Origin of the sequence: Actinoplanes couchii, assembly GCF_016862075.1 — a bacterium.
GTDB lineage: Bacteria > Actinomycetota > Actinomycetes > Mycobacteriales > Micromonosporaceae > Actinoplanes > Actinoplanes couchii.
In genome coordinates this window covers 1-56019 of the sequence record NZ_BOMG01000086.1, presented here as the reverse complement: position 1 = coordinate 56019, position 56019 = coordinate 1, and the positions used below count along the sequence as shown (strand labels likewise).

The following is a 56019-nucleotide window of genomic DNA, read 5'->3' as shown; positions in this document are numbered from 1 at the left end:
CCCGGCCGGGGGACAGCCACGCCTGACCGAACTCGGCGTCCACGGTGCTGACCGCCGGGACGGCGTCCCCGGCGGCGTACCGCAGAGTCTCCCCGGCTTTGACCTGGACCGTGCCGTCGAGAACGGCGTCCTGCTCGATGGTCACCGTGGTCGCCGTGTGGAAGACCGCGCCCTGTGGCGGCGTCACCGCGGGCCGGCCGTCGGACTGCCACTGCAGGATCAGGAAGATCATCGGGACGGCCAGCGCGGTCAGTTTCAGCCAGTACTGGAACGCCTGCACAAACGTGATGGCGCGCATCCCGCCGAATGCCACGTTCGCGGTCACCACCACCCCGACGATCAGAGCACCCCAGGCGTACGAGCCCCCGGTGAGCGTGGCGAACGTCAGCCCCGCCCCCTGCAGTTGGGGCAGCAGGTAGAGACAGCCGATGAACAGCACGAACGCGGTCGCCAGCCGGCGCAGCACGGTCGACTTGAGCCGGACCTGACAGAAGTCCGGCAGGGTGAACGCACCCGAGCGGCGCAGCGGCGCGGCCACGAACAGCAGCAGCGCCAGGTAGCCGGCGGCGAACCCGACCGGGTACCAGAGGACGTCGACGCCGTACCGCAGCACCAGCCCGGCCACACCCAGGAACGACGCCGCGGACAGGTATTCACCGCTGATCGCGGCGGCGTTCCAGGACGGGCTGACCGAGCGGGAGGCGACCAGGAAGTCCGAGGTGGTGCGGGCGAAGCGCAGGCCGTACGCGCCGATCGCCACGGTCAGCAGGACCACCACGACCAGGCCCGGCGCCAGGTACGGGTTCACTGCTCCGGCCTGCGGATCAGCGCCGTGAAGTCCTGCTCGTTGCGTTCCGCCCAGCGCACGTAGGCGGCGCCCACCCCGACCAGGAACGGGAACGACAGCAGCCCGAGCAGCAGCCACGGCAGATGGATCCCGAGGACCTTGAAACCGCCGACGGCCGGCGCCGCCACGAACAGCAGCGGCAGCGTCCCGAGCCCGGCCGCCACCACCAGGGCGAGCCGCAGCGCGAGCGCCAACTGGGCCCGCATCAGTCCCTTGACCAGGGCTTCCCCGATCGGGGTCTGCTCGTGCAGGTCGGCGCGGGCCCGATCGGTGCCGCCGCGCCGGCCCGCGGCGTCGGCCAGCACCACCCGGGTGCGCGGGCGCGGGGGCGGATCGACGGCCATGCCCGGCAGTCTGACGTCATTACCCCCGGCAGTCCACCGGTCGCGCCCCGATGAGGTCGCGGGCGGTGATCCGGGCCAGGTTCACACCGCGCCAGTCGTCGGCCGGCATGCTCGCGCCGATCGTCGCCAGCAGACAGTTTCGGCGATCAGAATCGGTCAGTTTGGCCAGGACCAGGCCGAACCAGACCTCACAGGCGGCGACCAGCAGCCGCAGGCGGGTCAGCCCGTACATGTCGGTGTAGACGGTCATCCGGTGCAGGGCGGACGCCACGATCACCAGGGTCAGCACGGCCAGCGCGCCCAGCAGCACCCGCCGAAGATCCAGCGGACGATCGTGGGGTGTCGAGGTCGGGGATCGCGGCTTCGACGAAGCGGGCGAACGCGGCGTCGGCCGAGGCGAACAGGGCGCCGAAGACTCCCAGCAGCACGAACGTGACCGTGAGGGTGGCGAGCACCCGGCCCGGCGTACCGGCGCCGCGGGGTTGGTCCTTGTCTCTTCTGCCGCCTTTTCGCAGCCAGGCCAGGCCGCGCAGGGTGGCGGCCGGGACCGATTCGGTACGACCGGTGACCCGTGCCGTGACCATGACGATATTTCCCTTTACCGTGGGAGTCGTACCTGGATGTGGCAACCGCTGCGGCTGTCCGGCTCGACGGCCGCGATGGTGCCCCGGTGCAGCTGCACCACCCAGCGGGCGATCGCCAGGCCCAGCCCGGTCCCGCCGCCGGTGGCCCGCTCGCCCCGGGTGAAGCGCTCGAAGACCCGCTCCCGTTCCGCGGGCGGGATGCCGTCGCCCTGATCCACGACGGTGATCACCACCTGCTCGTCCCGGCGCTCGGCCCGGACCGTGACGGTGCCGCCGCGCGGGCTGTGCCGGGCCGCGTTGTCCAGCAGGTTCGCGAAGACCTGATGCAGGCGCTCACGATCACCCGGCACCGTCAGCTCACTGTCGCCGGGCACCGTCAGTCCGGGTGCCGACACCTCGAAACGCACGTCGTGCCCGGAACCGTCGGCGTTCACCCGGGCCTCCCGGACCACCTCGCCCAGGAACTCCGGCACGTCGATCTGCTCCAGATCCAGCGGCACCACGCCGGCGTCCAACCGGGACAGATCGAGCAGATCGGTGACCAGCCGGCTGAGCCGTTCGGTCTGCGCCAGCGCCGTCTTCATCGTGTCCGGTTCGGCGGCGGCCACCCCGTCGACGATGTTCTCCAGCACCGCCCGCAGCGCGGTGATCGGCGTCCGCAGCTCGTGCGAGACGTTCGCGATCAGCTCCCGCCGCTGCCGGTCGGCGGCCGCCAGATCCGCTGCCATCTGATTGAAAGCGGACGCCAGCTCACCGACCTCGTCCTGCGAACGGGTCTGCACCCGGCGGGTGTAGTCACCACGGGCCATCGCCCGCGCCGCCACCGTCATCTCCCGCAGCGGAACCGTCGCCCCGTGCGCCATCACCTGCAGGGTGACCAGGCCCAATGCGGCGGCGATCGCCATCCACAACAGATCGACCCGGTAGAAGTCGATGCTCCACAGGAACACCACCAGGCCCACCCCGCCGGCGAAACCCAGCGCCAGCGACAGCTTCGCCTTGATCGACCGCACCGGGTCCAGCGGCCGGGGCAGATAGGCGAAGACCGGCGCGACCAGGTTGTGGATGCGCGTGATCATCGGTCCACTTCCAGGGCATAACCGACGCCGTGCACGGTACGGATGAGGCCGGCACCGAGTTTGCGCCGCAACGCCTTGATGTGGCTGTCCACGGTCCGGGTTCCGGAGGCGTCGGCCCAGCCCCACACGTCGGCCAGCAGCCGCTCCCGGGCGAGTACCGTGCGGGGCCTTCCGGCCAGGTGCACCAGCAGATCAAATTCGGTCGGGGTGAGGTGGACCTCGACCCCGTCCCGGAGCACCCGCCGCTCGGCCTGGTTGATCTCCAGCCCGCCGAGGATCTTCGTCTCGGTGTCCGTGCCGCCTCCGGCGTTCCGGCCGCCCGCCGCTCCCGTGCTCCGGGCCGCCGCCGCGTTCTTGGCCGCCGCCTCCTCGTTCTTGGCCGCCCGCCGCAGCAGCGCATGGACCCGTGCGGCCAGCTCCCGCATCGAGAACGGTTTCGCCATGTAGTCGTCGGCACCCACGGCTAGTCCCACCAGCAGATCGGTCTCGTCCCCGCGGGCGGTGAGCATGAGCACCGGAACCGGCCGCTCGGCCTGGATCCGCCGGCACACCTCGAGCCCGTCGAACCCGGGCAGCATCACGTCGAGCACGATCACATCCGGCGGCTCCTGCCGGGCGGCGGCCACCGCACCGGGCCCGTCCCCGACGACCCGCACCAGAAAGCCCTCAGCCCGAAGCCTCGCCGCCACCGCATCAGCGATCGCCCGCTCATCCTCGACGACCAGAACCCGCCGCTCGACCGCTCCCACGCTCCGCCACCTCACCACCGACTTGTAGCCACCCCTGGCAGGCGCGCCCCCGTGACGCACCGTCCAGTGCCCAGCAGCCTATTGACCACTTGCGCCCCCTTGGCGATGGACTTGTGAACGATCTGTGCAGACTCCGCCCAACCGGCACCACCGGACATCCGGGAGTCGGGCCCAGCGCGTCCATCGATCGATGGCCAGGCGATTCAGCCGAACGGCCATCGGGGACCGGCCGGGATGCGGGACCGCCGGCCGAACAGGGAATCGATTCCGGACACCGCGGTCGACACAATCCGGCAGTGACCAAACCACGTGCCTCGGTGAAAAACATCAGCGTCGGTATCGGTGCCCTCGTTCTGTTCTGTTGCGGCGGCACGGCCATCATCGGCTCGCTCGGTGGCGACCCCGAGCCGGCGACGAACCGGGCCGCCGGGGTGGCGGCGACGATCGCCGCCGAGGTCGCCGGATCCCCGGCACCCGAAGCGACAGGTGAGCCGGGGACGGCCACGACCGGTGCCGGCGGCACATCGACTCCGCGGCCCGGCACCACGCCCGCCAGCAGGCCCGCCGCTGAACCCACCACCACGCGGCCGAGCCCGAAATCGACCACGAAGAAGCCGAAGCCCCGGCCCACCACCGCAGAACCCGAGGACGAGCCGGAGGAGGAGGTGGTGGAGGACGTGTACTACAAGAACTGCACCGCCGTCCGGAGAGCCGGCGCCGACCCGATTCGCCGGGGTGACCCCGGTTACGGGCGCCACCTCGACCGGGACGGCGACGGAGTGGGCTGCGAATAGCCGGGTCGGCCGGGATCTCCACGGTAGGTGCGGCTGTGCACACAGGGCGGGCCTGCCTGTGGATAACTCTGTGGAGAAGCCTGTGTGGTTGTGGATAACTCTGTGGATTCAGCGGGTCCAGTCGTGTTTTGCCGCTCTTATCAGGCGGTCCTTCAGTTCTCTGGTGTGGCGGCGGCTCACCGGGAGTTCCGCGCCGTCCACAGCTACCACGTAGCCCGAACCGGTCAGGCGCAGTTCGGTGACCAGGCGCAGCTGGACCAGGTAGGAGCGGTGGATGCGGACGAAACCGGCATTCGCCCAGCGCTCGGCCAGGGTGGCCAGGGATACCCGTACCAGATGGGAGGTCTCTCCGGTGTGCAGCCTGGCGTAGTCGCCCTGCGCCTCCACCCACCGCACCGACGACCTGGGGAGCATCCGGGTGGTGCCGGCCAGCTCCACCGGGATGGCCGGCTCGTCCTGGGGCGGGGACGGCACGGATCGCAGCCCGGCGACCCGGCGCAACGACTCGGCCAGTCGTTCGGCGCGGACCGGCTTGCGCACGTAGTCGGTGACGCCCAGGTCGAAGGCGTCGACCGCGCCGTCGTCGTAGGCGGTCACGAAGACGATCGCCGGTGGCTGGGCGAACCGGTGCAGGATCCGGGCCAGTTCCATCCCGTCCAGGCCGGGCATCCGGATGTCCAGGAACACCGCGTCCACCTCGGTGTCGCGCAGCACCCGTAGTGCCTCGGTGGCGTCGCCGGCCCGGTGCACGTGGGCGACCCGGCCGTCCGCGTTCAGCAGATAGGCCAGCTCGTCCAGCGCGGGCGGCTCGTCGTCGACGGCCAGCACGACAAGGCTCATACCCGCACCGCCGCTCCGCCGTGAAAACGCGCGCGAAGCCCGTCGTGAAAACGCGCGCGGCAACTGTTCATGCCCGCACCTGGGGATGGAATTTCGGCACCCGCATACTCACTCTCGTACCCGCGCCGGGCGCGGTCTCCACCACCAGGCCGTGGTGATCGCCGAACACCGACCGCAACCGTTCGTCCACATTGACCAGGCCGACGTGGGATCCCTCGTCGCTGTCGGACGACGACGGCGGAGCTCCGAACAGTGCGGGATCCATGCCGACCCCGTCGTCCTCCACCGTGATGTGACACTCGGCACCCGCGTCACGGGCTTCGATGCTCACCATACCGACGCCGGGCTTGCGCGACAGACCGTGCCGGACCGCGTTCTCCACCAGCGGCTGCAGGCACAGGAACGGCAGTCCGACGGGCAGCACCTCGGGCGCGATCTGCAACCGCACCTGCAGGCGGTCACCGAACCGGGCCCGTTCGATGGTGAGGTAGCGGTCGATGGACCGGAGTTCCTCGGCGAGCGTGGTGAACTCGCCGTGCGCCCGGAACGAGTAGCGGGTGAACTCGGCGAACTCCAGGATCAGCTCGCGGGCCCGTTCCGGGTCGGTGCGGACGAACGACGCGATCGCGGTCAGCGCGTTGTAGATGAAGTGCGGGCTGATCTGGGCCCGCAACGCCCGCACCTCGGCCCGGGCCAGCCGCTCCCGGGAGGAGTCCAGGTCGGCCAGCGCGAGCTGCGATCCGGCCCAGCGGGCGGTCTCCAGGGTGGCCTGCACCAGCCCGGGGGCCGGCTGATCGTCGCCGACGGCCACCAGGGCGGCCTGCGCGGCCCCGCCCGGCTTGGTCAAGGGGGCGACCACCGCGCCGCGCACCACGCAGTCCACCCGGTCGCAGGGCAGGTCGGAGCTGTTCAGCACCACCGAACGCCCGGTCTGCACGGCCCGGCGGGCGGCGGCGATCAGCTGGTCCTCGTGGTGGGCGCCCCGGCCGTCGTACGCCAGGCAGCGTTCCCCGTCGACGATCGCCAGCCCGACCGCACCGACCAGCACCCGCAGATGCCGCACCGCCTTGGCCGCGGTGCCCGGGTCGAGCCCGGCCCGCAGCGGTTCGGCGGCGAGGGAGGCGGTGTGCAGCACGTCGTAGGTGGCGCGCTGCATGGCGGTGGCGATCCCGCGCCGGGCCCGCAGCCGCAGCACGGCCACCACGGCGGCGGCGAGGGCCACCAGGACGGCCAGCACCGCCAGCGCACTTCCGATCTGCCCGGCCACGGGTCAGATCATTCAGTAGGCGCCCTTGCGCTTCAACACCACGAAGATGGTCCGCCACAGGATGCTCAGGTCGTACGTCAGCGACCAGTTGTCGACGTAGTAGAGGTCCAGCCGGACCGCCTCGTCCCAGGACAGGTCGGATCGGCCGCTGACCTGCCACAACCCGGTGATGCCGGGCCGGACCAGGAGCCGCCGGCGGACGTCGCCGAGGTAGTCGCCGTCGTCGGCGGGCAGCGGGCGCGGGCCGACCAGCGACATCTCGCCCTTGAGCACGTTGATCAGCTGGGGCAGCTCGTCGAGGGAGGTGGCCCGCAGTTTCTGCCCGAAGGCGAAGATCCGTGGGTCGTGCTTCATCTTGAAGAGCATGCCGTCGGACTCGTTGAGCTCCTCCAGCGTGGCCTTGCGTTCCTCGGCGTCCTGGTACATGGTCCGGAACTTCCAGACCTTGAACGTACGGCCGTCGTGGCCCACCCGGGTCTGCCGGAAGAAGACCGGGCCCGGGTCGGAGAGCCGGATGCCGATCGCGATGACCGCGAGGATCGGGCTGATCAGCAGCAGGCCGAACCCGGCCGCGGCCCGGTCCATCAGGTTCTTGATCAGCCAGCCGGGGCCGGAGAGGGTCGGTTCCTCGACGTGCAGCAGCGGCAGGCCCTCGATCGGGCGGATGTGCACCCGGGGGCCGGCGATGTCGGTGAGCTGCGGCGCGACCACCAGGTCGACGCCGGTGCCCTCCAGCTGCCAGGCGAGACGGCGCAGTTCACCGGGTTCGGCGCTGGCCGAGCCGCAGACCGCGATGGTGTCCGCGCCGACCTCACGGACCAGGGAGAGCACGTCCCGGCCGGCGTAGACCGGAACCGGCGTCTCGATCCCCCGGGCGGCCGCGAAGCCGTCGGTGAGGTGGATGGCGACCGGGATCAGGCCGGCGGCCGGGCTGCGGGTGACCGCGGTGTAGACCTCCAGGGCCTCCGGCAGCGTGCCGACCAGGACCATCCGGTGCGCGCCGTGGCCGGTGTGCCGGCGGGCCAGGTGCAGCACCTGACGGGCCAGGACCCGGCCGAGCAGGATGAGGATCACCGCGCTCAGCGACACCGTGGCGACCGTGCCACGGGACAGGTCGGTCTTGGTGGCGAACGCGAGCAGGGAGACCGCGGCGACGATCGTGACCGAGGCTCTGATGACCCGCTTGAACTCCTCGCTGCCCAGACCGAGATAGCGCCTGTCGTACGAGCCGTTGGTCCAGAGAACGACCAGCCAGCCCAGCGGCAGCGCGATGTAGGCGAAGAAGAAGAACAGGTCGGTGCCGTCGAAGAAGAGCCACGGCTGGTTCAGGCCGGCCCGCGCCTTCTCCAGGGAGCTGGCGATGAAGCTGGCGCCGAGCACGGAGAGCAGGTCGAGCAGCACGAGCGCGAACGTGTAGGGCCGGTGCCAGCGGGAACGCCGCCGGCTCTGCCTGCCCCAGGCGTTACGGGGCACCCCGTTGCTCGGTGGCGGCTGTTCCTGCCACTCGAAGCTTTCGTACCGCACGGGTCCGCTCCGGCTGCTCTCGATAGGTGGGCGATGCAGGCTAGTAGTCACTGCCTACGTCCTCCCGCATCCGGAAAAAGATTACGCACCGCCACGACCTCGGGATCGCCGGTAGGCCCACCGATACCCGTACGCGCCACAACGGTTGCCAGGGACCGGGCCACTATACCGATGGATCGGCCATAAAGAAGGAGACGATCCTGACGTATACGGACCGTCATCATTCGGTAGCAATTCACCGGACCAGCTTGGACAGCCGCCGATCCGCCAACGGCTTCCCTCCGGTTTGGCAGGTCGCACAGTACTGCAAACTCTTGTCCGCGAAGGAGACCTCACGCACCGTGTCGCCACAGACCGGGCACGGTAATCCGGTCCGGGCGTGCACCCGCATCCCGGCGCGTTTCTCTCCTTTGAGTTCGGCGGCCCGCTGTCCGACAGATCGTTGCACCGCATCGGTCTCGATCTCGCGCATCGCCGAATAGAGCACGCCGATCTGTTCGTCGGTCAGTTTCCCGGTCAGTGCGAACGGTGAGAGCCGGGCCGCGTGCAGGATCTCGTCGGAGTAGGCGTTACCGATTCCGGCGAGCACCTCCTGATCGACGAGAACGCCTTTGATCTGCCCTTTCCGGCTGCGGATCCGCTCGGCGAACTCCTCCTGGGTGACGGCCAGGGCATCCGGTCCCAGCCGGGCCACACCGGGCACCTCGGACGGGTCGCGGACCAGGTAGGCGGCGAGCGACTTCTGCGTCCCGGCCTCGGTCAGGTCGAATCCGGATCCGTCGTCGAGCCGCATCCGCACCGCGATCGGGCCGCTGCCCGGTTTGAGCGGGGCCGGCGACTTGAACGAGTCGCGGTAGTGCAGCCACCCGGCGCGGGCCAGATGCACGACCAGATGGAAGTCGCCGATCCCGATGTCGAGGAACTTGCCGTGCCGGCCGGCGGCGGACAGCGGCAGCCCGGTCAGGGCGGACGGCTGCGGATCATAGGTCTTCAGGGCCGCGAAGGACGGCACTTCGAAACGGTCCACGGTGTGGCCGACCGCACGCTCGCGCAGGTAGGCAGCGAGCGCCTCGACCTCAGGGAGTTCGGGCACCACCTCACGGTAACGTCTTCCGTCGCGTGCGAGGAGAGAGCGCAGCGAGCCCCGCAGTCCGCGACCATTAGGCTCCGGGCATGAAGGTGGTGGTAGCGCACAATCGGTACCGGGAGGCGATCCCGTCCGGCGAGAACGTGATCGTCGACACGGAGATCGGTCAGCTCCGCGAGGCCGGCGTGACAGTGATCCCGTTCCAGCGGAGTTCCGACTCGATCGCGGAGATGCCGGCGGCCCGCAAGGCGCTGCTGCCGATCTCCCCGGTCTACGGCGTGGACGCGCAACGGGACCTGGCGAAGCTGTTGGCGGCCGAACGTCCCGATGTGCTGCACCTGCACAACCCGTACCCGCTGCTCTCGCCCTGGGTGATCCGGACCGCGCACGCGCACGGTGTCCCGGTGGTCCAGACGGTGCACAACTACCGGCAGGTCTGCTCGTCCGGGCTCTACTTCCGGGACGGCCACAACTGCCACGACTGCCGCGGCAAGGTCCTGGGCTGGCCGGCGATCAAGAACCGCTGCTACCGGGGTTCCGCCGCGCAGAGCGCGATCATGGCGACCACGCTGGCCGTGCACCGGCCGACCTGGCGCTCGGTGGACAGGTACATCGCGCTCACCGACAAGATCGCCGCGCACCTGACCGATTTCGGCATCCCGGCCGACCGGCTGGTGATCAAGCCGAACGGCCTGCCCGACCCGGGCGCTCCGGAACCGCTCGGCGACGGCTTCCTCTACGGCGCCCGGCTCTCTCCGGAGAAGGGCCTCGGCCTGCTGCTCGACGCCTGGCGCCGGCACCCCGACGGCAGTCTCGGCCCGCTCCGGATCGCCGGTGACGGCGAGCTGCGCCACCTGGCCGAGCAGGCGGCCGCCGAACGCGCCGACGTGACGTATCTCGGCCCGCTGGACCGTCCGGGAATGATCGCCGCCCGCCGTGCCTCGGCGGTGGTCGTCGCGGTCCCCACCTGGGAGGACGTGCTGCCCACGGTGATCCTGGAGGCGATGTCCACCGGTCGCGCGGTCCTGGGCACCGCGGTCGGCGGCATCCCCTACATGGTCGGCACCGGCCCGGAGGCGGCCGGCTGGCTGGCCGACCCGAACCCGGAGTCCCTGGCCGCGGCCCTCCCGCCGGCCCGCGCCGGCGCCCCGGCCGCCGCGGTCGCCGCCCGGGCCCGCTACCAGCAGCACTTCCACCCCGACGTGCTGACACCCCGCTTGATCTCCATCTATGCGGACATGTCCCGGCACGCCCACCGATAAGACCTTTTGCCGGTACGCCTACCCCGCACGCCGAAGTCGTCATGTCCCGTGGCCACCCGCGAGGCAGGCGACCCACCGGACCGCCCGGCGACCGCCGGGCGGATGCGGCCCGCAACGAACCGCGACCCACCACCCGGAGCCCGGAGCGGCTGCCGAGTGGTGGGCCGAAGGCTTACGGCTTGAGCGCGGCCCGGCCGGTGAAGGCGATCGACGCCGCCAGGAACCCGCCGTTGATCAGGGTGAACAGGCCGACGAACCAGACCGCCAACTGCGGGGCGACCAGCAGGACGGCACCGGCCAGGGCGATCACCGCGCCGTAGTCACGGACCAGCTTGACCACCCGGATCGGCAGTGACGTGCTGGTGACCATGCTGGCTGCCTGGTCACCGCCCTGCATCACCGAGGTGACCAGGTTGACCATCCAGGTGGCGGCGAACGCCGCAAGCAACCAGGCGGGGGTGTCCGGTTCCTGGGCGTGCGCGGTGGCGGCCAGCGCGGACACCAGCGACGCCTGGACCGCGACGTCACAGAGCACGTCGAAACGGCCACCGGCCGGGCTGGCCTGCCCGGTGACCCGGGCCAGCTGGCCGTCGGAGCAGTCGAAGGCGTACGCCACCTGCCAGCCGACCAGCGCGATCAGGCCGATCAGCGGCGCCCAGATCCGGCCGTCGGCGACCGGGCCCGCGGCGGCGATGACGATGAACGACGTCAGGACGCCGAGGCCCAGGTTGAGGACCGAGAGCACGGTCGGGGTGAGGCGGTGCTTGTGGGCGAAGACGGCGATCCGGGAGCCGAGACGCTGGCTGACCGCTTCGCTGAACAGGCCACCACCACGGTTGGCGGCGTAGTACTCGGCCGCGGTAGGCGTACCCGCAACCGGGGGTTTGCCGGCGGATGAGCCGCCGGGCGCGGACGGACCGGAACCCGGCGCACCACCTGGCGCCGGGTTGTCGATGCGGGTGGGTGGCGGACCGGCCTGGGTGGGAGGCCGGCCCGGACCGGTGTCAGAGGGTCGCGAGGACATCGTTGTATTCGGCCAGCTTCTGCCGGGTCTGCTCCGGCGTCAGGGCGAGGTGCTCGATGATGGTGTAACGATCCGGACGGGTCCGCGGCGCGAAGTCGATGACCTGTACGAACTGGTCGACGCTGAGGCCGACGTCGGACGGGGTCCGGGGGAGCTGGTGCCGGGCCAGGGTGTCCGACATCTGCTTGAGCCGCCGCTCGTCGCCCCGCAGGAAGGTGCAGAACAGCGCACCCAGTCCGGCGAGCTCACCGTGCGAGGCGGTGTCCGGGAAGAGCGAGTCGGTGGCGTGCATGATCTCGTGGCAGCCGCCGCTGCACGGGATGCTGGTGCCGGCCACCGCCATCGCCAGACCGCTGGAGATCAGCGCTTCGGCGAGCGTGGTGACGAACGCGTCGTCGGCCATGTCGCCGGGCATCGAGAGGATCGCCTCGGCGCCCATCCGGGACAGCGACGCGGCGAGCCCGTCGACGTTCTCCCCGCGGATCTGCCGGGCCAGGTCCCAGTCGGCGAGGGCACTGATGTTGCTGACCACGTCACCGATGCCGGCCCGGTTGACCCGGTCCGGTCCGCTCTCGACGAAGTCCAGGTCGACGATGACGCCGAACGGGATGTGCACCCCGTACGAACCCTTGATGCCGTCGTTGACCAGGCTCGCCACCGGCGACGCGATGCCGTCGTTGGCCAGGCTGGTCGCGACCGACACCATCGGCAGGCCCCAGCGGCTGGCGGCGTACTTCGCGGTGTCGACGGTCTTGCCGCCACCGATGCCGACCACCGCGTCGAAGTGCCCGGACCGCAGCTTGGCGGAGAGCTCCAGGGCCGCGTCGAGGGTGCCGCCGCTGGTCACGAAGACCTCGGCGGAGTTGAGCGAGGGGCGGAGCAGGTCGACGATCTGCTCGCCGAGGCCCGGACCGACGACCACCGCGACGTCCCCGCCGGACGAGATGCGCCCGTCCTGCAGGATCTTGCCGAGGTCGGCGACCGCACCCCGCCGCACCTCGATGTGCAGCGGGGTCTGGACGCTACGGGCTAGTAGCGGCATGCGATGTCCCGGGCCTTCGCCAGGTCCTCGTGGTTGTCGACCTCGACCCAGGAGACCTCGCCGATCTCCGCGGCCCGCACCTCGTTGCCCCGGTCGGCGTAGAGCTGGAAGCCGTCCTCGTAGAACTGGTTCGGGTCCTTCTCGAAGGTCGCCTTGAGCGCGTCGGCCAGTTTGCCGGCCGCGGACGCCTCGATGATGTTGGCGCCGATGTACTCGCCGAAGGCCTCGGAGGGCTCCATCAGCTTCGTGATTTTGGTGAGCTGGCCATCTTCATTGAAGACAGTCTTCATCTCCTCGTCAGCAAGTTTCTTCACGCTGTCGATGGCGAGGAGGATGCTCGGCCCGCGCTTGGCGAGCAGGGTGTGCTCCACGCTGACCGGGTGCACGGTGTCGCCGTTCACCATGAGCGCGCCCTGGGCGAAGTGGTCCCGGGCGAGCCACAGGGAGTAGGCGTTGTTCCACTCCTCGGCCTTGTCGTTGTGAACCAGGGAGATCTTCACGCCGTACTTCTGCTCGAAGCCTTCGACGCGCTCCTCCACGGCGCCGGCGCAGTAGCCGACGACGATGGTGACCTCGGACAGCCCGGCTGCCGCGAGGTTACGGAGCGAGATATCCATGATCGTGGTGTCACCGTCCACCGGCACCAGTGCCTTGGGCAGCGTGTCCGTGTAGGGGCGCAGCCGGCGCCCAGCTCCGGCGGCGAGTACCAATCCGATCATGAGGGGTGGTTCCTTCCAAGCGCGATGAGGGGTGCCCAGCGAGGATAACGGCATGCGTCCCATCCGTAGGACTCGCGAGGGGCGCACCGAAAATGGTATAGACCCGGCTTCTAAGCTGGGGGCCATGACCGCTGAGCAGCTGATCTCGTTCGCCCGTGGCGCTCCGTCGCTGGACATCGTCGACGTCGAGGGGCTGAAGGCCGCCGCCGCGCGCGCTTTCGACGCCGACCCGGCCGGGGTGACCGCCTACGGCACCTCCGTCGGCTACCTCCCGCTGCGGAAGTGGATCGCCGACAAGCACAACGTCTCGCCCGACCAGGTCATCGTCACCAACGGTTCACTGCAGGCGGACGCGTTCCTCTTCGGCCACCTGGTGCAGCCCGGTGACGACGTGGTCGTGGAGAAGCCGACCTACGACCGCACGCTGCTCAACCTGCAGAACCTGGGCGCCAAGGTGCACCAGGTGACGCTGCAGGAGGACGGCATCGACATCGACGAGCTGCGTGGCCTGCTGGAGTCCGGGGTGCGGCCGAAGCTCGCGCACATCATCCCGAACTACCAGAACCCGGCCGGTCTCACGCTCTCCGCGGAGAAGCGGCGGGCGCTGCTGGCCCTGGCCGAGCAGTACGAGTTCCTGATCTTCGAGGACGACCCGTACGTCGACATCCGCTTCCGTGGCGAGGCGCTGCCGTCGATGCTGTCGCTGGACACGAACAACCTGGTCGTGCACGCGTCCAGCTTCACCAAGACGGTCTGCCCCGGTGTCCGGGTCGGTTACCTGGTCGGCCCGGCCGCGCTGATCGACGCGATCGCGAAGAAGGCCACCAACCTGTACATCTCCCCGGGCATGGTCTCCGAGGCGATCGTGCACCAGTTCTGCGTCTCCGGTGACATCGAGAAGTCGGTCCGTACGGTCAGTGCCGCCCTGGGCGAGCGGGCCAAGGTGCTGGCCGAGTCGATCCGCAAGCACATCCCGGGCGCCACCTTCACCGAGCCGGACGGCGGCTACTTCCTCTGGGTCGACCTGCCGTCGGACGTGGACGTGGACAAGCTGTTCCCGGCGGCCATGAAGAAGGGTGTCGCGGTCGTCAAGGGCAGCGACTTCCTGCTCGACGGGGGGAAGAGCTCGCTGCGCCTGGCGTACTCCGCGGTCACCGTCGACCAGATCGACGAGGGTGTCCGCCGGATCGCCGAAGCGATCGAAGAGGTCCGTACCGCATAGCTGGTGGGGCTTGTCACTGACCTGAAGAATAGGCGGCGGCAAGCCCGCGACGGCCTCCCCTGTGTGAAGGCGTAGCCTCGGTTGGTTTGTCTTCCCGGGGGAGGTCTGGCATGACGGAACGTTCGTGGACCCGGGGCCGGCCCCTCGGCGCGGCCTGGGCGGCCCGGATGCGGGGCCTGCTCAACAACGGCGACGTCCGCCCCGGCGGCGAGCACAACGTCCATTCGTCGGTGGTGGACTGCGGTGTCTACCAGGACGGGCAGCGCACCCCCGGTGAGTTCTCCCCGGATCAGGCGCTCACCGAGGCCCGGGACCGGCCCGGCGCCTTCGTCTGGCTCGGCCTGCACGAGCCGTCGGCCGAGGAGATGGCCTCGATCGCCGAGATCTACGGCCTGCACGAGCTGGCCGTGGAGGACGCGGTCAAGGCCGAGCAGCGGCCCAAGCTGGAGCAGTTCGGCTCGGTGCACTTCCTGGTGCTGCGCACCGCCCGGTACGTGCCGCACCAGGAGCTGACCGAGAGCTCCCAGGTGGTCGAGACCGGCCAGATGATGATCTTCGTGGGCGAGCAGTTCGTCATCACGGTCCGGCACGGTGACGCGTCCGAGATGGCGCCGGTCCGGGCCGACCTGGAGACCAAACGGGCGGCGCTGCTGGAGCAGGGCCCGTGGGCGGTGGCCTACGCGGTGACCGACCGGGTGGTCGACCACTACCTGGAGGTCGCCGACGAGGTCGAGGACGACCTGGACATCATCGAGGAGGGCGTCTTCTCGCGCGACCGGATCGCCCCGATACAGCAGGTCTACCAGCTCAAACGAGAGCTCGTGGAGTTCCGCCGGGCGGTCGTGCCGCTGCAGCGCCCGCTCGCCGCGATCACCTCCAGCCAGGGGGTGGTGCCGAAGGAGATCCGGCGCTACTTCCGGGACGTGCAGGACCACCTGACCCGGACCGTCGAGCAGGTCTCCTCCTACGACGACCTGCTCAACTCGATCCTGCAGGCCCGGCTGGCGCAGGTGACCGTCGACCAGAACAACGACATGCGCAAGATCGCGTCCTGGGCGGCCATCGCCACGGTCTGGACCGCGTTCGCCGGCGTCTACGGCATGAACTTCGACTACATGCCGGAGACCTCCTGGAAGTACGGCTATCCGGCGCTCGTCGCGTTCCTGTCGTTCGTGACGGTGCTCCTCTACCGTGCTTTCCGCCGCAATGGCTGGCTCTGACCCCCCAGAACCGGGGCCGGACCTCTAGGGTGTCGGGGTGCCGTCACGTCAGGATGAGCTGCACTCGTACCAGTACTCAGTGCAGCGTGTAGTCGCGGCACTGGTCTCTCACGACCCGGATCCGCAGCGTTCGCCGCTGCGCCGGGCCGGGGTCACCGCCCTGGTCAGCGCGTTGGTCGCGGCCCTGGTGGTCGGCGGGTTCGGGGCGTACGGACTGTTCACCGGCCTGACCCTGACCGACGCGACGAACCAGAACGCAGTGCTGATGGAGAAGAAGACCGGCGCGCGGTACGTCTACCTGCAGTCCGACGGCAAGCTGCACCCGGTGCTCAACTTCACGTCCGGCATGCTGCTGGCGACCGGCAACCCACCGGAGTTGAAGTCGGTGTCGCCGGACAAGCTGGCGAAGGTGCCGCTGGGCGACCCGCTCGGCATCCCCGGCGCCCCGGACTCGCTGCCGGCGTCCAAGAGCCTGCTCAAGGGCGCCTGGTCGGTCTGTGCGGACACCGCGGCCGGCCGGGCCCGCAGCACGCTGCTGATCGGCACGGCGGCGGCCGGTGGCGCGGCGGCGGCCGGCGGTCTCCTGGTCGAGGACTCCACCGGGCGTACCCACCTGATCCTCGGCTCGCAGCGGTTCCTGCTGCCGGCCGGCAAGGTCGACGCGACGGTGCGCGCGCTCGGCTGGTTCGGGTACCGCCCCTGGAAGGTGTCGGCGGCCTGGGTCGACGCGATCCCGGCCGGCCCGGACCTGGCCCCGCCCGCCATCCAGGGCCGCGGGCAGGTCTCGCAGATCCCCGGGCGCCGGATCGGCCGGGTGCTCACCGACGACGGCAAGAATCTGGCGGTGGTGCTGGCCGACGGCATCGCCCCGCTCACCGAGTTGCAGGCCAAGCTGCTGACCACCGAGGTCGGCGGCACGCCGCTGCAGGTCGGCGCCCAGTTCCTCGACCTGCCGGTGTCGAAGTCCGAGCTGAGCGCCGCGGCGGAGGGACTGCCCGCCACGATCCCGGCGCTGACCGAGGCGCCGGCCACCGCGTGTGTGACGTCGGCGGGTGACGCGATCAAGGTGAACGTGAAGATCCCGGCCGGTGTGGCACCGGCCGGGACCTCCCGGGTCGATCTGATCTCGGTGGCCCGTGGGGCGGGCGCCGTGGTGGAGTCGGCCGCGTCGCCGGACGCGGTGGCCGGCAGCGGCACCGTGAGCCTGGTCACCGACAACGGTATCCAGTACCCGCTGGCCGCGCGCGAGCTGCTGGCCAAGCTCGGGTACTCGGGTGTGCAACCCACCCGGATCCCGGCCCAGCTGATCGCGTACCTGCCGATCGGGCCCGCCCTGGATCCGGTCCGGGCGGCCCGACCGTAGGCCCGCTAGCGCGCGTCCGGCTTGTTCTGGTCGGTCGCGGTGCCGTTGGACGTGGTGTAGACGGTCGGCTCGATCGGGTCGAACGACGCGTCGTCGGCACCGGCCCGGGTGGTGGGCTCGTACTCCTCCCACTGCGCCTCCCGGCGACGGCGGGCGACGTAGGCGGCGCCGATGCCGACCGCGGTGCCGAGCAGCGCCCAACCGGCCAGCCGGCTGCCCCGGCTCTTCTGCCGGCCGGTCGCCTTCTCGGCCTTGCGCTGCAGCTTACGGGCGTTCTTCTCCTGCGCCTTGAGCTGCTTGCGGGACACCTTCTTGGTGGTCTTGCCCGCCTGCCGGACGCTCTCCGAAGCGGTGTTCAGTGCGGCGAGCGCACTGTCCCAGCTCTGCGAGGCGGCGTCCCGGGCCGCGTTGGCGGCCGGCTGGACCCGATCCCGGGCCGCGTTGATTCTCGGGGTGACGGTCGAGCTGGTCTCGTGCGCCGCGATGGTGGCCGCGCGCTTGAAGTGATCCACGCTCTGGCCGAGCTCGTTGCGCATGCGCGCCTTACGGTTACGGCGACGAATCGTTGCGAACACCGGTGCCCACCTCCTGTGGTCTTCTCCCACGTCATGTTGCCTTCTCGGGTACCCCCGCGCGGCCGGATCCATGACATGGGGGAGGATCCGAATTGCACGAGAACAGCCCATCACGATGACGGGAGTACCCGTGGCCGAGAATCTTTACGCCACCCTTCACACCAATCACGGCGCCATCCGGGTGCAGCTCTTCCCGGATCACGCTCCGGCGACGGTCCGCAACTTCGTGGAGCTGGCCGAAGGCACCAAGGAATACACCGACCCGCGTACGGGCCAGAAGGGCAGCGGTCCCTACTACGACGGCACCATCTCGCACCGTGTCATCGCGGGCTTCATGGTCCAGGCCGGCGACCCGACCGGCACCGGCCGCGGCGGCCCGGGCTACCAGTTCGCCGACGAGTTCCACCCGGAGCTCGCCTTCGACCGGCCGTACCTGCTCGCCATGGCGAACGCCGGCCCGGGCACCAACGGTTCGCAGTTCTTCATCACGGTCGGCCCGACGCCGCACCTGAACCGTCGTCACACCATCTTCGGCCAGGTCGCGGACGAGCAGTCCGCCAAGGTCGTCGACTCGATCGCCACCACCCCGACCGGCCCGGGCGACCGCCCCCGTGAGGACGTGGTCTTCGAGCGCGTGGTGATCGAGCGCTCCTGACACCTCGGGTACCTTTGGTGCCATGAGTGAGGCGCCCTCGACGACACCGGTGTGCTATCGGCATCCGTCCCGGGAGACCATGCTCAGTTGCAGTCGATGCGATCGTCCGATCTGCACCGATTGCATGAACGAGGCTACGGTCGGGCACCAGTGCCCCGACTGTGTCAAAGAGGGACGCCGTGGTCAGCGGTCGGCGCGCACCGCCTTCGGGGGGAGCCGCGCCGGCCAGCTCGGCTACGTGACGACCGCGATCATCGTGGTCAACTCGCTGGTGATGGTCGGGTCCGCGATCCTGGGCGGCCCGAGCGCGATCTTCGGCGGCGGCAGCTGGGGCCTGCTCGGCAGCGGCACCCCGATCACCGACTTCGGTGAGGTGCTGGGCATCGCGCTCTACCCCAACGGCGAGCTGCACGGTGTCGCCACCGGTGAGTGGTACCGCCTGGTCACCGCGATGTTCCTGCACTACGGCATCCTGCACCTGCTGCTGAACATGATGCTGGTGGCCCAGCTCGGGCGCTATCTGGAGAGCCAGCTCGGCCCGCTGCGGTTCGCCGCGCTCTACATGCTCGCCGGCATCGGCGGCAACGTGACCGCCTACGTCGTCCAGGCGCCGAACCAGCCGTCGGCGGGCGCGTCCACCGCCACCTTCGGCCTGATCATCGCGGTCATCGTGATCAACCGGAAGCTGATGCGGGACTCCAGCTCGATGACGTCGATGCTGATCCTGAACCTGATCTTCACGTTCACCATCCCGAACATCTCGATCGCCGGGCACCTCGGCGGTCTGCTCGTCGGCGGGGCCGGCGCCGCGGTGATGGCCTACGCGAACCAGCCGAAGCGGAGCACCAAACAGGCGATCGGCTGCTCGGTGATCCTGCTGCTGATCGTGGTGGCGGCGATGCTCCGGACCAGCTTCATCCTCAACTGACCGTGCGCGCCTCGGCCAGCGCCGAGGCCACGGTCTCCGGGTCGGCGCTCAGGTCGTTGCTGGTGAAGATGTAGATGGCATCGCCGGCGTCGATCTCCAGGAGCTCACTGCGGATGCCGCGGCGGGTGCTGTTCTCCACCCGTACCCGCTCGATCTGTGCCCATGGGACCAGCCGGCGGCGGGAGAAACCGGTGACCACCGTGATGCCCTCCGGGGCCGCTGCCAGGCGGACCGGAACCAGGACGTCACGGGCCGCCCAGACGACGACACCGATCATCGCGAGCATCGCCAGCAGCCAGCGCGACCACTCGCCGTCGGCGAAGAGCGCGGCCAGCGCCGGGAGCATGAGCGCGACGATCAGTTTGGCCAACGGGAGCACGGGTCGGACACGCCACTGCATCCACCCACTATGACCTTTCCGGCGTGGGGCCGCCTCTTCGGCCCCGCGTCACCCGTTGGACAGGGCATGGACGTGTTCTCCCGTACGTTCCACCGGGCCGCCGAATCCACCGGATCCGCGCCGGCCGTCAACCGGCACCTGCCGATCTTCCGCAGCTGCGTCGACCCGGACGATCCCGCGGTGCTGGTGGCCCGGTGCGTTCGTCCCGGGGCGCCACTGTCCGGAGACTGGTTCCTGCTGCTGACCCGGCGCCGCATGGTCGTCACCCAGGACACCCGGCCGCTGCACCGGCTCCGCCTGCACCTCAACGCGAACCTGCGGAAACTCAGCGATGTGACGTGGGGGCTGGACCTGTCCCGGCCGGGTCTCGAACTGTCGGTCACCGCGATGGACGGGGTCCGCGAACGGTTCCGCATGCGACTCGGCGACTCGGCGACCGTGTGGCGGGTCGAGGCCCTCGTCCGGGAGAGCCTATGCGCTCAGGAAGTCCGCAATCGATCGCTGGAGGCCGGCCGCGTCCAGCCCGTGCACGCGGGCGTGGTCGCGCCAGGTCCCGTACCGTCGCACCTCGGCCCGGCCGGCGCCCAGATGCAGTGACCGGTGCGGCCGGTCCCGGAGCGCCTCGCTGACCAGGTGCGCCGACGTGCCCGCCGCATAGGGCTCCACCAGCACGATCTCCCCGGTCACCAGCTCGCGCAGGGCGGCCGGATCCAGCGGCCGCGGCGTGTTGACGTAGAGCACCGTCACCGCCATCTCCCGAGTCGCCGCCAGCACCGGGTCCAGCATCGGGCCGACCGCCACCACGACCGGCGATCCGTCCCGGCGCAGGACGCTCCCGTTCCGGTGCGAGCGGCTGTTCTCCTGCACGGAGAGCCGGACATAGACCCTCTCGTCGGTACGGGCGGCCGACCGCAGCAGCTCCGGGACCTCGTCGCGGTGCCCCGGCACGTGCACGGTCCAGCCGTCCAGGGTGTCCAGCAGGGCCACGTCACCGGGGGACTGATGGGTGTACCCCTCGGCCGCCGCGTCGTAGGAGGCGCCGATGCTGACCAGCACCGCCCCGGTGTCCTGGTGACCGAAATCGAGCTTGATCTGCTCGTACGCCCGGTCGATCAGGAACGGGGCGTACGAGTGCAGGATCGGCCGCATCCCGGTCAGCGCCAGACCACCGGCCACCCCCGCCATCAGCTGCTCCCGGATCCCGACGTTGAACACCCGGTCCGGATGCCGCCGGTGCGCGTCGTCGAAGGCGCTCGCCGAGATGTCCGCCACCACCAGCGCGGTCCGCGGATCCTCATCCAGCAGTGCGGTCGTCGTGTCGTAGAAGACGTCTCTCATACCTCAGCCACCACCAGTGTCGGGCCCGCTGCCGGGCTCAGTGCCTTCTCGATCTCGTCGTGGTCGCGCCCGTTCACCACCGACGCGTCCCAGCCCGGGAACCGCACCGGGATGCCACCCGGCCAGCCGTGCGTGGACGACCGGTTGTCGATCACGATCGCGGTGATCGGCAGGCGGATCGCGGCGGCGTACGCGATCGCCTCGTGGTTCGAGCCCTCGTCCAGTTCCGCGTCGCCGAGCAGCACGAACGTCCGGCTGCCGGTGAACCCCTGGGCTCGCAGCCCGAGCGCCACCCCGACGGCCAGGCCCAGGCCGTGGCCCAGCGAGCCGGTGCCGATCTCGACACCCGGGATCAGCATCCGGTCCGGGTGGTGGCCGAGCGGACTGTCCCAGCCACCCATGTCGTCCAGCCGGTCCGGCGGGATGAAGCCCTTGGCGGCGAGCACCGCGTAGTAGGCGGCCGGGCCGTGCCCCTTGGAGAGCAGGAAGCGGTCCCGGTCCGGTTCGTCGACGGTCTCCGGGGTCACGCGTAACACCCGGTCGTAGAGGACCCAGAGCACGTCCAGGGTGGAGTGTGCGCTGGGCGCGTGCTTCGCGTCGCCGGTCACCCGGCTGAGCAGCTCCCGCACCGAGTGTCGGGGTGTCGTCACAGCAGTCATGGCCCTAGACTGCTACTTAAAGTTCACTTCAACTCAAGGGGTGCCGTGGAGACGCTGACCATCGGCGAACTGTCCGCCCGCAGCGGCGTCGCGCCGTCCGCGCTGCGCTTCTACGAGCGCGAGGGCCTGATCCACGCCTCCCGGACCAGCGGCAACCAGCGGCGCTACGACCGGGCCGAACTGCGCCGGGTCTCGTTCATCAAGATCTCCCAGCAGGTGGGTGTGTCGCTGGACGAGATCCGCGAGGCCCTGGCGTCACTGCCGGAGAACCGCACCCCCACCAAGGCCGACTGGTCCCGCCTGTCAGCGAGCTGGCGCTACCGCCTCCAGGAGCGAATCGCCGTCCTGGAACGCCTCCGCGACGAGCTGAGCGGCTGCATCGGTTGCGGTTGCCTGTCCCTGCAGAGATGCAAACTGGCCAACCCGGGCGACCGCTTGGCCGCCGGAGGCACCGGCCCTCAGCGAATCCTCAACCCCGCCGCCGACTGAGATCAGGGAGAATGAGTACGTGGCGTCTGCCGCATCACGGCCCGACCCCACGGGCCGAGTAGTGGACGGCGAAAAACGTAGCGGACTACCTCGGGGCGTCGGCAAGGCGAATCCCAACTGGTGACTCACCAGCGGGAGTGCGTTGCGTTCGATACCGTGACCGGTCTGCCGGAACCGATGGCGCGCGAGATCAACACGAAGACGTGGTACCGACACGCCGTCGCTTTCGTCAACATGAAGTGGCCGAAGGCCGCCGCCGAACAGCTTATGAGCATCGCCGAGGCGCTGGCGACTGTCACCCTCGCCCTGCTGAATACCGAACGGGATGCCCCGGCCGACGCAGTCATCCGGCGAGCGCTTTACGGACACTCCTTCACCAAGGCCGGCGCGAGGACGGACCGCGGTCCGATGGCTCACCGCCAACACCGTCAACCTCAACGACCTGAGGGACGCTGCCGTGGGCCGCAAGGCACTCGACACGCTCAGGGATTTCCGGTGCCCCAGGTCGCCGAGTGGGCCGGAGACAGCGTTTACGTCCTGCGAAAAGTCTGTGCGAAGCGCATCGACGATGCCTCGAAGATGGGCGATGACCAGGACTGACGCTGAGATTCCGTTGCCGCGACGGGTGTGATCCAGCGGAGACCGGCCGGTGCTCCACAAAAACCGCCGCTGACCTGTGTGGTGGCAGGTCAGCGGCGGTGTTGCTGCTCATCCGAGCGGAGGATGTGGGATTCGAACCCACGATGAGTTTCCCCATACCGGTTTTCAAGACCGGCGCCATCGGCCACTAGGCGAATCCTCCCGTGGTGCCGCTACAGTCTGCCACCCGGCTGTGGTTCTTGTCGTACCGGTGGGGCAGAGTCGGCCTCATGCGCGCGATCGTTATCGAGGACAAGCAGCTCACCTGGGCCGTCGTGGCCGATCCGGAAGTGCGGGCGGGAGAGGTGATCGTCGACGTCACGGCGTCGGCGGTGAACCGGGCCGACGTGCTGCAGCGGCAGGGCCACTATCCGCCGCCGGAGGGGGCGCCCGACTATCCGGGGCTGGAGTGTTCCGGGGTGATCAGCGCGGTGGGGCCGGGGGTGACCGGGCATCACGTCGGTGAGCGGGTCTGTGCGCTGCTGGCCGGTGGTGGTTATGCCGAGCGGGTGGCGGTGCCGGTGGGGCAGCTGCTGCCGGTGCCGGCCGGGCTGTCGCTGGTGGAGGCGGCGACGCTGCCCGAGGTGGCGTGCACGGTGTGGTCCAACGTGGTGGACCGGGACCGGCTGCGGCCGGGCGAGACGCTGCTGGTGCACGGCGGCGGCAGCGGGATCGGCACATTCGCCGTCCAGCTGGGGGTGGCGCTGGGGGCGAAGGTCCTGACCACCGCGCGGGCCGGGAAGCACGATCGGCTGCGGGCTCTTGGTGCGGAGCTGACGATCGATTACCGGACCGATGATTTTGTACGGGCGGTGCAGGCCCACACCGGCGGTCGCGGGGCCGACGTGATCCTGGACATCGTCGGCGCGAAGTACCTGGCGGGGAATGTGGCGGCGCTGGCCCCGGACGGCCGGATCACGGTGATCGGCATGCAGGGCGGCGCGGTGGCGGAGCTGGATCTGGGCCGGCTGATGGCCAAGCGTGGCCGGGTGTCGTCGACGTCGTTGCGGGCCCGTCCACCGGCGGACAAGGCGCGGGTGGTGGCCGGTGTCCGCGACCAGGTGTGGCCGTTGATCGCGGCCGGCCTGGTGAAACCGGTCGTCCACCGCACGTTCCCGATGGCGGAGGCGGCGGCCGCGCAGGAGCTGATGGAGTCTTCCGACCACTTCGGGAAGATCGTTCTGCTGACCTGATCACGCCTTCGGGTGAACCGTTACGAAGTGTTATGACCGATAAGTGCGGATATGCGGCGAGTCGCAACGCGATGCAGTCGTATCGAACCCAGCATGGATGGACAGCGCGCCCGGTCGGGGCGCGGCTGCCGACCGCTGGGGGACACCGTGACGTACACACCGCATCGCTCCAAGGCCGGCCCTCGGCACGCGCCGCCGCAGCGCCCGTACCCGGATCGGGTGGAGCCGGGCTCGTACCCGGACGACGTGGAGCCGCGCCGGGCCCGCAACTGGATCGTCGGCGGCGTGATCGTCTCGGCCGGGCTGGTCGGGTTCGGCGCCTGGGCGGTGGTCACCACCCCGCCCCAGGTGCTGACGATCGCGGTGGCGCCGGGCGATTCTCCGGCCCCCGGATTCGACGTCGAGGTGACCGGCGTGCGATGCGGAGTGGCCTCGGTGGGCCCGGACGGTATGGAGCAACAAGCCGCCGGGCAATTCTGTCTGCTCGATGTCGAAGTGACGAACAACGGCGCGGAACCCATGTTGTTCGACAGCGCCGCACAGCGGGTCCGCGACACCGATGGGGAAGCCTACGCCGTCGCCGAACAGGCCGCGGTGTTTCTCAACGATCACGGTTCCTCGCTGCTCAACGAGATCGAGCCGGGCGAGACGGTGGACGGCGTGCTCCCCTTCGACATGCCTGACGGCGCCCGTCCGAGCGACGCCGAACTGAGTGACGGACTTACCACTTCAGGAGTACGGGTAAATCTGCCGGATCCGCGCTGAAAGCAGCGTTTATCGGTTCGTGATCGGGGGCCAATTATGTGAATCGCGCCCCGGCGGATTCGATGTTGTGTTGGCATGGTCCACGGAATATGCACGGTTGTCCGGGTTCTCATTGCCACCTTCGACGGCGGCATAAACGCGACCAGCAGCACCGGTCGCGTAAGGATGGGATTCGCGCGAGTGCCCCGGGCCTATTTCGGAGGCAACACTGCACGGTTCGTCCACCCGCCGGGTGCTGACCGTCGGCGCGCTCGCGCTGGCCGTCATCACGCCGGCGCTAGACCCGGTCGAGCACGACGCCGTCCTGACACCGATGGCCCAGCCGGTCATGCCGGAACCCGCGGAGAAGGTCGCGAGCCCACTGGCCCCGGAGGCGAAGCCTCTACGGCAGCGGCTCCGGGAGTTCAAGTTCGATGCCGGGCTCGACCCGGTCGCGCTGTCCGCCGGCCTACGGAGCCGCCGGGACACGGTGGATCGCGCTTCACGGGCGATGCCGCGCCGGTCCCTGGTGCTGCGTCCGGTGTCCGCGGTCGCCATCGGGGGCACCGACCTGCCGGTGACCCGCGGCGCCGAGGGCGCCGACCTGCCGGCGAGCCGCAGCGTCGAGCGGCGCGCGGAACGCCGGGAGACGGAGACCCCGCAGGAGCGCGCGGAACGCTGGGCCGAACGCCGGCAGGAGCGTGCCGAACGCCGGGCCGCGCGCGACGAGCATCGTGCCGCGCGCCAGGAGGAGCAGGCGGGGCGCTACGAGGAACGGGCCGCGCGCTACGAGGAACGGGCGGCCCGGCACGCGGAACGGGCGGCGCGCCACGAAGCGCGTGCCGTTCGCCGGGCCGAGCGCCAGGCCCTCCGGGAGCAGCGGCGAGCCGCCCGGTCGGCCCGGAAGAGCGTCTCGGTGCAGCGCCGGTGGACGTCGACGGCGGGCCGGGGCGAGAACGTCCGGAGCCGGGACATGCGGGCGGTTGTCGACTTCGCCCGCTCCCAGGTCGGCAAACGGTACGTCCGCGGCGGCGACGGCTCGGGCGGCTTCGACTGCTCGGGGCTGACCAAGCGCGCGTTCGCCAAGGCCGGCATCAGCCTGCCGCACTCGTCCGGAGGTCAGGCCCGCCGGGCGCGGTCGGTGTCCCGGTCCTCGGCCCGGCCCGGTGACCTGGTGGTCGGCCGCGGTCACGTGGGCATCTACATGGGCAAGGGGATGATGGTCGACGCGGGGAACAGCCGGACCGGGGTGGTCTACCGCAAGCTCTACAACGGGCTGTCGGTGTCCCGGCTGAGCTGAGAAAAGGGGCGGAAAAGCAGTCAGCACCCGCCGATGACGACGGGTGCCGACTAGCTGACCACCGTGCCGTACGGCGGCCGATCACGACCAGGCGCGGGGATCTGTGCCGCGCACACCCGGTCGGATGTCTGACAGAAGCATTACCGATGCACGCCGACCCCATGCGCACCACCTGTGCGTTTACCCGATCGTGTGACGGCGTGTGGCAAGCCCGGCGAAAGCCGCCGGTCATGTTGAACGGTTAGTCTCTGGCCACCGTGGGAAAACTCGACCAGTTCTTTTTCACCACGTCGGAGGCCAACCATGAGTCTTGACCGCGCCTTGGCGCCCGACCCGTACGATCTTCTGCCACAGGTCCCGGCCTTCACCGTGACCAGCGTGGACGTCACCGACGGGCAGCCCTTGGACGAGCTCTTCGCGCACACCAGTGTGGGCGGGAAGAACCTGTCGCCGCAGCTGTCCTGGTCGGGTTTCCCGGCTGAGACGCGCGGCTTCGTGGTCACCTGTTTCGACCCGGACGCACCGACCGGCAGCGGTTTCTGGCACTGGGTGCTGGTCAACCTCCCGGTCTCGGTCACCAGCCTGGCCCGTGGCGTCGAGCCGTTGCCGGAGGGCGCCTTCTGCGTCCGCAGCGACTACGGCGACCGTGCCTACGGCGGTGCGGCGCCGCCGCCCGGTGACCGGATCCACCGTTACGTCTTCGCGGTGCACGCGATCGACGTCGACGCGCTGGAGGTGACGCCGGACGCCTCGCCGGCCTACGTCGGGTTCAACCTCGCGTTCCACACCCTGGCCCGGGCCACGATCCGCCCGACGTTCCAGGTTCGCGGCTGACCACGGCCTCAACGGCTGGCCACGGCTTCAACGGCTGACCGCGGATTCGCGGCTGACCGTGGACAGGAAAACGGCCGCCGACACCGGTCGGCGGCCGTTCTCTCGGAACTCAGCTGGGGACGCGGGCCACGCAGAAGACCGACTGCCCGAACGGCGGACGGACGACCCGCTCGGCGGCCTTGGTGACCGGCAGCACCACGCTGTCGTAGATCTTGACCATCGGCCCCTCTTTCGGGGCCAGCTTGAAGATGCTGGTGGCGGTGTAGTAGCCGAGAAGGCCCAGCGCGTTCGCGTAGTGCAGCTTCTCGATCTCCAGCCCGGCCTCGGTGAAGGCGGCGCCCAGCGTCTTCTTGGTGTAGCGGCGGATGTGGCCGGTCGCGATGTCGACCTGGCTCATCGCGAACATGAACGCCGGCACGATGATGATCACCTTGCCGCCCGGGCGGACCAGTTCCTTCATGCTGCGCAGCGCGCCCACGTGGTCCTCGATGTGCTCGAGCACGTTGTAGGAGACGGCGGCGCTGTACTCGGAGTTCGCGTCCTGGGCCGGAAGCAGCATCTGCTTCACGTCGATGTTCGCGTGGTCGGCCATCCGCTCCTTGAGCAGGACGAGCCGGTCCGGGTCGGCCTCGGTCGCGGTGAACTTCGGCAGATGCTCCGCCCACTCGATCGCGTAATCCCCGAGACCACTACCGATCTCGATGGGGTTGTCTCCCAGGTACGGGAGCGCGAGCTCGACGAACCAACGACGGTGGTTCACCGCGGTGGCTAGGCCTTCGAGCACTTCAGACTGGATCCGCTGGTCTCCAGTGATGTCTGCCATAGGTGAGGTTCCCTCATCTTGCCGATCTGAGCTGACAGCGGGACCGCTGAAGTTAACCACTTGAAGCGCCTATCCGAAAGTTGAGTGCTCGGCACCACTGATTTTTTGGCCTGATTGAGACATAGGTGATCAGGGACTCGGATGGGTTACCCCTTCCGAAGTCCACAGAGTGGACCGCACGACGGACACGCTGAAAACACGCGTTCATATCGGCTCTATCACGTGTGGGCCGCACACTGCGGGCTTCTTGGAATCCTCGGTTAGGCTCGCCGATGCTATGACGATTACGGGTTTGAACTCGACAGGCCAGTCGACCGGCGGGAACGTTCTGCCGCCGAGCCAAGTGACCGCCGACGACGACCTGGATGCGGAGCTGATAGCCCTCGGGTCAAACGGCTCGGTGACCGCTCCAGCGGTTCCGGATTCCCCAGCGGAAGCCGAGAAACCGCAGGTCAGACGGCGCCTGATCACCTGGCGGGACGTTGCCGCGATCACGACTTTCGTGATCGCGGCGTTCATGCTCACCGCTCCGTTGTGGCTCAATCTTGATCATGAACTTCGAGATGATCCGCAGGATCAGGCTTTCTTCGAGTGGATGCTGGCGCACGGTGCGCGGGTGCTCACGGATGGCGCTTATCCGTTCTTCTCGGACCGCTTGAATTACCCCGACGGGGTGAACATGATGGCCAACACCTCTGTGTTGGCTGTTTCCTTGCCACTGACGCCCGTCACTCTTCTGTTCGGTCCGCATGTGGCCTTCAACGTATTTCTCACCGGCGCATTGGCATTAACCGGTGCTTCGTGGTATCTGGTGCTCTCGCGCCGCTTCGTCACCTCTCGGGCAGCGGCCTGGGTCGGTGCGCTGTTCGCCACGTTCGCCCCGAGCATGGTCTCGCACGCCGGCGGCCACCCGAACATCGTCTCGCAGTTCCTGGTCCCGCTGATCATCTGGCGCACGCTGGAGCTCCGGGTCCGCGGCAAGGCCGTGCGCAACGGCCTGATCCTGGCCGGTCTGCTGGTCTGGCAGGCCTTCATCAACCTCGAGATCCTCTTCATGACCGCGGTCGGCCTCGGTGTCTTCTGTGCGGTCATGGCCGGAGTGCGGCGCAAGGACCACCCGGGTGAGGTGCTGCCGTTCCTGCGGGCGCTCGGGGTGACCGCGGCCGTCACGCTGGCCGCGCTGGCCTACCCGCTCAGCGTCCAGTTCTTCGGACCGCAGAGTTACCAGGGTCTGGCCGAGGGGGTCCGCAACTTCGGCGCCGACCTCGCCTCGTTCTCCGCCTACTCGCGGCACTCGATGGCCGGCGACTCGGCGACCGCGTCCCGGCTCGCCCAGAACCCGGCCGAGGAGAACGCCTTCTTCGGCTGGGGTCTGATCGTCCTCTTCGTCGGGCTGCTCATCTGGATGCGCCGGTCCCGGGCGGTCCTGGCCCTCGGCGGGATCGCGGTGCTCCTCGGGGCCATGTCACTCGGCCCGCGCATCGTGTTCAACGGTTCCGACACCGGGCTGCCGGGCATCTGGGCCGCACTGCACTACCTGCCGGTGCTCAACGCGGCGGTGCCGACCCGGTGGGCGATGGCGATCGCCCCGGTCGTCGCGATCGTGCTGGCGCTGGGCTGCCAGAAGGCCGCCGACATGATGCGCACCCAGCCGACCGCCCGCGGGCCGGTCCGGGTCGCGATGATCACCGCGGTCGCGATGGCCCTGGTGCCGTTGATCCCGCGGCCGCTGGCCACCACCCCGATGGACCCGGTGCCGGACTTCGTCACCTCGGGCGCCTGGCGGGCCTACGTCGACGACGCGCACACCCTGGTCGCGCTGCCGCTGCCGGACAGCAGCTACCCGGACCCGCTGCGCTGGACCGCGGTCACCGGCCAGGACATGCGGATCGCCGGGGCGTACGCGCTGCTGCCGAACGAGAACCCGCAGAACCCGGGCGACCGGACCGCGATGTTCGCCCCGCCGTGGCGCCCGACCAGCGGCCTGATCGCCTCGATCCGGGGCGGCAACCCGGTGCCGGTGATCACCGACGCCCGGCGCGAGATGGCCCTGGCCGATCTGCGGTTCTGGAAGGCCGGGGTGGTCGTGCTGACCCCGCAGACCCGGGACATCGAGATGCTGCGGGCGATGTCCGACCTGCTGGGATTCCGTCCCACCTGGACCGGCGGCGTCTGGATGTGGGACGTCCGCAACCTGGTCGACGACCCCGACGCGGTGCTGACGGCCGGCACCACCTTCTAACTGTGGCGCGTGATGGCCCGGGTTCGCTTCGAACCCGGGCCATCGCCGTGTCCCGGAGGGGACTGCACGTCGCAACGGTAGCGTTCTATGCTGAGCGCCGCGTGGTTTCGACTCGGGGGAGTGCTCAAGTGCGTTTTGTTGGTATCGGTGTGGCGGCGCTGCTGATGGTGGGCCTGGCCGGGGTTCCGGCCCAGGCGGCGAGCACCGGGGTGGCGTCGGTGGTGCAGGGCACCAAGATCCGCTACAAGGCGGCAACCGGCAAGCAGAACCGGGTCACGATCACCCGGTCCGGCAACACCATCACTGTCGACGACGTGGTCACCGTCAAAGCGGGCAAGGGCTGCAAGCAGGTCAAGGGCGACAAGACCCGGGTTCGCTGTACGCCCACCAAGGCGCCGACCCGGATCCAGGTCTGGACCTATGACCGCAACGACACCATCGTGAACCGCACCGACGTCGGGATGACCGCCGACGGTGGCGCGGGCGCCGACCGGATCACCGGCGGATCCCGGAGCGACCGGCTGGAGGGCGGCGACGGCGCGGACCGGCTGTGGGGTCTGGGCGGTAAGGACTATCTGCACGGTTCGGACGGCAACGAGGTCCTCTCCGGTGGCGACGGCGACGACTGGGTCGAGGGCGGTCACGGCAACGATCGGCTGTACGGCGGCAACGGCCACGACAGCATCCACGGCATGAACGGCGACGACCGGATGTGGGGCGGCGCCGGTGACGACACGTTCTTCATGGACCAGGCGACCTTCGGCAGCGACGACGACTGGATCTCCGGTGGCGCCGGGGAGCGGGACTCGGTCACCTACGTCAACTACGCGAAGGCGATCACCGCGGACGCCGACGGGGTGAAGGGTGACGACGGCGCCAAGGGCGAGCACGACACCATCGGCACCGACGTCGAGGAGATCCAGGGCGGCGACGGTGACGACCGGATCTACGGCACCCCGCGCGCCGACTATCTCTACGGCGCCGGTGGCAACGACGTGATTCACGGTTACGGCGGTGACGACCTGCTGGCCGGCGAGCACGGCAAGGACAAGCTGTACGGCGGGGCCGGCGACGACTATCTGCGGGGCGACGATTGGGGGATCAAGGGCGGGCAGGATCTGCTCGACGGTGGCCCCGCGTCCGACCTGTGCGAAGCGGCCGGTGGGGATGTGAAGGTCAGCTGCGAGCGGTGACCCATCGCATCCAGCCCGGCGGTCGCGGCACCATCCGGTGCCGCGCCTGCCGCGCGGGTGGCCACGGGACCGTGGCCGGCTCGTACCGCTAAGGGGTCTTGATGCAGCAACCCGGGCAGACCTTGGGGCGCGGCAGGGTGAAGGCCAGGCAGCAGGTCTTGCGTTTGAGTTCGAGGTTGCCGTGCGGGCCGGGGACCAGCTCGATCAGGTCACGGACGCCGAGCGCGCCGAGCAGCATGTCGATCGTCTCGGCGGAGGAGCCGGGGACGGCGTCGGCGGAGCGCAGGACGCCGTAGGCGACGCCGGATGCCAGCGAGCCGAGCAGGGTACGTTTGCCCAGGCGGACCCGGCCGTGGATGGCGTCCAGCAGCGGGTTGAGGTGCTCGTCGAGCAGGCTGCGGCGGAATTCGCCGAGCAGCGCCTCCTCGTCCGGCACGACCTTGACCTCGGGGCGGCCGGAGAACGCGATCGGGTCGCTGGGGAGGACCGCGACCGGGATGTCGGGGCGCAGTCCGAGGGTGACCAGCGGGCGGATGTCGTCGAAATGCATGACGACATCGGTCGCGGTGAGTAAGGGCACTCTGCGTGCCGATGCAAAACCCAGAACAGCGGGCAGGGCCAGCCAGTACGTGTACGCCTTCCAGGCCAGAGCGGCTGCGGCGTGTGGCTGCGCGTTCCAGCGGCGCCGCGAGTTCTCCAGCAGGGTGTCCAGGTGCACGTCGGCCAGCCGGGCCGCCGGAGTCCAGCCGGCCAGATCGCGGACGACCAGGTCAGGAGCCAGACCGGGGATCTCGGTGCTGGTGCCGAACATGGCACGCAGGGTCGCGTTGACCGGGGCCAGCAGCCGCGGGCGGATCTGCGTGAGTTCCAGGGTGATGCTGGTCACGGGCGCACTCGTCGCTGAGTCACCGCAGTACTCCTTGCGGATGAACGTGCTGAAGCAGTGGCGGCGAGCCGGCTCTTGTGGAGCAGGGAAGGCTCGCGGTGACCCACGGTACCCGGTTAAGGGTAGCCTAACCACACTGGGCAAGGGGATCTTTCGGACGAATACCCTAGGCAATTGTTACTTTACGTAGCGTCGTCACGTTGCCGGATTCGTCAAGGTATCTGTCGGCAAAACGCTACTAGCTCCTTGCAGACACGGAGAGCCAGCGACACTTGACTTGCCGTCGCGAAGGGGACATCCGTGATGACCACCTCGCCCATTGAACGGGCAGCAGACCAGTTCGTGACGGTGCTTGCGCAATGGCGGGTCGAACGGGGCATGACCAAGAAGCAGCTCGCCGCGCGCATGGGCTTCGATCCCTCCTACGTCAGTCACGTCGAGGGCCGGCGCCACAAACCCACCGAGGACTTCGCCCGCCGGGCCGAGGCGGTGCTCGGTGCGGGCGGCGCCATCTGGCAACGATTCCAGGAGTACGACGAACTCCGGCACGCCCGCGGCTCCAGCCTGCACCGTGACCCACCGGTGCCGGTCCAGTGGCTGCCGCCCGGCACCGGCCTGATCGTGGAACGGGAGATCGCCGAACTCGCCTACGCCGACGGCGCCTACCGCTGCCGGGTCCGGCGCTCGCTCTACAACGCCGGCATCGAGGCGGTCACCCGCTACCTCGCGAAGATCTCCGTCGACAGGTACCCGCACGATCCGGCCGGCTCCAACCGGTACCACCGGGAGAACCCGCTCACCTTCGAGGAACTCGACGTCCAGGCGTTCGCCGGGGAGGGCGTGGCCGCCGAGTCGATGCAGTGGCGGGTCAAGCTCGACCGGGACGCGTCCAAGGAACTCTGGCTGCTGTTCGCCAACGAGCGCGGCCAGTTCCCGCTCTACCCCGGCGAACGAACCACCATCGAGTACGCCTACACGGTCGGCGAGGAGAAGTGGGGCCAGTGGTTCCAGCGCGCCGTCCGCCTGCCGACCCGGTCACTGACCGTCCGGCTCGATCTGCCGGAGAGCTTCGAACCCCAGGTCTGGGGAGTGGAGGCATCGCTCAACGCCGAGGTGCCGGTCCGAACCCCGTTGGAACGCCGCACCGAGGGAGGTCGTGCCATCTTCGAGTGGTCAACCGACGCACCCCTGCTCAACGCGCGGTACCGGCTGGAATGGCGGTACCGCGGCGCCGATGCCCCGGTCTACGACGAGACCGGACCGCCGGAACCGGCCCTGCCCAAGGCCTCGCACCGGATGCGCGGCATCGGCATCATCCAGCGTGGCTCCGATCTGCTCCGGCAGCGGGCCCGGCACTTCCAGCTGCCCCGGGAGGGCCCGGCCGCGCGCAACGCGATGACCCGGCTGCTCACCTCGCTCGGCCGGCTGGAGGACCTGCACGAATTCAGCAAGGGTGTGGGACTCGCCGCGCCCCAGATCGGCGTGCCGGTGGCGGCCGCCGTGGTCCGCCCGCCGGAACGGGACGTGGATCCGGTCGTCCTGCTCAACCCGCGGATCGTCGGCGAATCGGTGGACCACGACGAGCAGTACGAAGGATGCCTGTCGTTCTTCGATTACCGGGGGCTGGTGCCGCGGCCGATGCGGATCGACGTGGAACACGCGCGGTTCGACGGAACCCGGGTGGTCACCACGTTCGAACGGGCGCTGGCCCGGCTCATCAGCCACGAGATCGACCACCTGGAAGGGCGGCTCTACGTGGACCGGATGAAGCCGGACGCCAAGCTGGTGCCGGTCGCTCAGTACCAGCACACGGGACGGCCTTGGGATTACTGACTATTCATTAAAGCTGTCGTACTTTATCCGGACCGACGGCACCTGGAGCTCGGCGAGGCGCTTCAGGGTGCTCCGGACCATCCGGCCCGACCCGGAGACGAAGAAGTCGTGCTCCTTCCACGGGCCGTACTTCGCCACCACGTCCGAGATGTCGCCCTGCTCGCCGGGGAACGTCGGATCGTCGCTGCACGCGGTCACCACCGACAACCAGGGGTAGCGGGCCGCCAGCCGGTTCAGGTCGGCCAGGTCGTACAGGTCCTCGCGGTTCCGCGCGCCGAAGAAGACGTGCACCCAGCGGGTCCGGTTGTACCGGGTCAGCTCCTCCAGCAGCGACTTGACCGGGGCCAGCCCGGTGCCGCCGGCCACGAAGACGGCGTCCCGCGTCGACCGGCGGTCCAGCGTCATCGTGCCCATCGGGGCCGCCACCTTGATCATGTCGCCGACCTGCAGCCTGCGGACCAGAGCGCTGGACACCCAGCCCGCGCCCACCGCCCGCACGTGGAACTCCAGCGTGTTGTCCCGCCGGGGCGCGTTCGCCGGTGAGTAGGTGCGCCACAACCGGGGCTGGTAGCGCGGGGCCTCGACGCTCAGGTACTGGCCGGCCCGGAAATCCAGCGGCTGCAACGGCAGCACCGTGAACACCGCGATGTCCTGCGACCGGCGTTCGTGCGCGACCACCTCGGCGTACCAGTACGGCGGGTTCGGATCCGCCTCCGCGCCGGCCAGCATCTTCGCCGCGATCACCGCGTACGCGTCGGCCCAGGCCTGGTCGTACTCGACACCCCACTGCTCGCCCGCGTGCGCCCGCATCGACTCGATCAAGGCCCCGCCCACCACCTCGTAATGCTCCGGTTCCACGTGGAATTTGCGGTGATCCCGGCCGAGTGATCGCAGATAGTCGTCGAACCGCTCCGGATCCTCCAGCGTCTGTACGGCCTGCACGATCGCCCCGAGCAGACGGGCCCGCTGCACGTCCATCTGCACCGGGAACAGATCACGCAGATCTGGGTACGACAGGAAGATCCGCGCGTAGAAATAGCCGGCAACCTTGTCCTGGTGTTCCTCGACGAGGCTCCAGCTCTCCTTGAGCAAGCGTGCCAGGTCTCCCATGCCATTCAGGGTGGTCAGCGCAGTCGGGAAGACGACGCACGAACAGTGCGACAAGTCATGTTGTGCGGCGTGTCGCTCGCCGATTTGGTCCGGTTTGTGCCTCGCCTAAAGTTGCCTGGTGATCGTCGACCCACCTCGGCCGCGGTACGGGCCGGAAATCGCCATCGTGTTGTTGCTGTCCCTCGGGCAGTCGGCCATCTACTCCGTGGTGTCGCTGACCGCGAAACTCACCGCGGACAAGCCGCTCGCGCAGCAGACCACCACGCTCAACCCGACGGTGTCGCCACGGCCGTACCTTGATCTCACGTACCAGCTGCTGGGGATCTTCTTCGCTCTCATCCCGGTCGCACTGGCGCTCTATCTGCTGGCGAAGGACCGGATCTACCCGCGGACGCTCGGCATCGACTACCGGCGTCCCGGTTACGACCTCGGCTGGGGATCCGGCCTCGCCGCCGGCATCGGCATTCCCGGACTGCTGTTTGTGTACGCGGCACTACAGCTCGGCATCAACGCGCAGATCCGGCCGTCCGGTCTCGACGCGTACTGGTGGACGGTGCCGGTGCTGATTTTGTCCGCCGTGCAGAACTCGGTTCTCGAGGAAGTGATCGTCGTCGGGTACCTGATCACCCGACTCCGGGATTACGCCCTGTCACCGGTTTGGATCATCATGGCCTCCGCGGTGCTCAGGGGGTCCTACCACCTGTATCAGGGGTTCGGTGGCTTCATCGGGAACGTGGTGATGGGGGTGGTGTTCGCGCTGTTCTACCTGCGTACCAAACGGGTGATGCCGTTGATCGTCGCGCACAGCCTGCTGGACATCGTCGCGTTTGTTGGTTACGCGCTGTTGCCGGCGGCCTGGCTCGGCTGGTTGTCCCTGTAGAACTTCGTCGCCCGGGCCGCCACCGTCTCGGTCGTCGACGTGGCGCCCAGGATCGCGCTGACCAGGTTCATGCCCGGGAGCGCCCGTTTCAGCAGGTGACCGGCCACGATCGTGCCCAGGGCCGGGCCCGGGCTCGCCAGGCGCAGCAGGTCCTCCGCCCGGCGCGGGTCCGCGGGATCCACTTCGAACGCGGCCGCCAGATGCAGGATCAGCTCGGCGTGCGTGATCAGGATGCCAGCGGTCAGGGCGATCGGCGAGTACGGTCCGGCAAACGCGCCGGCCGCCCCGCGCACCACCGCTGACCTGGTGAATCGTTGGATCGCCAGCCGTGCCAGGGCCTCCCGCGACGCCTTGGGATAGACGGCCCGGGTGCGGTCCGCCCAGTCCGCGGCGGCAGGCCCGAACCTTTCAACAGCGGCAAGAGCCAAAATTGCTGGCGTACGGCTGGGCTCAGCCAACAGCCCCTCCACCAGACTCTGCTGCCCCGCCCACTCACCAGCACCCGCCACCAGGGGCTCTGGCACTCGCGCGGACGGATCCAGGGACGCCAGCGTTCGCGCGGGCGGATCCAGAGGTGCAGGCGTTTGCGCAGGCGGTTCCATGGGCGCGGGCGGATCCAGGGACTCAAGTGCTCGCGCGGGTGGATCCAGGGGCCTTGGCTTTTGCGCGGGCGCGCCCAGGGGGCGCGGAGTCCGCGCCAGCGCGACAACCTTGCCCTCCGCCTGCCCCGTCACCGTGCTCGGGTCCTCCACCGATTCCGGGATCTTTCGGGCTCGCTTGGCGGGAGCCGCCTTCTTGGCCGGTGCGGCTCGCTTCGCGGGTGCTCGCTTGGCGGGCGCCTTCTTCGCTGCGGGCTCCGCCTTCGCCTTCGTTGCGGCCTCGGCCTTTATTACCGGCTCAGTGGCCGCAGCCGGCTCAGCCTTGGTTGCCGACTCAGCCTCTGCGCCCGGTTCAATCTTGGTTGCCGGCTCAGCCTCTGCGCCCGGCTCGGGAGTCGTGACCAGCTCGGCCCTTGTCGCCGGTTCGACCGGAGGCGCTTCCCCCTGATTCTTGGTGGGTGTCGGCTGCGCCTGGTCTTCGGCGGGTACCGCTCGCACTTCGGGCCTGCTCCGCGGCGCGGCGGCCGGTTGCCCGGTCTTCTCGGCCGCGGGCTCACCCGATTGAGGCGGGACCGTGGCGGGCGGAGTCGTCCTCCGGGGGCTACGCCGTCGCGGAACCGGCTGACCCGTACCGGAAGAAGGCTCTGAAGAGTGACCTTCAGCACTGTCATCGGCCCGGGGCGGCTGAAACGTGACCGCCGGAGGGGCCCCACGCCGAGCCGGAGCCTCCTCGGAAGCCGCCTGCTCGGGCGCAACGAAGGGGCTACGCGGATCCCGAGCCCGCGGAGCTTCCCGGCGCGTGTTCTCCTCCATCACCCCAACCCTAGTGGCTCCCGAGACGTTTCGCCTGTTCGCGCCCCTTCACGAAGTTCCCCGGAGCGCCGGATGCCTACCTCTTTGTGCAGCCGTCAGGCGGTCCGGTATTGTCAAGCCCTGGTGGCCCACGGGACACCGGGGAGACTTCGCCTAGTCTGGTCTATGGCGCCGCACTGCTAATGCGGTTGGGGTTTTAAAGCCCCTCCCGGGTTCGAATCCCGGAGTCTCCGCGCAAAAGTCGGTGATGTAGGCTGACTGAGCAACAAGGCAAGCGCCCGTAGCTCAATGGATAGAGCATCTGACTACGGATCAGAAGGTTAGGGGTTCGAGTCCCTTCGGGCGCACAAGATCAAGAGGCCTCTGAGCTGCGAAAACGCAGCTCAGAGGCCTCTTTTTGTTTGGCCTGTGTGGATCGTGTGGGGCACGTGTGGGGCAAGATCGAGACCCACGTTTTCGCAGCTCAGGGGCCATTTACTGGGTGATCGGAGCGTTCGTTCGAATTTCGGACAGCCGATCACCATTCGGTCACCACTTTCCATAATCCGGGATAAGGGCGCTTGGAATGTGGGAAGCCATGCGGTTGCGAAGCCTATTGCCCCAGCTCAGGGCCCTGAGCGACTGAGCGGCGGGCGGTTCCGACCATCTGATTCCAGGTCAGAAAGTCGAATGCGGAGGAGCGCTCTGCGATGAAGGTGCGGCACCGCCGTCGGCAAGGACGGGCCAGGTCGAACAGCCCGGAATTCGGGGCCACGCCGTTCTTGCCGGCTGCGACGAACACTCCCCGATCTGACAGATTTCCAACGGACTCATTCGTGCGTCTGACAGAGGAGGTGATCGCTGGGGGGAACCTCACGAAGGTGCCCCGCCGCTCGGCACTTCGGATGGTAGGCGCAGCGCCTCGCTGGTGTCGGCGAGCGCGGCCGGCAGGCTGGCAGCCGCCGTTGACGAGCAGGCATTGTTGGTCTGCACGATCGCCGTTCTCAGCCGTCAGCACAACGCGACGGCGATGGGGCCCGCTGGTTCGGTGACTGGTCGGCTCTTGCGGATTGTCTGCCCGCATCCCGGGGCACTAACGGTGGTATGACTGGTCCGCGTTCCGCCGTAGTGTTCAATCCCGTCAAGGTCGGCGATCTCGAAGTTCTACGACGCACCGTCATTGAGGGTCTGGCTACTGCCGGGTGGCCCGAACCGAGCTGGCACGAGACCAGCGAAGACGACGCCGGCCGCGGGCAAGCCCTGCAGGCGATCGCCGAGGGTGCCGAGTTGATCTTCGCTTGTGGCGGTGATGGCACGGTCATGGCGGTCGTGACCGCGTTGGCCGGGACCGACGTTGCTCTGGCCGTACTGCCCGCCGGTACGGGCAACCTCCTGGCTGCGAACCTGGGCCTGGGCACCGATGCCGCTACCGGCGTCGAGGTCGCTATCGAGGGCGGCCGTAAACGTATCGATGTCGGCGTGGTCGGTGAGCAGCGTTTCGCCGTGATGGCAGGGATGGGCTTCGATGCCCAGATGCTCGAAGGCACCTCTGATGTCGCTAAAAAGCATATTGGTTGGCTGGCCTACGTCGGTGGCGCCGCCAAGCATCTACTGTCCAACCCGATGCGGGTCCTCATCCAGTTGGACGGCGGCCAACCACTGCGCCGGCGGCCCCGCTCGGTGATCATCGGTAACGTGGGCCGGCTGCAGGGCGGCGTCCGGCTCCTCAGCGAGGCCCACCCGGACGACGGGAAACTCGACGTCGCCATCCTGAGCCCGAACAACCTTGGTCACTGGATTGCGATGGGCTGGGCGGTACTACGCCGCAGAGATCGCGTCCCGCGAATGGAAACCTTCACCGCACAGCACGTTCTGATCCGCAGCACCCGACCGCAGCCTCGCCAACTCGACGGCGATCTGATCGACGCCGGCACCAACCTGGAAGTGACGATCCAGCACCAGGCGCTGCTGCTCTGCGTGCCCCGCCCGGCAGGCGACCCTGACCTCACCTACGACGTCTCCGTCGCCGAAGCCAATGCCGATACCATCCGCACCGCCGTGGCCGACAACACCGCCTGACCATTGAGACGAGGCGGCCTACTGACACCTCGGAGTCCCCGTATGGGAGCTTTGCGGGACCGGATAGCTCGTCTCACTTTCTCGGCTGTGGAACGGCCGGCGGTCGGCCGCATCCCAGGTGGTTACCGAGTGAGAACTCCTCCACATGAGCTGGTTGACGTGACCAGGTGTCGTGCAGGCGAGGGTGAAGTTCCCGCTGATCTGTGCTCGGCGGCACAACGGTCGATTTGTTTCGTAGTCCTGCTGGCCTGCCCGCCGGTAGGACGCGGACTGCGCCCATGCGCCGAGGGCGATCAGGTGTGGGTCGGCGGCTCGCGGGCAGCCGACATCGCCCGGTCGGCTGCGATCCAGGTCAGCTCTTCGTCGCGGATGTGGCGGCCACTGGCAAGTGTTTTCATACGCCACGGCCAGTGGCTGGGCGGCTTGCTGACGGTCGGAGGCGGCGCGGTGCGCAGCGATCGGGTCATCCAGCAGGGACGACGGTAAGCGGCCAGCGCGGAGTGTGCGACCGGGGAGCCGTGCCAGATCGACTATGCCCCAGTGACCCGGCTGCCGGCGGTTTCAAGGTCAGGGATGTCGCGGCGATCAGTGGCGGGCACCGCGGCACGCATGATCACGGCTCGGCCGGCGGCGACGGCCTCGGCCCGCGGAACCCGGCGTGTCCCTGAGGTTAAGGAGTCGAACTGCTGTCCGATGAAGGGCGCCGACACCACACGCCAGCACAGTGGCGATGTTGATCAGGTCGGTGAGCCGTTCGGCGTGTTTTCGTCCCTGCTCGACGGCGGACACCCGCTGCATGGACTTTGTTGATGCATGCCGCGAGCTGGGCTTGCGTGATGCCGGATACGCGCCGGTGTGTCGCGATGGCTGCGCCGACACCGGGTGTGGGAGACGTCGCCGATGGCGTTACCCTCGCCACGTTAGTCGGTTTGGGATATCGGACTACTACTTCCGTAGCGGTCTCAAAGGACAGAGCCGACGACGTGGGTACTGGATCTCTGATCGGCTGCGCGCGTTGCGTGCCGGGCTGATCGGCGCACTCAACGAGCACACGCGGGAGTCACTGAGCGACATCCCGGATCGCATGATCCTGGTCGTCACCGAACCGGTCAACAACGCCCTCAGGCATGGCTTGGCACCCACTGTCGTCCGCCTGCTGCCCACCGGGGACCGGTTCGTCCTCGACGTCGCCGACCACGACCTCAGCACCCTCCCCGAACTCGCCGACATCCAGCAGGCCGACGCCGGTGGCCGCGGCCTGCACCTGGCCCGGGCGTTCGCCTCCATCATCGGCTGGTACACCGCCGATACCGCCAAACGCGTCTGGGCCAGCTTCCTCTTCACCCCCTGAACCCCACCAGGTACCGCTGGTAGCTGCCACCAGCCGTCGCGATATCGACACGTGTAAGAACCGACGCGCAATCTCCAAAAAACGGCGGTTACTTGCTGGTAGACAAACATCCGTGGATCAGAACTACTTCACCATCAGCAGCGGGCCCGGCTGGGTCAACGCCGACGGGATCCGCGAGAGCCTGATCCTGCTCGCGGGGGAACTCGACCTCGCCGCCCGCGACGAACTACGTGACGCCCTGCTGACCGTCATCGACCGCGACCGGCCCGGCCGGCTCATCGTCGACCTCGCCGAGGTCACCTTCATCGACTCCGAGGCCATCAGTGCTCTCCTCGACGGCTTTTTCGCCGCCCAGAACACCGGCACGATCTTCCGGCTGATCAACGTCAACACCATGATCCAACGCGTGCTGCGGGTCCTGGACTTACAGGACCTCTTCCACCTCGACATCCCCCGACCTCGGCAGCACCCGGGGGCCGCACCGTGAGGCCGGCGAAGCCAATGCACCGATCGACGTAAAAGTCCGATAGGCGGCCTTGAAGCCTGAACGCTTCCTCTTCTTGGGAGTTCTGCTTACGGGCCAGGCCGCTGAACGGCTCCGTGAACAGATCCACCACTTCGCCGCCGGCCAAGTCGCCCCGGCAGCGATCTTGCCGACCTGGCGGCCGCCGCGCCGCTCGGTTCGTCCCGGCCTCTGGTCAGTTCATCCGAGGGACGTCAATGCCGTCGAGACCGCTACGCCACCACTCCAGCAGGCGACGTCCCTGCTTGGTATTAGATGATGGACGCCGAGTGAAAGGCGATAGGGATGACTAGGACCTTCGATGCCGTTATGCGCCGGCATGCCGTGGAGATCAGTGGTGCGCCGGGTGGCCAGCCGATGATCTTCTCTCACGGCTACGGCTGTGATCAGAACATGTGGCGGCTGGTCGCACCGGCGTTCACCGATACCTACCGAGTGGTGCTGTTCGATCACGTCGGTGTCGGCCGCTCGGACCTCAGCGCCTACGACGACACCAAATACGCCGCCCTGGACGGGTATGCCACCGACGTTCTGGAGATCGTGCATGTGCTCGACCTGCACGACGTTGTCTTTGTCGGTCATTCCGTCAGCGCCATGATCGGTGTTCTGGCCGCGATCCGTGAGCCCGGGCGTTTCGCCGAGCTGATCCTCGTCGGCCCCTCCCCGTCCTACATCGACGATGGCGACTACAAAGGTGGCTTCAGCCACGCTGATATCGACGAGATGATGGCCGCCCTTGACAGCAACTATCTCGGCTGGTCCAGCGTCATCGCCCCCATGATCATGGCGAATCCCCAACGGCCGGAGCTGAGCCAAGAACTCGTCAACAGCTTCTGTGCCACCGACCCGGTCATCGCCAGGAAATTCGCCCGGGTCACCTTCCGGTCGGACAACCGGTCCGACCTCGCGGAGGTCCGTACACCGTCGCTGGTGATGCAGTGCACCGACGACATCATTGCCTCGCACGCCGTCGGGCGATACGTCAGCGACCATCTTCAGGACAGTACTTTCGTTGTCATGAACGCCACCGGGCACTGCCCCAATCTCAGTGCCCCTGAAGAGACCATCGACGTGATCCAGGCGTACCTGACCCGCGGCTGATCCGATCCGCAGCGCGTGCGGGCTTACCGTGCGCGCAGAGAGAACAGCGGTCTCGGCGCGGAATGGACCGCGCCAGCAGATGGCTCGACCCTGAGCCCGGCACCGCGCGCCGCCGCGAGAATGATCTTCGATGGTCTGTGGCGCCCTAGGAGAGCCATGACCTGTGCCTGCATGTCTACCAGTAAGGGGGTCCGAGTCCGCTTAGAATGGTTGATGAGGCAGAGGCGGCTGTACTCATCGACGCCACCGACCTCGATGACCTCGATCTCAGCGGCTGGTGCTCCAGCGAAGTGGGGCGCACGAAACGGGTTGTTGAATTCGTCGCACCCTTATACGCGGTACTCGCTCAGCAGTGCGGTGACTTCCTCGGCGGCGGCACGAAGTTCGGTGAGGTCGGCGTCGTTGAACGTGTGAACTTCATTAACGAGCACGCAGTGTGCCCCTACGATCTGACCGTCTACGGCGAGCGGAACTCCTGCGTAGCTGGCGATGCCATCCCTGGTGACGAGTGGGTTGTCGACTTGCACCGGATCCGTGGCGGTGTCTGGGACGATGTAAGGCTGGCCGGTGGCGACGGTGCGGGCGCAGAACGACCATTCGATCGGAGTAGCGGCTGCGTCGGCCAGCCATCCGGTCAGGCCGTGTGAGCCGGGGATGATCTGTGCCGTGTCGAGCACCAGGGTGGTCAGGCTGGTCGGTACTCCGAGTCGGCGTGCGGTCCGGGCGCTGATTGCGTCCAGCTTCTCGCGCAGTGTCGGATTGTCGATGTCGATGGCAGCAAGCGTTTTCATGCGTGCCGGGTTATCGAGTCCATTCAGATAGTCACTGGTGTCGTCGAGGCGTTCAAAGACGTCAACGGTATTCATGGGATGCGCTCCGTGCTGCGTACGGCCGTCGATCGCGGATGTGGTTGAAGCTGCTGAGGCGCGCGAGCAGGGCACGTGCCCTAATTTTGCTGACCGGGTCGTGGTCGGCCATCGCTGTCAGTAGGAGGCGGAGGGAGTCGTCGTCGGTCTCATGTCCAGCGAGCCCGGTATCGGCGAGGAGGCGTTGCCACACCGCTGCGGCTTTCGAGCCGTGTGTGCGATGAACCATCACTAGCGCGTCAGCCACGGTGGGCCGGGCGAGTTCGTCACTCTGAAGCGTTTCTGCCGGCACGGAAGCCTCCGAGACGTCGTCCGTGTGCGAGTTGAACCCCTGTGGCGCGTGAATGATGTTGATCCCGTTCAGCTTCTTCGGCAGCAGTGTCTCCAAGTTGAGGATTGCGAGCGTTCCACTTCTCAGGACGTGGGGAGACGTCATCATGGTGCCAATCGGTCAGCCGAGACCGGATCGACCTCGCTGAAAGCGTCGTTGTACGGCGCCCGCAGCCGACATTGACGCGGTGGGTAGGAGGTGGGAGAGCGGGGGGGTTCTCACACCACTGGGTGTGATGTCAACACTGGTAGAAGTTGTTGACCGGCGGTTTCTACGCGTCTGTGTTTCTTGACTAGAGCCGTCATACCTGCCGCACCGCGAAGGGTGACACCGCCGATATCCAGACAACCCGGTTACCGATGGAGTCGCTTGCCGCGCAGATCAGATGTGAGAGATGCGTGGCATTGTCCGCGTCGACCTCGCCGCGTATGGACAAGGACACCACCGCAGAGTCTTGATCGGCGGCGATTCTGAACCGCCCGGCCGCACCGGCTGACCTTGGGCTCCAGCGCCGTGGACCGGCCTGGCCGCCGCCCGTGGCCAGGTTTGGCACCGACTTCCAATTGGTCAGCTCTCTGAGCTGACCGAGGCCGTCCACCGGCGTGGCGAACGGCTACGACGTGGCGACGGCGAGCTCGTGCGTGCGTAGTTCACTGATCCGCTCGGCCGGGACCGGCCGTGACCAAAGGTAGCCTTGCCCGTACTCGTAGCCGAGCCCGCGCAGCAGGTCACGCTGTTCGGCGGTCTCGATGCCCTCGGCCACCGACCCGAAGTCCAGCGCCGCCGCCATCTGGCTGACCGCGGTGGCGACCGCCGCCTGCCGGCTGACCGTGGTGATCGACTCGACGAACGAGCGGTCCAGTTTGAGCGAGTTGACCGGGCAGGTGAGCAGTAGGCCGAGCGACGAGGCGGCGGTGCCGAAGTCGTCAAGCGCGAGTTTCACCCCGAGGGTGCGCAGCGCGAGCATGGTGGCGTGCGACTGTTCGTCGTCGAGCACGGCGGTCTCGGTGACCTCGATGGTGAGGCTTCCGGCGGGCAGGCCGGTCGCGGCGAGGGCGGCCGCCACGTCGGCGACCAGGTTCGGGTCGCGCAGTTGCGGTCCGGCGACGTTGACGCCGACGTACAGCGGGGGTGCATCCGGGAACTCACGGGTCCAGGCCGCGGCCTGGCGGCAGGCCTCGCGCAGCACCCAGCGGCCGATCGCCACGATCTGCGCGGTGCGTTCGGCGACCGGGATGAACTCGATCGGCGGCACCAGTCCACGGACCGGGTGGTTCCAGCGGATCAGTGACTCGACGCCCATCAGCCGGCCGTCGGAGAGCCGCACGATCGGCTGGTAGAGCAGGCTGAACTCGTCGCGTTCGACGGCCTGGTCGAGCTCACGGATCAGGACTGCCTCGGCGCTGATCCGGGCGCCCATCTCGTTGGTGTAGGCGATCCACTGGCCCTTGCCGCGACGTTTGGCCTCATACATGGCGATGTCGGCGTTGGCGAGCAGGGTGGAGGGGTCCTCGCCGGGGCGGGCTTCGGCCATGCCGATGCTGGCCCGGGTGGTCAGGGTGTGCTGGAGTAGCACGATCGGCTCGGCGAGCAGGCGCAGGATCTCGCCGGCGACCACTTGAGCGCCGTCCGGGCCGGTGCCGGGCAGTAGCAGGGCGAATTCGTCGCCGCCGAGCCGGCACACCACTGCGTCGTCGCCCGCCGCGTCACGCAGCCGTGACGCGACGACCATCAGCAGCGAGTCGCCGGCTGCGTGGCCCATCGTGTCGTTGACGGCCTTGAAGTCGTCCAGGTCGATGAGCAGCAGCGTCGATCCGGTGGTCAGCAGGCGGGTGGTCTCGGCGCTGAAGTGGGTGCGGTTGGCGAGACCGGTAAGCCCGTCAAAGAGGGCCTGGTCTCGTAGTTCGCCGAGGGCCACGTCGAGGCGGCTGATCAGGTTCATGTTGTCGTGGAAGGCGACCAGCTGGCGGCCGGCAACCAGGAAGGTGATCACCACGACGCCGATGGTCGCGCCGACCAGCTGGGACGACGCGGCGTTCGGGAGCACCTGGAAGAACACCACGAAGGTGACGGCGATCATCCCGTACGGCAGGAGGCTGTAGGGGCGGCGCTTGGCGGTGTAGCGGGGATCCCCGACTCGCAGGACGATGACCTGGATCCACGGGCCGACGGCGATCAGGACGCTCGGCAGCAGGCGGATCGCGTACACGTATGCGTGATCAAGGGTCTGGAAGTCGCCGGGCAGCAACGTGCTGACGCCCTGCACCATCGCCGCGGAGACCATCGGCCAGGCCGCTATCCGCGCCATCGGCGGATTGCGGATGAGCGCGACCTTGGTAGCGGAGAACGTCGCGACCAGCACCAGCGCCGCGGTGACGCTGGCGTTGACCCGGTCGGTGCTGCTATCGGGCGGGTTGAAAGCGAAGCACCACGCGACCACGCCCCCGCCGACCAGTACGGTGGTGGCGTCGAGCCAGAAGACGAACCGTTCGCGGGCGGTTCGCAGGCCCTGCGGGAAGATCAGGCATGCGATCACGTTGCTGCTCATGCCGATGGCGAAGAACGCGGTCTGCACGGTGCCTCCGGCGAGCGACGGTTCACCGGGCCGGATCAAGACCTGTAGGGCATGGTAGGTGTCACCGAGCGTGAACGAGGCTCCGGCGAAGGCGATCATGGACCAGAAGCGGCGGTAGCGCTTGTGGGCGAGCCGCCGCAGTCGCCATCCGCCGAGCGCGAGGGCCGCGTCGAGTGGCACCTGCGCCAGCCAGAGGACCTGGATCTGCCGCGTCGGTTGCCCGCTGAGCAGGAAGAACAGCAGGCACCCGAGGAGGGTGAATCCGATCAGTCCGCGCAGCACTGGATCGCGGCGTAGGTGGTCGACCGGCCGCACAGCCGGTTGCGTGTCGGTCAACGATCATCCTCTCCCTGGCGTTCCATCGCTGTATCGGACGACCGTCACCGGATCGGAGAGGTCCGAAGGTAAACGCCTGTTTAATCGGCCCGGCTGGACTACGGCGGGGGACCACAGTGAGTCGAGAGACTCTTCGAGGGCGGCGATGATCGTGTGCCGAAAACCGTCCAGAGATCCACAGAGGGCCGATGAATCAATAGCTGTTCACTCCCGTCACAGGGGAAGGGTCAGCCGGCGGCGCCCTAACGCTCGACAGACCGCTCCGGATACGAGAAGAACTACACGGGAGTAGACGTACTAGATCGATCCCTCAGCACGGCACTGTTGCCCTGCGTAGACATACTCTTCGGCGCAGTTGAGCGCAGTTCGGCGGAGCACTCCTGTGATAGCCCGATCAGGCATCTGACCAGCAAAAATGCAGCTTCGCCTGCCCATCCGAGGTTGTCCGACACCGCTGAACGCCGCCCGGCGCTGTTCAGTGCTTACTGGTTTCAATCCCGCTTGCTCCCCATCCGATCGCTGGTTCTGGGAACAGCGCCGCACCACCTACCCCCGACAACCCGATTTCATCGTGGCGGTGCTCCCTGCCATCGCGGAGGACAACCTCTGAACAGGGCAAACATCACGGCCGGCGAGGGGCAGAACGCTCCCCAGGCCACCGTTAACCTCTGTCGGACCCGGGCCGTGCTTCCCCACGGGCCAGAATTCCGCGGTCGCGTAGGCGGACGATCTGCCACGCTGCGTAGCCATGTTCGGCAGCAACCTTCAGCCGCGCCCACCCAGGATCGGTCAGATCACCCGCTACAACACGTCAACGGGCGGTCTCAAGTCCGTGACGGCTCACCGGGTGCGCTCCGACCGCGCGGGCGAACGTACCGCTGCTCGAGCCTTGAACGCTGGCCGGCAAGCAGAGCTTGCGTCACGCGACTCGCCCGTCGTCGGTAGGTCGTTCGGTGAGTAACCGGTCGGTCCAGGTTGTCAGTGCGGCGGTAGCGGTCCGGGACAGTGCCGCTTGCGGCATCATGCTGGTGAAGCCGTGGAATCCCCCGGGCCAGACGTGTAGTTCGGTGTCGATTCCGGCGCGCCAGAGTCCGCTGGCGTAGGCCACGGTTTCGTCGCGGAACACTTCGGCGCTGGCGCAGTCGATGTAGGTCAGTGGCATGCCGGTCAGGTCGGTGGCACGAGCTGGGGCGGCGTAGATGGACACGTCGTCGCCGCCGCGCCGGTCGCCGAGGTAGGCGGTCCAGCCGAAGCGGGTCATGGCGCGGTCGGCGATGCCGATGCCGTCGATCTGGCGGGTCGAGACGGTCGAGTCGCTGTCGTCGAGCATCGGGGAGATCAGGATCTGGCCGAGCAGTGGTGGTCCTTGCCGGTCCCGGGCCAGTAGCGCGGTGCCCGCGGCTAGTCCGCCGCCGGCGCTCTGCCCGGCCAGCACGATACGCGCGGGGTCGATGCCGAGTTCGTCGCCGTGGGCGGCGGGCCACAGCAGGCCTGCGTAGCAGTCTTCGACCGGATAGGGGTCGGGGTGCTCGGGGGCGAGCCGGTAGTCGACGCTGACCAGGACGACGTCGTCGTGGGTGAGCAGCCAGTCGTCGTAGGAGTCGAGGTTGCCGAGGTAGTGGCCGAACATCATGCCGCCGCCGTGCATGGTGTAGAAGCAGGTTGCCGGGCCGGTGTGCCCGATCCGGCTGATGACCGCCAGGTTGATGGGGTCACCCTGGTAACCGGGGACGGTCAGGGTGCGGCGTTGCCAACCGCGGGCCTGCAGCCGCTCGTCGAGGGCCTGTTCGGTGATGTCCAGCATGCGCATGCGGGGCAGCATGTCGGCGGTCAGGGTGAAGGGGCCGCGTTCGTGCACGGCGGTGAGGAACACCCCGAGTTCGGGGTCGAACGGTGGGCGCGGCAGGACATCAGACATGGTGGGTCTCCTTGACGGACGTGGTGGTGCGCGAGCGGATGACGCCGTAGGTGACGAGTGCGGCAGCGACGGCGGTGAGGACGAGAGCCGCGACGGTCACCGCCTGCTGGAACTGCCCGGCCTGTGCGGTGCTCCAGTGCGAGGCGGAGAGGCTGCCGGTGAACAGGGCGGCCAGGATGGTTCCGGTGGCGGCGATGCCGACGCCTGTCGCGAGTTCACCGGAGGTGTCGACGAGGGCCGCGCCGATCGAGGTGCGGTTCTCCGGCAGGCCGCGCAGCACGTTGTTGCCGGCCACGACCCCGACGACACGCATGCCGGCGGCGACGAGCACAAGCGCGATCAGCACCCCGGGGTAACCGAACCTGTTCAGTGCGGCGAAGGCGGCGAGACCGGCGACGACCGCTGCGGCGCTCAGCCAGGCCGCGCGTTCCAGGCCGACGCGCCGCACGAACGGGGTCACCAGCCGGCCCCCGGCGAGCAGCATGACGACCTGCGGCAGCATGCCGACGGCCGCCATCGCCGGGGACCAGCCCCAGGCGAACTGCAGCAGCAGTGTCACCAGGTAGCCGAGGCCGGCGACGGCAAGGCCGGAGGCGGCTTTGTAGGCCAGGCCACTCGATACCAGCGGCACCGCCAGCAGCCTCAGGTCGAGCAGGGGGTGCCGTGCCGTCCGCTCGCGCAGGACGAAGGCCGTGGTCGTAACGATCGCTGCCGCGGCGACGGCCCAGGGTGCCCACGATGCGCCGCCCTCGTCGACGAACAGAGTCGGCGTGACAAGGGCCAGGATGATCGTCGCCGTGCCCAGTACCGCGCCCGGGATGTCGAGGGGGCCGGCATGCAGGCTGCCCGGGTCGTCCGCGGCGACGCCGAGGCTGATGCCGGCGAACGCGAGCGCGGCGATCGGCACATTGACGAGAAGCAGGACCTGCCATGGGGCGACGGCGAGCACGAACCCGCCTGCCGTCGGGCCGGTCGCGAGACCCACCAGCCCGGCGGTCGAGATGACCGTGATGGCCCGCACACGCAGGTCGTCGGCCCGGAACAGCCGGAAGGCCAGCGCCAGGGAGCCCGGGGTGGTCATCGCCGCGGCGGCTCCCATGCCCGCCCGGACCGCGATAGCTGCCCGGCGGTCGACACGAACATGGTCGCGAGACTCGCGGCGCCCAGCAGGACCAGCCCGGTCAGCATCACCCGGCGCCGCCCGAATCGGTCGGCGATCGCCCCGAACAGCAGCATCAGCCCACCGAAGACGACCGAGTACGCGCCTGTCACCCACTGCAGGGCTGTCGTCGAAGCTTGCAGCTCACGGCCGATCGTGGGCAGCGCGACGTTGAGGACGGAGTTGTCGAGCATCTCGACCAGGAATACCGCGGACAGCCCGGTGAGGACGATCCATCTGTCACCCAGAGACTCGGGTCGAGCCGTCTCAGGGGGGCGTGCCTCAGCAGTGACCATGCCATTAAGTTAACTCACTAAGCTTAGTGGAACAACTACTATGCTGGCGGCAGTTACGGAAGGGGTCACATGCCACGCACCGATGCCCGCGGGGGACCGCAGACACGTGCGCGAATTTCGCAGATCGCCACCCGGCTCTTCCTCGACCAGGGGTTCGACGCTGTCACCGTGGCCGACGTCGCACGTGCGGCGGGAGTCTCCGCCGTCACCGTGTTCAAGCACTTCCCGCGCAAGGAAGACCTCCTGCTGGACCGGGCCGAGGACGCCGAGCAGATGCTGCGCTCAGCGGTCCGCGATCGTCCCGCGGGAACCGATGTGCTGGACGCGCTGGAGGCCCTGATGCTGCGACTGGCCGGGGAGCACCACGGTCTATCGGGGATCGCCGCCGAATCCACCCCGTTCTTCCGCACCGTGGCCGGCTCCACGCCCCTCATCGCCCGAGCCCGCGAACTGGCCGCTGACCTGCAGCACCAGCTGACCGTCGAACTCGAACGCGATCCGGACTTCGACGGCGACAGCACCCTGCTCGCCGCCTTCTTCATATCCGGCTACACCACCGTGCTGACCGACAACGCCCGCCGCCTCATCGCCGGCGAGACCTCCGCCGAGGTAGCCCTGCACCATCGTCAGCGCCTGGAACAGCTCTTCCGTGCATTGCGCAACGCCAATCGCTGACGACGAAGAACGGCTCGCACCCGCCGTCGAACAGCCTGCCGGCGCCGGCCGGTGCGGCGGGCGGTGGCTTGCCGGTTGCGGCGGCCGGTCTGGCGGCCGAGCTAGCGCCAGCCGCCGCCGTCGGGGACGTTGCCGAGCTTCTTGACGTCGACGTGCAGCAGATCGCCGGGGTGGTCGCGTTCGTAGCGGCGGATCGGTTCCCCGGTGCTCCGGTCGAGGTGGGAGATTCGGTTCGCCCGCTGCCGGGTGAGTACGGCGTGCACGGTGGAGGCGGCCAGGCCTAGTTGATCGGCGATCGGGACCGGGCCGAGGCGCCGTTTGCGGCGTAGGTGCAGGATCTTGCGGACCACTGGTCAGGGTCAGGGTCGGTTGCCGGTGCAGGCGTAACGAACGATCGGCCATGCCGGCTGCGCCTTCGTCGCGGAAACGCTGGGCTCATTTTGCTGGCGATCTTCCAGCACACGTCGTAGCGTTCAGCCGCTCGTACGGGTGACCAACCGTGATCCACGATCAGACGCGCCAGCCGCAATCGCACCCTCGGGGTCAGCGCGGCGTTAGCGCGGGACATGAAGGCCTCCGGCCTGGTCGGCGGGTTCTCGACAAACTCCACTGCATCGCTCGAGGCCTTCATAGGCGGCATGTCTCGCAGCGGTTCGTGCCCTGTCTTACCGTCTGACGCCGACGCTCCTCTTGACGGCGTACATGGCCTGATCGGCTAGGGCGGTGAGCTGCTGTGCGCTTATGTCCTGGTCGCCCGTGCGTGCGACGGCGAGGCCGATGCTGATGCCGCAACCAACGGAGGAGCCGGAGATGTTGATCGGCTGGCAGACTGCCGACTCCAGTCTGCGCGCCAGATCCATCACCTCGTCGTCGGGGACACCGGTCAGGATCAGAGCGAACTCGTCGCCGCCGATGCGGGCGAGAGTGTCGTGGGGGCGTGAAGTGGTACGGAGCCTGGTGGCGATGGTCGTCAGCACCTGGTCTCCGACGGCATGGCCCCAGGTGTCGTTGATGGGCTTGAAACCGTCGAGGTCCATGAGCAGAACCGCGACGTCGCCGCCGTCGGGGTGCAATCGGTCGATGGCCCGAGAGAGGTGATTATCGAAGCTGGCGCGGTTGCCCAGTCCGGTGAGCGCATCGGTCAGGGCACGCTGGGCGAGCTGATGGCGTTCCTGCCAGTGGTGGCTGAGGTCGCGGATGTTGAGAACGAGGTCACCGAGTACCGGGTCCTCGTGCTGCCGGGTTGCCAGGATCTCCACCGGTAGCCACGTTCCGTCAGGACGGACCATGCGGACCTCCACTCGGCACGTACCCGAACGCGATGTGGCGGCCGCGGCGAGCCAGTGCGTCAGTAGCTCCTGGTCCTGCTGGTATGCCAGGCTCGCCAGAGGGGTGCCGATCAATTGCCCGGGCGGCAACCCCAGCAGGCCTTGTGCCGACCCGGCGGTGTAGCAGATCCGGCCGTCGGCGTTTGCCGCGAGGATGACGTCGGACGCGTTCTGCAGCAGCAACCCCACCCGCCGCTCAGCGGCACGCCGCTGCCCGTCTTGGCGCCACCGGTTGGCCGCGGTCAGCACGCTCAACCCGATGACCGCGAGCAGCAGTGCGCACAGCCCGCCGATGAACGACGCCGTGTGCAGCTTTGTGCTTGCTTCCAAGACAGCGAAGCCGACCAACGACAGTATGCCCAGCAGCAGGACCCATGTCGGTGGGTACAACGCGGCTGCGGTGGTGACCACCAAGATGGCTCCTGGTGGGTAGAGGGTCGCGCCGGCGTCATCAATCAGGCAGAATGCGGTGAGCACCGGTATCTCCACGACCCACCACGTCACCAGGGCTTCTCGGACGAGGGGGCGGCGCACCAGCCGTTTCCAGCTCAGTGCGGAGAGCAGCATCTGCAGAACGACCGCTGCCACCAACGCCGCCACCCACCAGCGGTTGTCGCCATCCCATACGGTCGCGACACGCGACGCGCCAATGGTGGTGATGATGCAGGCGGTCACACCACCGAAACGGATCTGCCTCGACCAGTACTCAGCGTCATAGTCATCCGCGATGCCGGAGAGCCGGAAACGTCCGCTACCTGTCGGACCGGAAGACCCCATGGCCTGCTGATCGGACGATGGCGTCCACCCTTGAATAGGACTCCCCGACAACGGCAGAGATACAGATCACATCCAAGCCTATAGATGGCTGCACTCCTAGGGATCGCCATAGGCGCAGCCGCACCTTCCGGCCGCGATCTGCATGGTGGGCCAGGTGACAGATGGCCAGCGGGAGGAAGCGGGTATCCAAGGTTCGGTGCTCTTCAGCAGGTGAATCACATGATCGACAGCGTTATACAGCTGGTAGTCGAGCGGGTCGAAGGCCGGCGGGCGACAACCGGCCGAGTCCTCCTTGCACCGGTTGGCGGCCTAATCAGCCTTGGCCGGGATGGTCGTTTCGATCTGGTACCGCCACAGGTAGGCCCGGTCCCCGCGAACTGTACGCCTTGTCCGCCCAGACTCGGTCCAGCGCCGCCCGGGCGCCCGGATGTCTTCTAACTTGCAACCGGGTTGCATCTCGTTGTCGCGCTTCCAGCAACCGGAACTGCCGAAGGTAGTTCCATGTTGCCGTGGACGAAGGATCTACCTCGCTGGCTACCCACCGGCGGTGGCCTGATCGATGAAGACTGGTCCGTTCGGCATCGCCTGCTTTACCGCTTACTCGCCGCCAGCATCGGCGCGCTCAGCATCTACGGCGCGCTGAGCGGGCAGTTCGCGACCGCCAACGTCGCTACCTGGCTGCTGCCGCTCGTCCTGCTCTGCATAGTCGCTGCGGCCACGCTGCCCGGTCGCAGACTTCCCTCCGTCCTCGTTTCCCTCGGGTTCACGCTGGCCTGTGCCGCTTTCGTTGCGATGGCGCACAACCAGACCGAGGCCCACTTCTCCTTCTTCATCGCGGTCGGTGCACTGGCTCTCTACCGCGATTGGGCTCCATTCGGTGTTTTCCTGATGGCTACCACGATCCAGCACGCGATCTTCGGCACCTCTCATTTCGGACCCATGTATGGTCACGGCTCTTCGGGCATTCACCCGCTAGTCTGGGCATTTGTACACGGTGGGGCCGTGCTGTTCGCAGCCACCTTCCAGATCGTGCAGTGGCGGCTGGCCGAGGCCGAAGAAGAGCGTGCCCAGGCAAACCTGGACGAAAGCCGGGCCCAGCTCACGGTCGCCTTCGAAAAGACTCCCGTGCCTATGGCGATGCTGTCGCCAGATGGCCGGGTGCTGCGCACCAATACGGCCTACCGCACCTGGCTACGCCTACCCGACGAGCTTCCCCTCGACTTCCGCATCCGCGACCTGCCGATCGAGGCGGTCGACGCGGCTGAGCCCTGCATGCTCGACCAGCTGGTTGCCCAGAACAGTACTTCGACCCAAATGCGCCAGTACCGCCGCACAGACACCGATGAGATCATGTGGGTGGAGGTGCACGGCACCAAACTGCATGACTGCAAAGGCCGCCTGCGGCTGATCTTCGTGCACTGCCTCGACGTCACTGAAAGCCGTCGCCATCAGGAGGAGTTGCAGGAACAGCTACGCCGTGATGGGCTCACCGGCCTGCTGTCGCGGGCGGCGTTTGAGCACGACCTGGTTGGGCTGACTGCCGGCGAAGAGCCCATCAGCATCCTCTATCTCGACATCGACCGCTTCAAGTCGATCAACGACGGCTCCGGGCACGCGGTTGGCGACGAGTTGCTTCGTGCTTTTGCGACCCGTCTGGCATCGACCGTGCCGGCTGACACGCTGGTCACCCGCCTAGGCGGCGACGAGTTCGTGGTCGCGTTGGCAGGCCCAGTCACCACGGGCGTCCAGGTGGGGCAGGCCCTCCTAGCTTCGTGCGCCCAGCCGCTCGAACTCGACGGCAGGACCCTGCAGGTGTCGGTGAGCGCCGGCCTGGCCGTCGTACAGGATCTCTCACGGGCTGACCAGACGGTGCTGGATGCCGACACCGCCATGTACGTAGCAAAACGCGCTGGCGGCAACCGTCTACAGATTTTCAGCGACGACATGCGGGTCGCGGTGCGCGAGCGGCTCACCGCCGAAACCAGACTACGTGACGCCCTCTCCGGAGAACTCAACGAGACTCTGCCGGTCTGGTTCCAGCCGATCGTGGCAGCCGACACCGGGCGCATCATCGGCGCCGAGGCCCTGGTCCGCCTCCGGACGCCTCAGGACGACCTGCTGAGCCCGTTCCACTTCATCCCGGCCGCTGAGGAGACCGGCATGATTGTTGCACTCGGTGAGCACGTACTGCGTGAAGCCGTACGCCGGCTTGACCTGTGGAACGATCATTTTGAGTATATTTCAGTCAATGTCAGCCCGCGGCAGTTGGCCGAGCCCGACTTCGTACCGATGCTGGCCAACGTACTGTCCTCCCACCCGTCGCTAGACGCGTCCCGCCTGGTCATCGAAATCACCGAGACCGCCCTGCTCAGTACCTCCATCGACGTCCGCGAACGACTCTTGACTATCAAGAGCTTGGGCGTCCGCATCGCCCTGGACGACTTCGGCACCGGTTACAGCAGCCTTACGTGGCTACAGTCGGTTCCCGCTGACGTAGTCAAGCTCGACCGCTCGTTCGTGGCCGGCTTATCCGCTGACCCGCGGAAAACATCAATCATCCAGGCAGTTCTATGGTTGGCGCGCTCGCTGGGGATGACGGCCATTGCCGAGGGAGTCGAAGACCAGGCCGACTGGGACGCCCTTCGCGAACTCGGCTGCCCTTCCTGCCAAGGGTATCTATTCGGCAAGCCGACCCCACCAGCGGAGTTCGCTACCGCTCTCCATGCATCCCTGCAGGCAGCGAGATGACAACCGGCGCTGGCGCATTACTCAACAGCAGCCGCGTTCGGCGCTTGGCAGGGGTGGCGACCTGTTGTTGAGCATATTCGCCGATGGCGAGGTCGCCATGTCCGCGCGGAGATTCTGAACGAAGGCATGGGCGACGATGACAGCCGGGTGGTGCGTGAACCGTGCCTCGGCCGGAGTCCGAGCCAGCCGCGGCGGAAGCGTGTCCTGGGCCTCGTGATCGGCGACCTGGGCGGCGGTGTCAACTTCTCGGCCTTGGGGGTGGCGCGGGGCAGGAGCGCCACCGGCAATAGGCGGCCCACTGATGTGGACCAGCCGTTTTCCTCTCGGGCGTTCAGTGATCTCGCGCATCGGCCCGAGGGCTCCCACGGCCATCCCTTTTGAGAATCGCGGTCGAGACAGCGTCTTCGTAGCCTGGGCCATCCAGAAATACGCCAGTCACCCCGAGCATCGAACAGCCATCGGCACCAAAGCGGAACCGGGCCGGATCCGAACAGTCACTACGGAACAGCCCGTCCTTCACCACCATCGCAACATCGGTCACATTGCATGACAGAGGGCGACGAGCTGCTTGCGTGCTGCTCCCGGAGTCTTGGAGTGGACCCTTTTCTCCGAGGTCAGCCAGCGGTTGGCAGGGCGAGCGTGAAGGTGCTGCCGCCGCCGTTGCCTGGGTGGAACCCCGCGGTGCCGTGGTTGGCCTCGGCGAGGCCGCGCACAATGTAGAGGCCCAGCCCGGTCCCCTTGATCGCCATGCTGGTGTCCGGGTTGCGGGTGTATCGGTCGAATAGGTGTGGACGTAGTTCGGCGGGGATGCCATGCCCGTCGTCGTGCACCGCGATGGTGGCGATGTCGTCCTGCCGATGCACGGTGATCGCGGTGA

53 protein-coding genes, 3 tRNA genes and 1 pseudogene (1 of these 57 only partly in view) are annotated in these 56019 nt (G+C 68.3%); 25 read left to right on the top strand and 32 right to left on the bottom strand.

The window, feature by feature from the left end; translation table 11 throughout:
* The 6 genes in view from Aco03nite_RS34535 to Aco03nite_RS34515 are tightly spaced (at most 19 nt apart) and all read right to left on the bottom strand, a layout consistent with a single transcriptional unit that may run on beyond the window.
* On the bottom strand, positions 1 to 808 hold the 5' portion of the coding sequence (locus Aco03nite_RS34535; protein WP_203802988.1) for a sodium/solute symporter. 815 nt of this gene lie to the left of the window's left edge; 808 of the gene's 1623 nt are visible here — the first part of the coding sequence; its start codon is at positions 806 to 808; its stop codon lies off the left edge, out of view.
* Complete coding sequence (locus Aco03nite_RS34530; protein WP_203802986.1) at positions 805 to 1191, bottom strand: hypothetical protein; 387 nt, start codon at positions 1189 to 1191, stop codon at positions 805 to 807. Before Aco03nite_RS34530 ends, Aco03nite_RS34535 begins: the two co-directional genes overlap by 4 nt.
* A 19-nt stretch (positions 1192 to 1210) precedes the next feature.
* Positions 1211 to 1498, bottom strand: a complete 288-nt coding sequence (locus tag Aco03nite_RS53380; RefSeq protein WP_373872655.1) for a DUF4153 domain-containing protein — start codon at positions 1496 to 1498, stop codon at positions 1211 to 1213.
* Positions 1380 to 1775: a DUF4153 domain-containing protein gene (locus tag Aco03nite_RS54825; protein ID WP_373872653.1), complete on the bottom strand. Its 396-nt coding sequence runs from the start codon at positions 1773 to 1775 to the stop codon at positions 1380 to 1382. Before Aco03nite_RS54825 ends, Aco03nite_RS53380 begins: the two co-directional genes overlap by 119 nt.
* A 14-nt stretch (positions 1776 to 1789) precedes the next feature.
* Complete coding sequence (locus tag Aco03nite_RS34520) at positions 1790 to 2854, bottom strand: HAMP domain-containing sensor histidine kinase (protein ID WP_203802984.1); 1065 nt, start codon at positions 2852 to 2854, stop codon at positions 1790 to 1792.
* Positions 2851 to 3603 carry a response regulator transcription factor gene (locus tag Aco03nite_RS34515; RefSeq protein ID WP_239145694.1) on the bottom strand — a complete coding sequence of 251 codons (753 nt, stop codon included), beginning with the start codon at positions 3601 to 3603 and terminating at the stop codon, positions 2851 to 2853. Before Aco03nite_RS34515 ends, Aco03nite_RS34520 begins: the two co-directional genes overlap by 4 nt.
* A 296-nt stretch (positions 3604 to 3899) precedes the next feature.
* Between Aco03nite_RS34515 and Aco03nite_RS34510 the strand changes: the two genes are divergently transcribed.
* On the top strand, positions 3900 to 4397 hold the full coding sequence (locus Aco03nite_RS34510; RefSeq protein ID WP_239145693.1) for an excalibur calcium-binding domain-containing protein: 498 nt from the start codon (positions 3900 to 3902) through the stop codon (positions 4395 to 4397).
* 108 nt (positions 4398 to 4505) lie between these two features.
* On the opposite strand, the gene Aco03nite_RS34505 is transcribed toward Aco03nite_RS34510, so the two are convergent.
* The 4 genes from Aco03nite_RS34505 to Aco03nite_RS34490 form a co-directional block, all read right to left on the bottom strand.
* Complete coding sequence (locus Aco03nite_RS34505) at positions 4506 to 5237, bottom strand: LytR/AlgR family response regulator transcription factor (RefSeq protein WP_203802978.1); 732 nt, start codon at positions 5235 to 5237, stop codon at positions 4506 to 4508.
* A 67-nt stretch (positions 5238 to 5304) separates the two neighbouring features.
* A complete protein-coding gene (locus Aco03nite_RS34500; protein WP_203802976.1) occupies positions 5305 to 6504 on the bottom strand; it encodes a sensor histidine kinase in 1200 nt (399 codons plus the stop codon).
* Between the two features lie 12 nt (positions 6505 to 6516).
* A complete protein-coding gene (locus Aco03nite_RS34495; protein ID WP_203802974.1) occupies positions 6517 to 8079 on the bottom strand; it encodes a sugar transferase in 1563 nt (520 codons plus the stop codon).
* Positions 8080 to 8263: 184 nt separating this feature from the next.
* Positions 8264 to 9121, bottom strand: coding sequence for an Fpg/Nei family DNA glycosylase (locus Aco03nite_RS34490; protein ID WP_203802972.1), 858 nt, complete (start codon positions 9119 to 9121; stop codon positions 8264 to 8266).
* Positions 9122 to 9201: 80 nt separating this feature from the next.
* On the opposite strand from Aco03nite_RS34490, the gene Aco03nite_RS34485 reads away from it, so the two are divergent.
* Positions 9202 to 10377 (top strand): glycosyltransferase family 4 protein, encoded by a 1176-nt coding sequence (locus tag Aco03nite_RS34485; protein WP_203802971.1) that lies wholly within the window; start codon positions 9202 to 9204, stop codon positions 10375 to 10377.
* 172 nt (positions 10378 to 10549) lie between these two features.
* Here the strand turns inward: Aco03nite_RS34485 and Aco03nite_RS34480 are convergent, their stop codons facing one another.
* Genes Aco03nite_RS34480 through Aco03nite_RS34470 form a run of 3 tightly spaced genes read right to left on the bottom strand, consistent with a single transcriptional unit; the run spans position 10550 to position 13162 of the window.
* Positions 10550 to 11401: a CDP-alcohol phosphatidyltransferase family protein gene (locus Aco03nite_RS34480; protein ID WP_203802969.1), complete on the bottom strand. Its 852-nt coding sequence runs from the start codon at positions 11399 to 11401 to the stop codon at positions 10550 to 10552.
* Positions 11382 to 12443 (bottom strand): iron-containing alcohol dehydrogenase family protein, encoded by a 1062-nt coding sequence (locus Aco03nite_RS34475; protein WP_203802967.1) that lies wholly within the window; start codon positions 12441 to 12443, stop codon positions 11382 to 11384. Before Aco03nite_RS34475 ends, Aco03nite_RS34480 begins: the two co-directional genes overlap by 20 nt.
* Positions 12431 to 13162 carry a phosphocholine cytidylyltransferase family protein gene (locus tag Aco03nite_RS34470; RefSeq protein ID WP_203802964.1) on the bottom strand — a complete coding sequence of 244 codons (732 nt, stop codon included), beginning with the start codon at positions 13160 to 13162 and terminating at the stop codon, positions 12431 to 12433. The genes Aco03nite_RS34475 and Aco03nite_RS34470 overlap by 13 nt, the downstream gene beginning before the upstream one ends.
* A 124-nt stretch (positions 13163 to 13286) precedes the next feature.
* On the opposite strand from Aco03nite_RS34470, the gene Aco03nite_RS34465 reads away from it, so the two are divergent.
* The 3 genes from Aco03nite_RS34465 to eccB all read left to right on the top strand — a co-directional run bounded on the left by Aco03nite_RS34465 (position 13287) and on the right by eccB (position 16967).
* The gene (locus Aco03nite_RS34465) at positions 13287 to 14384 is read left to right on the top strand and encodes an aminotransferase-like domain-containing protein (RefSeq protein ID WP_203802962.1); all 1098 of its coding nucleotides are present in this window, start codon (positions 13287 to 13289) and stop codon (positions 14382 to 14384) included.
* A 110-nt stretch (positions 14385 to 14494) separates the two neighbouring features.
* Complete coding sequence (locus tag Aco03nite_RS34460) at positions 14495 to 15604, top strand: magnesium and cobalt transport protein CorA (RefSeq protein ID WP_203802960.1); 1110 nt, start codon at positions 14495 to 14497, stop codon at positions 15602 to 15604.
* A 37-nt stretch (positions 15605 to 15641) separates the two neighbouring features.
* On the top strand, positions 15642 to 16967 hold the full coding sequence (gene eccB, locus Aco03nite_RS34455; RefSeq protein ID WP_203802958.1) for a type VII secretion protein EccB: 1326 nt from the start codon (positions 15642 to 15644) through the stop codon (positions 16965 to 16967).
* A gap of 5 nt (positions 16968 to 16972) precedes the next feature.
* Here eccB and Aco03nite_RS34450 read toward each other — a convergent pair whose 3' ends face one another.
* Positions 16973 to 17542, bottom strand: a complete 570-nt coding sequence (locus Aco03nite_RS34450) for a hypothetical protein (protein WP_239145692.1) — start codon at positions 17540 to 17542, stop codon at positions 16973 to 16975.
* Between the two features lie 130 nt (positions 17543 to 17672).
* Between Aco03nite_RS34450 and Aco03nite_RS34445 the strand changes: the two genes are divergently transcribed.
* A complete protein-coding gene (locus Aco03nite_RS34445) occupies positions 17673 to 18197 on the top strand; it encodes a peptidylprolyl isomerase (protein ID WP_203802950.1) in 525 nt (174 codons plus the stop codon).
* Positions 18198 to 18219: 22 nt separating this feature from the next.
* Positions 18220 to 19125, top strand: a complete 906-nt coding sequence (locus tag Aco03nite_RS34440; protein WP_203802948.1) for a rhomboid family intramembrane serine protease — start codon at positions 18220 to 18222, stop codon at positions 19123 to 19125.
* Here the strand turns inward: Aco03nite_RS34440 and Aco03nite_RS34435 are convergent.
* The 3 genes from Aco03nite_RS34435 to Aco03nite_RS34425 form a co-directional block, all read right to left on the bottom strand.
* A complete protein-coding gene (locus tag Aco03nite_RS34435; RefSeq protein ID WP_203802946.1) occupies positions 19118 to 19525 on the bottom strand; it encodes a PH domain-containing protein in 408 nt (135 codons plus the stop codon). The two genes, Aco03nite_RS34440 and Aco03nite_RS34435, sit on opposite strands and share 8 nt — an antisense overlap.
* Before the next feature lie 471 nt (positions 19526 to 19996).
* Positions 19997 to 20863 (bottom strand): transketolase family protein, encoded by an 867-nt coding sequence (locus tag Aco03nite_RS34430; RefSeq protein WP_203802945.1) that lies wholly within the window; start codon positions 20861 to 20863, stop codon positions 19997 to 19999.
* On the bottom strand, positions 20860 to 21522 hold the full coding sequence (locus tag Aco03nite_RS34425) for a thiamine pyrophosphate-binding protein (RefSeq protein WP_203802943.1): 663 nt from the start codon (positions 21520 to 21522) through the stop codon (positions 20860 to 20862). The genes Aco03nite_RS34430 and Aco03nite_RS34425 overlap by 4 nt, the downstream gene beginning before the upstream one ends.
* A 45-nt stretch (positions 21523 to 21567) precedes the next feature.
* Here Aco03nite_RS34425 and soxR point away from each other — a divergent pair, with 45 nt between their 5' ends.
* Both soxR and Aco03nite_RS34415 read left to right on the top strand, forming a co-directional pair.
* Complete coding sequence (gene soxR, locus Aco03nite_RS34420) at positions 21568 to 22011, top strand: redox-sensitive transcriptional activator SoxR (protein WP_203802941.1); 444 nt, start codon at positions 21568 to 21570, stop codon at positions 22009 to 22011.
* A 156-nt stretch (positions 22012 to 22167) separates the two neighbouring features.
* Positions 22168 to 22611 carry a hypothetical protein gene (locus Aco03nite_RS34415; RefSeq protein WP_203802939.1) on the top strand — a complete coding sequence of 148 codons (444 nt, stop codon included), beginning with the start codon at positions 22168 to 22170 and terminating at the stop codon, positions 22609 to 22611.
* A 117-nt stretch (positions 22612 to 22728) separates the two neighbouring features.
* Here the strand turns inward: Aco03nite_RS34415 and Aco03nite_RS34410 are convergent.
* Positions 22729 to 22813, bottom strand: a tRNA-Ser gene (locus Aco03nite_RS34410).
* Positions 22814 to 22880: 67 nt separating this feature from the next.
* On the opposite strand from Aco03nite_RS34410, the gene Aco03nite_RS34405 reads away from it, so the two are divergent.
* The 4 genes from Aco03nite_RS34405 to Aco03nite_RS34390 all read left to right on the top strand — a co-directional run bounded on the left by Aco03nite_RS34405 (position 22881) and on the right by Aco03nite_RS34390 (position 26721).
* Entirely contained in the window at positions 22881 to 23843 is a 963-nt protein-coding gene (locus Aco03nite_RS34405; protein WP_203802937.1) for an NAD(P)H-quinone oxidoreductase, read from the top strand.
* Positions 23844 to 23990: 147 nt separating this feature from the next.
* Positions 23991 to 24608 carry a DUF4352 domain-containing protein gene (locus tag Aco03nite_RS34400; RefSeq protein ID WP_239145690.1) on the top strand — a complete coding sequence of 206 codons (618 nt, stop codon included), beginning with the start codon at positions 23991 to 23993 and terminating at the stop codon, positions 24606 to 24608.
* A gap of 232 nt (positions 24609 to 24840) precedes the next feature.
* Positions 24841 to 25887 carry a C40 family peptidase gene (locus Aco03nite_RS53375; RefSeq protein WP_239145689.1) on the top strand — a complete coding sequence of 349 codons (1047 nt, stop codon included), beginning with the start codon at positions 24841 to 24843 and terminating at the stop codon, positions 25885 to 25887.
* Between the two features lie 303 nt (positions 25888 to 26190).
* Positions 26191 to 26721 carry a YbhB/YbcL family Raf kinase inhibitor-like protein gene (locus Aco03nite_RS34390; protein ID WP_203802932.1) on the top strand — a complete coding sequence of 177 codons (531 nt, stop codon included), beginning with the start codon at positions 26191 to 26193 and terminating at the stop codon, positions 26719 to 26721.
* Positions 26722 to 26830: 109 nt separating this feature from the next.
* On the opposite strand, the gene Aco03nite_RS34385 is transcribed toward Aco03nite_RS34390, so the two are convergent.
* Positions 26831 to 27544, bottom strand: coding sequence for a class I SAM-dependent methyltransferase (locus Aco03nite_RS34385; protein ID WP_203802915.1), 714 nt, complete (start codon positions 27542 to 27544; stop codon positions 26831 to 26833).
* 277 nt (positions 27545 to 27821) lie between these two features.
* Between Aco03nite_RS34385 and Aco03nite_RS34380 the strand changes: the two genes are divergently transcribed.
* Positions 27822 to 29786, top strand: a complete 1965-nt coding sequence (locus Aco03nite_RS34380; protein WP_203802913.1) for a DUF6311 domain-containing protein — start codon at positions 27822 to 27824, stop codon at positions 29784 to 29786.
* Between the two features lie 128 nt (positions 29787 to 29914).
* Positions 29915 to 30979: a calcium-binding protein gene (locus tag Aco03nite_RS34375; protein ID WP_203802910.1), complete on the top strand. Its 1065-nt coding sequence runs from the start codon at positions 29915 to 29917 to the stop codon at positions 30977 to 30979.
* Between the two features lie 88 nt (positions 30980 to 31067).
* On the opposite strand, the gene Aco03nite_RS34370 is transcribed toward Aco03nite_RS34375, so the two are convergent.
* A complete protein-coding gene (locus Aco03nite_RS34370) occupies positions 31068 to 31790 on the bottom strand; it encodes a hypothetical protein (RefSeq protein WP_203803424.1) in 723 nt (240 codons plus the stop codon).
* Positions 31791 to 32168: 378 nt separating this feature from the next.
* Here Aco03nite_RS34370 and Aco03nite_RS34365 point away from each other — a divergent pair, with 378 nt between their 5' ends.
* Positions 32169 to 33698 carry a peptide deformylase gene (locus Aco03nite_RS34365; RefSeq protein WP_203802907.1) on the top strand — a complete coding sequence of 510 codons (1530 nt, stop codon included), beginning with the start codon at positions 32169 to 32171 and terminating at the stop codon, positions 33696 to 33698.
* Here the strand turns inward: Aco03nite_RS34365 and Aco03nite_RS34360 are convergent, their stop codons facing one another.
* Positions 33699 to 34808 (bottom strand): globin domain-containing protein, encoded by a 1110-nt coding sequence (locus tag Aco03nite_RS34360; RefSeq protein WP_203802898.1) that lies wholly within the window; start codon positions 34806 to 34808, stop codon positions 33699 to 33701. It lies immediately after the preceding gene.
* 118 nt (positions 34809 to 34926) lie between these two features.
* Between Aco03nite_RS34360 and Aco03nite_RS34355 the strand changes: the two genes are divergently transcribed.
* The gene (locus Aco03nite_RS34355) at positions 34927 to 35688 is read left to right on the top strand and encodes a CPBP family intramembrane glutamic endopeptidase (RefSeq protein ID WP_239145686.1); all 762 of its coding nucleotides are present in this window, start codon (positions 34927 to 34929) and stop codon (positions 35686 to 35688) included.
* Here Aco03nite_RS34355 and Aco03nite_RS34350 read toward each other — a convergent pair.
* On the bottom strand, positions 35643 to 36146 hold the full coding sequence (locus Aco03nite_RS34350) for a hypothetical protein (RefSeq protein ID WP_203802886.1): 504 nt from the start codon (positions 36144 to 36146) through the stop codon (positions 35643 to 35645). The two genes, Aco03nite_RS34355 and Aco03nite_RS34350, sit on opposite strands and share 46 nt — an antisense overlap.
* A gap of 1096 nt (positions 36147 to 37242) precedes the next feature.
* Here Aco03nite_RS34350 and Aco03nite_RS34345 point away from each other — a divergent pair.
* The 3 genes from Aco03nite_RS34345 (at position 37243) to Aco03nite_RS34335 (ending at position 39158) form a co-directional block, all read left to right on the top strand.
* Positions 37243 to 37333: transfer RNA gene (locus Aco03nite_RS34345), tRNA-Ser, on the top strand.
* A 41-nt stretch (positions 37334 to 37374) separates the two neighbouring features.
* A tRNA-Arg gene (locus tag Aco03nite_RS34340) sits at positions 37375 to 37447 on the top strand.
* 736 nt (positions 37448 to 38183) lie between these two features.
* Positions 38184 to 39158 carry a diacylglycerol/lipid kinase family protein gene (locus Aco03nite_RS34335; RefSeq protein ID WP_203802884.1) on the top strand — a complete coding sequence of 325 codons (975 nt, stop codon included), beginning with the start codon at positions 38184 to 38186 and terminating at the stop codon, positions 39156 to 39158.
* A gap of 293 nt (positions 39159 to 39451) precedes the next feature.
* Here Aco03nite_RS34335 and Aco03nite_RS34330 read toward each other — a convergent pair whose 3' ends face one another.
* Entirely contained in the window at positions 39452 to 39625 is a 174-nt protein-coding gene (locus Aco03nite_RS34330) for a hypothetical protein (RefSeq protein WP_203802882.1), read from the bottom strand.
* A gap of 548 nt (positions 39626 to 40173) precedes the next feature.
* On the opposite strand from Aco03nite_RS34330, the gene Aco03nite_RS34325 reads away from it, so the two are divergent.
* From Aco03nite_RS34325 to Aco03nite_RS34315, 3 genes are all read left to right on the top strand, one after another.
* On the top strand, positions 40174 to 40509 hold the full coding sequence (locus Aco03nite_RS34325; protein ID WP_239145685.1) for an ATP-binding protein: 336 nt from the start codon (positions 40174 to 40176) through the stop codon (positions 40507 to 40509).
* Between the two features lie 112 nt (positions 40510 to 40621).
* Positions 40622 to 40996: an STAS domain-containing protein gene (locus Aco03nite_RS34320; protein ID WP_203802880.1), complete on the top strand. Its 375-nt coding sequence runs from the start codon at positions 40622 to 40624 to the stop codon at positions 40994 to 40996.
* Positions 40997 to 41317: 321 nt separating this feature from the next.
* Positions 41318 to 42133, top strand: a complete 816-nt coding sequence (locus Aco03nite_RS34315; protein ID WP_203802878.1) for an alpha/beta fold hydrolase — start codon at positions 41318 to 41320, stop codon at positions 42131 to 42133.
* A gap of 329 nt (positions 42134 to 42462) precedes the next feature.
* Here the strand turns inward: Aco03nite_RS34315 and Aco03nite_RS34310 are convergent, their stop codons facing one another.
* The 6 genes from Aco03nite_RS34310 to Aco03nite_RS54260 form a co-directional block, all read right to left on the bottom strand.
* Entirely contained in the window at positions 42463 to 42999 is a 537-nt protein-coding gene (locus Aco03nite_RS34310) for a GAF domain-containing protein (protein ID WP_203802876.1), read from the bottom strand.
* A complete protein-coding gene (locus Aco03nite_RS34305; protein ID WP_239145684.1) occupies positions 42986 to 43387 on the bottom strand; it encodes a hypothetical protein in 402 nt (133 codons plus the stop codon). The genes Aco03nite_RS34310 and Aco03nite_RS34305 overlap by 14 nt, the downstream gene beginning before the upstream one ends.
* Before the next feature lie 556 nt (positions 43388 to 43943).
* Positions 43944 to 46241, bottom strand: a complete 2298-nt coding sequence (locus Aco03nite_RS34300; protein ID WP_203802873.1) for a putative bifunctional diguanylate cyclase/phosphodiesterase — start codon at positions 46239 to 46241, stop codon at positions 43944 to 43946.
* Positions 46242 to 47160: 919 nt separating this feature from the next.
* Complete coding sequence (locus Aco03nite_RS34295; protein ID WP_203802870.1) at positions 47161 to 48159, bottom strand: alpha/beta hydrolase fold domain-containing protein; 999 nt, start codon at positions 48157 to 48159, stop codon at positions 47161 to 47163.
* Positions 48152 to 49240 carry an MFS transporter gene (locus tag Aco03nite_RS34290; RefSeq protein WP_275415932.1) on the bottom strand — a complete coding sequence of 363 codons (1089 nt, stop codon included), beginning with the start codon at positions 49238 to 49240 and terminating at the stop codon, positions 48152 to 48154. Before Aco03nite_RS34290 ends, Aco03nite_RS34295 begins: the two co-directional genes overlap by 8 nt.
* Positions 49237 to 49614 (bottom strand): MFS transporter, encoded by a 378-nt coding sequence (locus tag Aco03nite_RS54260; RefSeq protein WP_275415931.1) that lies wholly within the window; start codon positions 49612 to 49614, stop codon positions 49237 to 49239. Before Aco03nite_RS54260 ends, Aco03nite_RS34290 begins: the two co-directional genes overlap by 4 nt.
* A 69-nt stretch (positions 49615 to 49683) precedes the next feature.
* Between Aco03nite_RS54260 and Aco03nite_RS34285 the strand changes: the two genes are divergently transcribed.
* Complete coding sequence (locus tag Aco03nite_RS34285; protein ID WP_203802867.1) at positions 49684 to 50289, top strand: TetR/AcrR family transcriptional regulator; 606 nt, start codon at positions 49684 to 49686, stop codon at positions 50287 to 50289.
* A gap of 104 nt (positions 50290 to 50393) precedes the next feature.
* Here Aco03nite_RS34285 and Aco03nite_RS54820 read toward each other — a convergent pair.
* Both Aco03nite_RS54820 and Aco03nite_RS34275 read right to left on the bottom strand, forming a co-directional pair.
* Positions 50394 to 50857: pseudogene (locus tag Aco03nite_RS54820) on the bottom strand (leucine zipper domain-containing protein); the annotation flags it as partial.
* Between the two features lie 97 nt (positions 50858 to 50954).
* Entirely contained in the window at positions 50955 to 52394 is a 1440-nt protein-coding gene (locus Aco03nite_RS34275) for a GGDEF domain-containing protein (RefSeq protein WP_203802862.1), read from the bottom strand.
* Positions 52395 to 52895: 501 nt separating this feature from the next.
* Here Aco03nite_RS34275 and Aco03nite_RS34270 point away from each other — a divergent pair.
* The gene (locus Aco03nite_RS34270; RefSeq protein ID WP_203802858.1) at positions 52896 to 55142 is read left to right on the top strand and encodes a putative bifunctional diguanylate cyclase/phosphodiesterase; all 2247 of its coding nucleotides are present in this window, start codon (positions 52896 to 52898) and stop codon (positions 55140 to 55142) included.
* Between the two features lie 614 nt (positions 55143 to 55756).
* On the opposite strand, the gene Aco03nite_RS34265 is transcribed toward Aco03nite_RS34270, so the two are convergent.
* Positions 55757 to 56019: sensor histidine kinase (locus Aco03nite_RS34265; protein WP_203802856.1), on the bottom strand; the 263-nt coding region annotated here is incomplete at its 5' end.

Excerpts from the sequence above, each read along its gene's own strand:
- Aco03nite_RS34530 (WP_203802986.1), bottom strand. The coding sequence starts at position 1,191 with ATGGCCGTCGATCCGCCCCCGCGCCCGCGCACCCGGGTGGTGCTGGCC.
- Aco03nite_RS54825 (WP_373872653.1), bottom strand. The coding sequence starts at position 1,775 with ATGGTCACGGCACGGGTCACCGGTCGTACCGAATCGGTCCCGGCCGCC.
- Aco03nite_RS34520 (WP_203802984.1), bottom strand. The coding sequence starts at position 2,854 with ATGATCACGCGCATCCACAACCTGGTCGCGCCGGTCTTCGCCTATCTG.
- Aco03nite_RS34505 (WP_203802978.1), bottom strand. The coding sequence starts at position 5,237 with ATGAGCCTTGTCGTGCTGGCCGTCGACGACGAGCCGCCCGCGCTGGAC.
- Aco03nite_RS34485 (WP_203802971.1), top strand. The coding sequence starts at position 9,202 with ATGAAGGTGGTGGTAGCGCACAATCGGTACCGGGAGGCGATCCCGTCC.
- Aco03nite_RS34480 (WP_203802969.1), bottom strand. The coding sequence starts at position 11,401 with ATGTCCTCGCGACCCTCTGACACCGGTCCGGGCCGGCCTCCCACCCAG.
- Aco03nite_RS34475 (WP_203802967.1), bottom strand. The coding sequence starts at position 12,443 with ATGCCGCTACTAGCCCGTAGCGTCCAGACCCCGCTGCACATCGAGGTG.
- Aco03nite_RS34470 (WP_203802964.1), bottom strand. The coding sequence starts at position 13,162 with ATGATCGGATTGGTACTCGCCGCCGGAGCTGGGCGCCGGCTGCGCCCC.
- Aco03nite_RS34465 (WP_203802962.1), top strand. The coding sequence starts at position 13,287 with ATGACCGCTGAGCAGCTGATCTCGTTCGCCCGTGGCGCTCCGTCGCTG.
- Aco03nite_RS34460 (WP_203802960.1), top strand. The coding sequence starts at position 14,495 with ATGACGGAACGTTCGTGGACCCGGGGCCGGCCCCTCGGCGCGGCCTGG.
- Aco03nite_RS34440 (WP_203802948.1), top strand. The coding sequence starts at position 18,220 with ATGAGTGAGGCGCCCTCGACGACACCGGTGTGCTATCGGCATCCGTCC.
- Aco03nite_RS34435 (WP_203802946.1), bottom strand. The coding sequence starts at position 19,525 with ATGCAGTGGCGTGTCCGACCCGTGCTCCCGTTGGCCAAACTGATCGTC.
- Aco03nite_RS34430 (WP_203802945.1), bottom strand. The coding sequence starts at position 20,863 with ATGAGAGACGTCTTCTACGACACGACGACCGCACTGCTGGATGAGGAT.
- Aco03nite_RS34425 (WP_203802943.1), bottom strand. The coding sequence starts at position 21,522 with ATGACTGCTGTGACGACACCCCGACACTCGGTGCGGGAGCTGCTCAGC.
- Aco03nite_RS34405 (WP_203802937.1), top strand. The coding sequence starts at position 22,881 with ATGCGCGCGATCGTTATCGAGGACAAGCAGCTCACCTGGGCCGTCGTG.
- Aco03nite_RS34390 (WP_203802932.1), top strand. The coding sequence starts at position 26,191 with ATGAGTCTTGACCGCGCCTTGGCGCCCGACCCGTACGATCTTCTGCCA.
- Aco03nite_RS34385 (WP_203802915.1), bottom strand. The coding sequence starts at position 27,544 with ATGGCAGACATCACTGGAGACCAGCGGATCCAGTCTGAAGTGCTCGAA.
- Aco03nite_RS34380 (WP_203802913.1), top strand. The coding sequence starts at position 27,822 with ATGACGATTACGGGTTTGAACTCGACAGGCCAGTCGACCGGCGGGAAC.
- Aco03nite_RS34370 (WP_203803424.1), bottom strand. The coding sequence starts at position 31,790 with ATGTTCGGCACCAGCACCGAGATCCCCGGTCTGGCTCCTGACCTGGTC.
- Aco03nite_RS34365 (WP_203802907.1), top strand. The coding sequence starts at position 32,169 with ATGACCACCTCGCCCATTGAACGGGCAGCAGACCAGTTCGTGACGGTG.
- Aco03nite_RS34360 (WP_203802898.1), bottom strand. The coding sequence starts at position 34,808 with ATGGGAGACCTGGCACGCTTGCTCAAGGAGAGCTGGAGCCTCGTCGAG.
- Aco03nite_RS34335 (WP_203802884.1), top strand. The coding sequence starts at position 38,184 with ATGACTGGTCCGCGTTCCGCCGTAGTGTTCAATCCCGTCAAGGTCGGC.
- Aco03nite_RS34330 (WP_203802882.1), bottom strand. The coding sequence starts at position 39,625 with ATGACCCGATCGCTGCGCACCGCGCCGCCTCCGACCGTCAGCAAGCCG.
- Aco03nite_RS34315 (WP_203802878.1), top strand. The coding sequence starts at position 41,318 with ATGACTAGGACCTTCGATGCCGTTATGCGCCGGCATGCCGTGGAGATC.
- Aco03nite_RS34310 (WP_203802876.1), bottom strand. The coding sequence starts at position 42,999 with ATGAATACCGTTGACGTCTTTGAACGCCTCGACGACACCAGTGACTAT.
- Aco03nite_RS34295 (WP_203802870.1), bottom strand. The coding sequence starts at position 48,159 with ATGTCTGATGTCCTGCCGCGCCCACCGTTCGACCCCGAACTCGGGGTG.
- Aco03nite_RS34290 (WP_275415932.1), bottom strand. The coding sequence starts at position 49,240 with ATGACCACCCCGGGCTCCCTGGCGCTGGCCTTCCGGCTGTTCCGGGCC.
- Aco03nite_RS54260 (WP_275415931.1), bottom strand. The coding sequence starts at position 49,614 with ATGGTCACTGCTGAGGCACGCCCCCCTGAGACGGCTCGACCCGAGTCT.
- Aco03nite_RS34285 (WP_203802867.1), top strand. The coding sequence starts at position 49,684 with ATGCCACGCACCGATGCCCGCGGGGGACCGCAGACACGTGCGCGAATT.
- Aco03nite_RS34275 (WP_203802862.1), bottom strand. The coding sequence starts at position 52,394 with ATGGGGTCTTCCGGTCCGACAGGTAGCGGACGTTTCCGGCTCTCCGGC.
- Aco03nite_RS34270 (WP_203802858.1), top strand. The coding sequence starts at position 52,896 with ATGTTGCCGTGGACGAAGGATCTACCTCGCTGGCTACCCACCGGCGGT.